The sequence below is a fragment of the Arthrobacter sp. AOP36-C1-22 genome, assembly GCF_052377515.1.
Classification (GTDB): domain Bacteria; phylum Actinomycetota; class Actinomycetes; order Actinomycetales; family Micrococcaceae; genus Arthrobacter_H.
Map to the genome: position 1 here is coordinate 225,049 of NZ_JBQSWW010000001.1, position 54,889 is coordinate 279,937.

57 protein-coding genes (2 of these 57 running past the window's edge) are annotated in these 54,889 nt (G+C 66.6%); 23 read left to right on the plus strand and 34 right to left on the minus strand.

The features are described 5' to 3' along the window. Positions 1-96 carry the beginning of a 1,2-phenylacetyl-CoA epoxidase subunit PaaA gene (paaA, locus tag ACT3S6_RS01170; RefSeq protein ID WP_443382472.1) on the minus strand. The gene continues 894 nt to the left of window position 1, outside the view, so only the first 96 of its 990 coding nucleotides appear in the window; its start codon is at positions 94-96; the stop codon falls past the left edge of the window. A 138-nt stretch (positions 97-234) separates the two neighbouring features. On the opposite strand from paaA, the gene ACT3S6_RS01175 reads away from it, so the two are divergent. From ACT3S6_RS01175 to ACT3S6_RS01185, 3 genes are read left to right on the plus strand one after another with little or no spacing between them, the layout of a single operon-like run. After that, positions 235-654: a PadR family transcriptional regulator gene (locus tag ACT3S6_RS01175; RefSeq protein ID WP_443382470.1), complete on the plus strand. Its 420-nt coding sequence runs from the start codon at positions 235-237 to the stop codon at positions 652-654. Next, a complete protein-coding gene (locus ACT3S6_RS01180) occupies positions 651-1,364 on the plus strand; it encodes a hypothetical protein (protein WP_443382468.1) in 714 nt (237 codons plus the stop codon). Before ACT3S6_RS01175 ends, ACT3S6_RS01180 begins: the two co-directional genes overlap by 4 nt. A gap of 56 nt (positions 1,365-1,420) precedes the next feature. Next, the gene (locus ACT3S6_RS01185; protein WP_444553345.1) at positions 1,421-2,131 is read left to right on the plus strand and encodes a hypothetical protein; all 711 of its coding nucleotides are present in this window, start codon (positions 1,421-1,423) and stop codon (positions 2,129-2,131) included. Positions 2,132-2,151: 20 nt separating this feature from the next. Here the strand turns inward: ACT3S6_RS01185 and ACT3S6_RS01190 are convergent, their stop codons facing one another. The 4 genes from ACT3S6_RS01190 to ACT3S6_RS01205 form a co-directional block, all read right to left on the minus strand. Next, positions 2,152-2,562 carry a hypothetical protein gene (locus ACT3S6_RS01190; RefSeq protein ID WP_443382464.1) on the minus strand — a complete coding sequence of 137 codons (411 nt, stop codon included), beginning with the start codon at positions 2,560-2,562 and terminating at the stop codon, positions 2,152-2,154. A 199-nt stretch (positions 2,563-2,761) separates the two neighbouring features. Continuing rightward, positions 2,762-3,520: an amino acid ABC transporter ATP-binding protein gene (locus tag ACT3S6_RS01195; RefSeq protein WP_443382462.1), complete on the minus strand. Its 759-nt coding sequence runs from the start codon at positions 3,518-3,520 to the stop codon at positions 2,762-2,764. Then, complete coding sequence (locus ACT3S6_RS01200) at positions 3,517-5,007, minus strand: amino acid ABC transporter substrate-binding protein/permease (protein WP_443382460.1); 1,491 nt, start codon at positions 5,005-5,007, stop codon at positions 3,517-3,519. Before ACT3S6_RS01200 ends, ACT3S6_RS01195 begins: the two co-directional genes overlap by 4 nt. 154 nt (positions 5,008-5,161) lie before the next feature. After that, positions 5,162-6,610, minus strand: a complete 1,449-nt coding sequence (locus ACT3S6_RS01205) for a serine hydrolase domain-containing protein (RefSeq protein WP_444553346.1) — start codon at positions 6,608-6,610, stop codon at positions 5,162-5,164. A gap of 119 nt (positions 6,611-6,729) precedes the next feature. Between ACT3S6_RS01205 and ACT3S6_RS01210 the strand changes: the two genes are divergently transcribed. The 6 genes from ACT3S6_RS01210 (at position 6,730) to ACT3S6_RS01235 (ending at position 13,011) form a co-directional block, all read left to right on the plus strand. Further along, positions 6,730-8,901: a S9 family peptidase gene (locus ACT3S6_RS01210; RefSeq protein ID WP_443427006.1), complete on the plus strand. Its 2,172-nt coding sequence runs from the start codon at positions 6,730-6,732 to the stop codon at positions 8,899-8,901. Positions 8,902-9,058: 157 nt separating this feature from the next. Continuing rightward, complete coding sequence (gene paaI / locus ACT3S6_RS01215; protein WP_086997961.1) at positions 9,059-9,511, plus strand: hydroxyphenylacetyl-CoA thioesterase PaaI; 453 nt, start codon at positions 9,059-9,061, stop codon at positions 9,509-9,511. Between the two features lie 73 nt (positions 9,512-9,584). After that, a complete protein-coding gene (locus ACT3S6_RS01220; RefSeq protein ID WP_444553347.1) occupies positions 9,585-10,904 on the plus strand; it encodes an AMP-binding protein in 1,320 nt (439 codons plus the stop codon). 10 nt (positions 10,905-10,914) lie between these two features. Further along, a complete protein-coding gene (locus ACT3S6_RS01225; RefSeq protein WP_443382450.1) occupies positions 10,915-11,523 on the plus strand; it encodes a TetR/AcrR family transcriptional regulator in 609 nt (202 codons plus the stop codon). Positions 11,524-11,659: 136 nt separating this feature from the next. Next, a complete protein-coding gene (locus ACT3S6_RS01230; protein ID WP_443382448.1) occupies positions 11,660-12,352 on the plus strand; it encodes a nicotinamide mononucleotide transporter in 693 nt (230 codons plus the stop codon). Positions 12,353-12,399: 47 nt separating this feature from the next. Next, positions 12,400-13,011, plus strand: a complete 612-nt coding sequence (locus ACT3S6_RS01235) for a GrpB family protein (protein ID WP_443382446.1) — start codon at positions 12,400-12,402, stop codon at positions 13,009-13,011. Positions 13,012-13,036: 25 nt separating this feature from the next. Here ACT3S6_RS01235 and ACT3S6_RS01240 read toward each other — a convergent pair whose 3' ends face one another. Continuing rightward, complete coding sequence (locus ACT3S6_RS01240; protein WP_443382444.1) at positions 13,037-13,672, minus strand: GNAT family N-acetyltransferase; 636 nt, start codon at positions 13,670-13,672, stop codon at positions 13,037-13,039. Between the two features lie 185 nt (positions 13,673-13,857). On the opposite strand from ACT3S6_RS01240, the gene ACT3S6_RS01245 reads away from it, so the two are divergent. The 4 genes from ACT3S6_RS01245 to ACT3S6_RS01260 are packed head-to-tail and all read left to right on the plus strand — an operon-like array spanning position 13,858 to position 18,029. Continuing rightward, entirely contained in the window at positions 13,858-15,411 is a 1,554-nt protein-coding gene (locus ACT3S6_RS01245; protein ID WP_444553348.1) for a thiamine pyrophosphate-binding protein, read from the plus strand. A 45-nt stretch (positions 15,412-15,456) separates the two neighbouring features. After that, positions 15,457-15,909: a hypothetical protein gene (locus ACT3S6_RS01250; RefSeq protein WP_443382440.1), complete on the plus strand. Its 453-nt coding sequence runs from the start codon at positions 15,457-15,459 to the stop codon at positions 15,907-15,909. Further along, on the plus strand, positions 15,896-17,389 hold the full coding sequence (locus ACT3S6_RS01255) for a sensor histidine kinase (RefSeq protein ID WP_443382438.1): 1,494 nt from the start codon (positions 15,896-15,898) through the stop codon (positions 17,387-17,389). The genes ACT3S6_RS01250 and ACT3S6_RS01255 overlap by 14 nt, the downstream gene beginning before the upstream one ends. Beyond that, entirely contained in the window at positions 17,361-18,029 is a 669-nt protein-coding gene (locus tag ACT3S6_RS01260) for a response regulator transcription factor (RefSeq protein WP_443382436.1), read from the plus strand. Before ACT3S6_RS01255 ends, ACT3S6_RS01260 begins: the two co-directional genes overlap by 29 nt. A 40-nt stretch (positions 18,030-18,069) precedes the next feature. Here ACT3S6_RS01260 and paaZ read toward each other — a convergent pair whose 3' ends face one another. Further along, complete coding sequence (gene paaZ / locus ACT3S6_RS01265) at positions 18,070-20,202, minus strand: phenylacetic acid degradation bifunctional protein PaaZ (RefSeq protein ID WP_443382434.1); 2,133 nt, start codon at positions 20,200-20,202, stop codon at positions 18,070-18,072. A 220-nt stretch (positions 20,203-20,422) separates the two neighbouring features. Here paaZ and ACT3S6_RS01270 point away from each other — a divergent pair, with 220 nt between their 5' ends. Further along, complete coding sequence (locus ACT3S6_RS01270; RefSeq protein ID WP_444553349.1) at positions 20,423-21,319, plus strand: serine protein kinase RIO; 897 nt, start codon at positions 20,423-20,425, stop codon at positions 21,317-21,319. 12 nt (positions 21,320-21,331) lie between these two features. Here the strand turns inward: ACT3S6_RS01270 and ACT3S6_RS01275 are convergent, their stop codons facing one another. From ACT3S6_RS01275 to ACT3S6_RS01295, 5 genes are all read right to left on the minus strand, one after another. Then, the gene (locus tag ACT3S6_RS01275; RefSeq protein ID WP_443382430.1) at positions 21,332-22,321 is read right to left on the minus strand and encodes an NAD-dependent epimerase/dehydratase family protein; all 990 of its coding nucleotides are present in this window, start codon (positions 22,319-22,321) and stop codon (positions 21,332-21,334) included. 103 nt (positions 22,322-22,424) lie between these two features. After that, positions 22,425-23,132 (minus strand): tyrosine-protein phosphatase, encoded by a 708-nt coding sequence (locus ACT3S6_RS01280; protein WP_443382428.1) that lies wholly within the window; start codon positions 23,130-23,132, stop codon positions 22,425-22,427. Positions 23,133-23,182: 50 nt separating this feature from the next. After that, on the minus strand, positions 23,183-24,085 hold the full coding sequence (locus tag ACT3S6_RS01285; protein WP_443382426.1) for a 3-hydroxyacyl-CoA dehydrogenase family protein: 903 nt from the start codon (positions 24,083-24,085) through the stop codon (positions 23,183-23,185). 2 nt (positions 24,086-24,087) lie between these two features. After that, entirely contained in the window at positions 24,088-24,897 is an 810-nt protein-coding gene (locus ACT3S6_RS01290; RefSeq protein WP_444553424.1) for an enoyl-CoA hydratase/isomerase family protein, read from the minus strand. Positions 24,898-24,914: 17 nt separating this feature from the next. Beyond that, complete coding sequence (locus ACT3S6_RS01295; protein WP_443382424.1) at positions 24,915-26,138, minus strand: acetyl-CoA C-acyltransferase; 1,224 nt, start codon at positions 26,136-26,138, stop codon at positions 24,915-24,917. 293 nt (positions 26,139-26,431) lie between these two features. Here ACT3S6_RS01295 and ACT3S6_RS01300 point away from each other — a divergent pair, with 293 nt between their 5' ends. Further along, positions 26,432-27,856 (plus strand): MFS transporter, encoded by a 1,425-nt coding sequence (locus ACT3S6_RS01300; protein WP_444553350.1) that lies wholly within the window; start codon positions 26,432-26,434, stop codon positions 27,854-27,856. A 59-nt stretch (positions 27,857-27,915) separates the two neighbouring features. Here ACT3S6_RS01300 and ACT3S6_RS01305 read toward each other — a convergent pair whose 3' ends face one another. After that, complete coding sequence (locus ACT3S6_RS01305) at positions 27,916-28,461, minus strand: SRPBCC family protein (RefSeq protein WP_444553351.1); 546 nt, start codon at positions 28,459-28,461, stop codon at positions 27,916-27,918. Between the two features lie 32 nt (positions 28,462-28,493). Beyond that, positions 28,494-29,642, minus strand: a complete 1,149-nt coding sequence (locus ACT3S6_RS01310) for a baeRF3 domain-containing protein (RefSeq protein ID WP_444553425.1) — start codon at positions 29,640-29,642, stop codon at positions 28,494-28,496. Between the two features lie 106 nt (positions 29,643-29,748). Between ACT3S6_RS01310 and ACT3S6_RS01315 the strand changes: the two genes are divergently transcribed. From ACT3S6_RS01315 to ACT3S6_RS01325, 3 genes are read left to right on the plus strand one after another with little or no spacing between them, the layout of a single operon-like run. Continuing rightward, positions 29,749-30,699, plus strand: a complete 951-nt coding sequence (locus ACT3S6_RS01315; protein WP_444553426.1) for a 1,4-dihydroxy-2-naphthoyl-CoA synthase — start codon at positions 29,749-29,751, stop codon at positions 30,697-30,699. A 9-nt stretch (positions 30,700-30,708) separates the two neighbouring features. Beyond that, complete coding sequence (locus ACT3S6_RS01320) at positions 30,709-31,827, plus strand: AMP-binding protein (protein ID WP_444553352.1); 1,119 nt, start codon at positions 30,709-30,711, stop codon at positions 31,825-31,827. A gap of 43 nt (positions 31,828-31,870) precedes the next feature. Then, positions 31,871-32,767, plus strand: coding sequence for a 1,4-dihydroxy-2-naphthoate polyprenyltransferase (locus ACT3S6_RS01325; protein WP_444553353.1), 897 nt, complete (start codon positions 31,871-31,873; stop codon positions 32,765-32,767). A gap of 11 nt (positions 32,768-32,778) precedes the next feature. Here the strand turns inward: ACT3S6_RS01325 and ACT3S6_RS01330 are convergent, their stop codons facing one another. Further along, a complete protein-coding gene (locus ACT3S6_RS01330) occupies positions 32,779-33,048 on the minus strand; it encodes a DUF4229 domain-containing protein (RefSeq protein WP_444553354.1) in 270 nt (89 codons plus the stop codon). Between the two features lie 54 nt (positions 33,049-33,102). Here ACT3S6_RS01330 and ACT3S6_RS01335 point away from each other — a divergent pair, with 54 nt between their 5' ends. Next, positions 33,103-33,528 (plus strand): PLDc N-terminal domain-containing protein, encoded by a 426-nt coding sequence (locus ACT3S6_RS01335; protein WP_444553355.1) that lies wholly within the window; start codon positions 33,103-33,105, stop codon positions 33,526-33,528. Positions 33,529-33,562: 34 nt separating this feature from the next. Here the strand turns inward: ACT3S6_RS01335 and ACT3S6_RS01340 are convergent, their stop codons facing one another. From ACT3S6_RS01340 to ACT3S6_RS01365, 6 genes are all read right to left on the minus strand, one after another. Continuing rightward, positions 33,563-33,790, minus strand: coding sequence for a hypothetical protein (locus ACT3S6_RS01340; protein ID WP_444553356.1), 228 nt, complete (start codon positions 33,788-33,790; stop codon positions 33,563-33,565). A gap of 170 nt (positions 33,791-33,960) precedes the next feature. Beyond that, positions 33,961-35,022 carry a c-type cytochrome biogenesis protein CcsB gene (gene ccsB / locus ACT3S6_RS01345; protein ID WP_444553357.1) on the minus strand — a complete coding sequence of 354 codons (1,062 nt, stop codon included), beginning with the start codon at positions 35,020-35,022 and terminating at the stop codon, positions 33,961-33,963. An 18-nt stretch (positions 35,023-35,040) separates the two neighbouring features. Continuing rightward, on the minus strand, positions 35,041-36,720 hold the full coding sequence (gene resB, locus ACT3S6_RS01350; RefSeq protein WP_444553358.1) for a cytochrome c biogenesis protein ResB: 1,680 nt from the start codon (positions 36,718-36,720) through the stop codon (positions 35,041-35,043). Beyond that, a complete protein-coding gene (locus ACT3S6_RS01355; RefSeq protein WP_444553359.1) occupies positions 36,720-37,514 on the minus strand; it encodes a cytochrome c biogenesis CcdA family protein in 795 nt (264 codons plus the stop codon). The genes resB and ACT3S6_RS01355 overlap by 1 nt, the downstream gene beginning before the upstream one ends. Then, positions 37,511-38,146: a TlpA family protein disulfide reductase gene (locus ACT3S6_RS01360; RefSeq protein WP_444553360.1), complete on the minus strand. Its 636-nt coding sequence runs from the start codon at positions 38,144-38,146 to the stop codon at positions 37,511-37,513. Before ACT3S6_RS01360 ends, ACT3S6_RS01355 begins: the two co-directional genes overlap by 4 nt. Positions 38,147-38,153: 7 nt before the next feature. Further along, positions 38,154-38,816, minus strand: a complete 663-nt coding sequence (locus ACT3S6_RS01365) for a histidine phosphatase family protein (RefSeq protein ID WP_444553361.1) — start codon at positions 38,814-38,816, stop codon at positions 38,154-38,156. 172 nt (positions 38,817-38,988) lie between these two features. Between ACT3S6_RS01365 and ACT3S6_RS01370 the strand changes: the two genes are divergently transcribed. After that, on the plus strand, positions 38,989-39,831 hold the full coding sequence (locus ACT3S6_RS01370) for a hypothetical protein (protein WP_444553362.1): 843 nt from the start codon (positions 38,989-38,991) through the stop codon (positions 39,829-39,831). 6 nt (positions 39,832-39,837) lie between these two features. Here ACT3S6_RS01370 and ACT3S6_RS01375 read toward each other — a convergent pair whose 3' ends face one another. Both ACT3S6_RS01375 and ACT3S6_RS01380 read right to left on the minus strand, forming a co-directional pair. Further along, positions 39,838-40,485, minus strand: coding sequence for a redox-sensing transcriptional repressor Rex (locus ACT3S6_RS01375; protein WP_444553427.1), 648 nt, complete (start codon positions 40,483-40,485; stop codon positions 39,838-39,840). A 5-nt stretch (positions 40,486-40,490) separates the two neighbouring features. Continuing rightward, on the minus strand, positions 40,491-40,745 hold the full coding sequence (locus tag ACT3S6_RS01380; protein WP_444553363.1) for a glutaredoxin family protein: 255 nt from the start codon (positions 40,743-40,745) through the stop codon (positions 40,491-40,493). Positions 40,746-40,847: 102 nt separating this feature from the next. Between ACT3S6_RS01380 and ACT3S6_RS01385 the strand changes: the two genes are divergently transcribed. Further along, entirely contained in the window at positions 40,848-41,666 is an 819-nt protein-coding gene (locus tag ACT3S6_RS01385) for an HAD family hydrolase (RefSeq protein WP_444553364.1), read from the plus strand. 118 nt (positions 41,667-41,784) lie between these two features. Here ACT3S6_RS01385 and ACT3S6_RS01390 read toward each other — a convergent pair whose 3' ends face one another. The 6 genes from ACT3S6_RS01390 to ACT3S6_RS01415 all read right to left on the minus strand — a co-directional run bounded on the left by ACT3S6_RS01390 (position 41,785) and on the right by ACT3S6_RS01415 (position 46,385). Further along, on the minus strand, positions 41,785-41,883 hold the full coding sequence (locus ACT3S6_RS01390) for a 30S ribosomal protein bS22 (protein WP_003792170.1): 99 nt from the start codon (positions 41,881-41,883) through the stop codon (positions 41,785-41,787). Positions 41,884-42,010: 127 nt separating this feature from the next. Beyond that, positions 42,011-42,223, minus strand: coding sequence for a helix-turn-helix domain-containing protein (locus ACT3S6_RS01395; RefSeq protein ID WP_444553365.1), 213 nt, complete (start codon positions 42,221-42,223; stop codon positions 42,011-42,013). Between the two features lie 205 nt (positions 42,224-42,428). After that, a complete protein-coding gene (locus ACT3S6_RS01400; RefSeq protein WP_444553366.1) occupies positions 42,429-42,980 on the minus strand; it encodes a flavin reductase family protein in 552 nt (183 codons plus the stop codon). Between the two features lie 89 nt (positions 42,981-43,069). Continuing rightward, positions 43,070-44,410: an NADP-specific glutamate dehydrogenase gene (gene gdhA, locus ACT3S6_RS01405; protein ID WP_444553367.1), complete on the minus strand. Its 1,341-nt coding sequence runs from the start codon at positions 44,408-44,410 to the stop codon at positions 43,070-43,072. 165 nt (positions 44,411-44,575) lie between these two features. Next, complete coding sequence (locus tag ACT3S6_RS01410) at positions 44,576-45,187, minus strand: ArsR/SmtB family transcription factor (RefSeq protein WP_444553368.1); 612 nt, start codon at positions 45,185-45,187, stop codon at positions 44,576-44,578. Positions 45,188-45,239: 52 nt separating this feature from the next. Then, positions 45,240-46,385 (minus strand): acetoin utilization protein AcuC, encoded by a 1,146-nt coding sequence (locus ACT3S6_RS01415; protein WP_444553428.1) that lies wholly within the window; start codon positions 46,383-46,385, stop codon positions 45,240-45,242. Between the two features lie 202 nt (positions 46,386-46,587). Here ACT3S6_RS01415 and ACT3S6_RS01420 point away from each other — a divergent pair, with 202 nt between their 5' ends. Next, positions 46,588-48,006, plus strand: coding sequence for a TrkH family potassium uptake protein (locus ACT3S6_RS01420; RefSeq protein WP_444553369.1), 1,419 nt, complete (start codon positions 46,588-46,590; stop codon positions 48,004-48,006). Between the two features lie 25 nt (positions 48,007-48,031). Further along, the gene (locus ACT3S6_RS01425) at positions 48,032-48,670 is read left to right on the plus strand and encodes a potassium channel family protein (RefSeq protein ID WP_444553429.1); all 639 of its coding nucleotides are present in this window, start codon (positions 48,032-48,034) and stop codon (positions 48,668-48,670) included. A gap of 14 nt (positions 48,671-48,684) precedes the next feature. On the opposite strand, the gene proC is transcribed toward ACT3S6_RS01425, so the two are convergent. From proC to ACT3S6_RS01450, 5 genes are all read right to left on the minus strand, one after another. After that, positions 48,685-49,554, minus strand: a complete 870-nt coding sequence (gene proC, locus ACT3S6_RS01430; RefSeq protein ID WP_444553370.1) for a pyrroline-5-carboxylate reductase — start codon at positions 49,552-49,554, stop codon at positions 48,685-48,687. A gap of 84 nt (positions 49,555-49,638) precedes the next feature. Beyond that, positions 49,639-50,496, minus strand: a complete 858-nt coding sequence (locus ACT3S6_RS01435) for a sugar phosphate isomerase/epimerase family protein (RefSeq protein ID WP_444553371.1) — start codon at positions 50,494-50,496, stop codon at positions 49,639-49,641. Between the two features lie 17 nt (positions 50,497-50,513). Then, positions 50,514-51,533, minus strand: a complete 1,020-nt coding sequence (locus ACT3S6_RS01440; RefSeq protein WP_444553372.1) for a Ppx/GppA phosphatase family protein — start codon at positions 51,531-51,533, stop codon at positions 50,514-50,516. A 17-nt stretch (positions 51,534-51,550) separates the two neighbouring features. Next, a complete protein-coding gene (gene topA, locus ACT3S6_RS01445; RefSeq protein ID WP_444553373.1) occupies positions 51,551-54,289 on the minus strand; it encodes a type I DNA topoisomerase in 2,739 nt (912 codons plus the stop codon). A 130-nt stretch (positions 54,290-54,419) separates the two neighbouring features. Continuing rightward, positions 54,420-54,889, minus strand: partial view of an ArsR/SmtB family transcription factor gene (locus tag ACT3S6_RS01450; RefSeq protein WP_444553374.1) — the 3' portion only. It continues 172 nt past the right edge of the window; only the last 470 of its 642 coding nucleotides appear in the window; its start codon lies beyond the right edge, outside the window — the gene reads right to left on this strand; its stop codon occupies positions 54,420-54,422.

Below are 54,889 nucleotides of genomic sequence, written 5' to 3' on the forward strand. Positions count from 1 at the left end.
TTCGGCGATGACCGCGTCGAAGTGCTCCTGCGCCGCCTCTTCCTCCGGCGTCGGAACCGTGGACAGGGGCCCGTTCGGGTCGTTCTGTGCAGCCAAGCGGCTCACCTCACTGTGACAAGTATTCGAATTACTGACCGTTCGTTCAGGATATGGGGCAGATCACCTATCCGTCAATTGATGCGCCCGACCTCCCAAAAGATTGACACACTTACTAGTTAGACAGACAATCTACTCATGTCCATCCACCACGCGGCTGCCGACGACGGGCCCCCGGGAACCCCGTGGCCCACCGATTGGATGCGTGCCCTCTTGGGGCTATGCACCCTGCGGGCCCTGGAATCCGGGCCGTCCTACGGCTACGCGATCATCGCAGAACTGGAAGAAGCGGGACTCGGCGTGGTCAAGGGCGGGACCCTGTACCCGCTGCTCACGCGGTACGAGGGGGCCGGCTGGGTGGAGACCGAATGGCGCGCCGGAACCTCCGGCCCGGGCCGCAAGTACTTCTCCCTCACGACCGAGGGGCGGGCCGAGCTCGAACGCCACCGCCGCGGGTGGCAGCAATTCGCGGCACTGACCTGCCGCTTCCTGGCCTCCGAGCCGGACCAGACGGCAGTATCGCCGTCCACTGATCACGAAAGGCAGCCCCGGCCATGAGCTCCACGCAACCCAACGAATCCTGGATCGAAGAGTTCATCCTCGCCCTGCGCCTGCGCGAGGTCCGCGGCGATGCCATCGGCGATGCGACAGCCGTGGTCCGCGGGCATATCGCGGATTCCGGGCAGGACGCCCACGAAGCCTTCGGGGATCCAAGCTTCTACGCGAAGCAACTCGACCTGCCGCGTCAACCGAATCTTCGACCAGGCAGCCCGGTCATCATGGGGCCGGCGATCTCGCTGACGGGGCTGCTGGTCTTCGCCCAGTCCATCCCTGCCGTGTTCGCGGGGAGCCCCATGGAGGTGTCACTGCCGCAACTACTGCTCTTCGCACTTCCCTGTGCGCTCGTACTGGCCTTGCCGTATTACTTCAACCTCGGGGTGCGCCACCTCTGGGTCTTCGCGGTGGCCTTCTTCGTGGTGATCGGCGCCGGTATCGGGGCGGGCCTCTTCGACCCCGACCGAGGCTTCCCGGCCTGGCTCAACCTCCAGCCCCTGTGGTTCGCCATCGGTTCCGGGGCCGCGATGCTTGCGGCTAGCGTCTGGTCGGTCGTCGACGATCTCCGCACCCCGCAGGATCCCTTGCCGGGCCCGACGGGCCCGGCCCCTGCCCCCACGGGTATCGTCGCCCGGCTCATCGGGACGATCCCGCATTTCTTGATGCCGCTGATCGCCCTGGCCTTCCTCGTCTCGGAACTCAGAATGCCATGACTGCGTCAAGCAGCGAACTATACGTCTCGGCGTCAACCGATCACGAAAGGCGGATCATGAGCCCCACGCAGACCGACAAGTCCTGGATCAACGATTTCATTCTCGCCCTGCGCCTACGGGGGGTGCGCGGCGAGGCCATCGGCGACGCGGTGGCCGTGGTGCGCGAGCACGTCGCCGATTCCGGCCAGGCCGCCGGTGACGCTTTCGGGGACCCCCGCACCTACGCCGAAGAACTGGAGTTGCCCACGGTCCGGCGAACCGGGGCGTCCAGCGTTTCCGTCATGGCTCCGGTGGTGTCCCTGCTGGCAATCGTGGTGCTCGGCCGCGCCGCTTCCGCGGTCTTCGGCGGTTCCGCACTCGGGCTCTCACTGCCGCAGCTGGGCCTGGTCCTGATCCCGATGGCCCTGATGCTTGGCTTGCCGTACTACTTCAACTTTGCCGTACGGCACCTGTGGGTCTTCGCGGTGGTCTTCGTTCTGGCCACGGGTGCCGCGGCCCTGTCAGGTTTCTTCGACCCCCACCATGGAACACCGGCCATCGTGGTCCTGAACGCGGGATGGGTGCTGGCCGTGGCCGCGGTGACCATCGCCCTCATGTCCGCCTGGCAACTCCGCCGGGCGCTGACAGATGCCGCGGATCCACTGGTGGACCCGCTGCAGCCATCGCCGGCAGCCGAACGCCACGCGAGGATCTCGGCCATGCTGCCGGCGGTGCTCATGCCGGTCATGGCGCTCGTCGTTCTGGCCATCGCCTGGGTGGCACGCTAACCGGCCGCTTCCGGCGGACCCTAGTTCGAGTCGAGGTCGTCGTCCGGGTCCGGATCCCCGTCGAGGTTCACGTCGTCCCCGGCGTCGGCTGCCAGGACCCGGTCCAGCCCTTCGTCTTCTTCCTCGTCGATCGAGGCGTTGGCCAGTCGGTCGGCCTCCGGGTCGGAGAGCTCGCCCTGGTCTTCCAGGTCTTCCACTTCTTCCTCGACGAACGGCAGCTCCTCGGCTTCGGCGTATCCGGCTTCATGCAGCGGGTCGCCCTCTTCCATCATGGCGGCATCGTCCGAGGACCCCTCGGCCGGTTGTCCTCCCCGACCATCGGTGGGCACCGGGTCCATTGGATCTCCGGTGGACTCTTCGGGGTCGGGCGCGAACTCGGATCCGGGGTCCGGTTCCATATTCGGGTCTCGTTCTGGCGTTTCGGAACTCATGAATCGCTCCTTCGCTGGTTGCCTGCAGGGCGACGAACGCCGCCTTGCCGTCCCCGGGGTGCGGTTCCGGGAACGTCCATCTTCACCGTAGGCACGGAGAGGGCCCGCGGACAAGGAGCCAGGGCCCCGGGAAACGACGACGGAGGCGAGCCGGCATCCATACCGGCCCCCGCCGTCGGACCGGGTGGCCCTGGCCGGGTCAGAGGACCTTCGAGAGGAACTCCTTGGTGCGTTCCTGCTGCGGGTCATTGAAGAGCTGCTCGGGGGTCCCCTCTTCGCAGACGACGCCGTCGGCCATGAAGATCACCCGGTCCCCCACCTCGCGGGCGAAGCCCATCTCGTGGGTGACCAGAACCAGGGTCATCCCCGAATTGGCCAGATCCCGGATGACTTGCAGGACCTCCCCGACCATCTCCGGGTCCAGGGCACTGGTGGCCTCGTCGAAGAGCATGATCCCGGGGTTCATGGCCAACGCCCGGGCGATGGCCACACGCTGCTTCTGCCCGCCCGAAAGTGCGGCCGGCCGGGCTTTGGCCTTCTCGGCCAACCCGACCCGGGTCAACAATTCCATCGCCTTCTCCCGCCCTTCGGCCTTGGACGCCTTCTTCAACTCGACGGGAGCCAGCATCACGTTCTCCGCCACGGTCATATGCGGGAAGAGGTTGAAGTGTTGGAAGACCATGCCGATATGGCGGCGGACGTCGTTGATATCCACTTTCGGGTCGGTGAGGTCGAAGCCGTCCACCACCACCGTGCCTCCGGAGATGTCCTCGAGCTTGTTCAGGCAACGCAGGAACGTGGACTTGCCCGAGCCCGAAGGGCCGATCACGCAGACGACCTCCCCCTCGGCCACCTCGGCGTCGATCCCCTGCAGGACCTCGTTGGAGCCGAACGATTTGCGCAGTCCACGCACCTCGATCATCAGCTTGCGGGCCGTTTCCGTTGTCGACGCACTCATTTGTTGAACCTCCTGTCAGCGAAGTTGGCCAGCTTCGTCAGCAGCATGACCGCGACGAAGTAGATGACGCCGACAATGAACAGCGTCTCGGTGACGCGGAAGTTCGCCGCGTAGATTTGTTGGCCCTGGTACAGCAGTTCGGCGAAGCCGATGGCCAGCAGCAGGGAGGAGTCCTTGAGCATGATGATCAGCTGGTTGATCAGCGATGGGGTCATCATCTTGAACGCCTGCGGAACAACGACCTTCTGCATGGACTTTCCGTAGCCCAGGCCCAGCGACCGGCTGGCCTCCATCTGCCCCGGATCCACCGATTGGATGCCGCCGCGGACGATTTCCGCGACATAGGCCCCCGAGTTCAGTGACAGGGTCAATACCGCGGCAACCCAGATATTGATGGGCAGGCCCGTCAGTTGGGGGATGCCGAAGTAGAACATGAAGGCCCAGAGCAGCAGCGGGGTGCCACGGAAGACGTTCACGAACGTCGTGGAGATCCCGCGGACGATGATGTTCCGTGCGATCTTCATGAATCCCGCGGCCAGGCCGATGATCATGGCGACCACGAAGGAAATCCCGGTAACGACCATGGTGTTCTTCAGACCCTTGAGCAGTGCCGGCAACGAGCTTTCCAGGAGTTCCCAGAAGCTCGTGGGCTGGGCGGCCGTGGGATCGCCGAGGTACTTATCGAGGATCTTGTCGTATTCCCCGTCGGCCTTGAGCTTGGCCAGCCCGTCGTTGAAGGCAGCCAACAGGTCGGCGTTCTTGCCCTTGTTCACGGCGAAGCCGTAGGACCCGCCGGGCACCTTGTCGGTGACGGTCTTCAGCCCGTTATTCTGCGCGATGCCGTAGGCCAGGACCGGGTAGTCATCGAACACGGCGACGGCGTTTCCGGATTTCACCAATTCGTACATGCTCGCCGACTGGTCCAGTGACTTGACCTTGAAGTCGTATTTCTTGGCAATGGACTTGGCGTAGGTCTCGCCTTCGGCACCGGTCTTCGCGGTGACGGTCTTGCCCTTGAGATCCTCGTAGCCCTTGATGTCGTCGTTGCCCTTGGCAACGGCCATCTGGACGCCGGATTCGAAGTAGGGCTCCGAGAAGTCGTAGACCTCCTTGCGCTCATCGGTGATGGACATGCCCGCAATGACGCCATCGACCTGGTTGGAGGTCAACGCCTGCAGTGCGGCGTTGAACCCGAGCGATCGGATCTCCACCTTGAAGCCCTGGTCCTCGGCCACTGCGCGGACGATGTCCATGTCGATGCCGGTCAGTTCACCGTCGGCATTGCGGAATTCGAACGGCGCGAAGGTCGTATCCGTGCCGATGACGAAGGTCTTGCCTTCGACGGCGGAATTACCGGAGCCTGATGCCGAGGTATCGGCGGCTGCTCCCGTCGCACCGAATAAAAGCGAGGCCACGGCCAGGAACGCCGCGACCACCAGCCCTGTTCGACGGCGCCCGGTCCGGGCCGCCCTGATGTGATGTCGCAAGTTCTCTACCCCGTTCGCTGGTGGTGCGGCCCGTCTTCACGGGTCTTGGACTCCCTTAGACAATAAGGCATCGTGACCCAGCTCACAGGGAGTGCTCAGCGGCGTGTGTTATTTTTTTCACCCCACACCCGACGCTCGCGACGACCAGGCCGGGTCAGCCTGCTGGGTCGGCCACCCTTGACGGCAACCGGAAATCGGATTGCCGGACCAGCTTCATGCCCCCGGGGCCCCGGATGGCTGCGGCTCCGGCGGCATCGAATTCAAAGACGAAGTCCTCCCCGTACCCGCCGAAACCGTTGGGATCGCGCGTACGCAGGGTCCGGGAATCCACATATTCCAGCGGTTCGGCCAGTGCCGGATCGGGGGCGGCGCCCAGGGACAGGCAATACAGCTTGCCCCCGAGTTCGACGATGTCCTGGACACCCCACAGACCCGCGAACCGCCCGGTGAACCGGTCGAGGTGTTCTGCGGGGACGTCGGCGTACGATGCCGGGGTGTCCGCCGCAGCGAGGGTCGCCAACCCGATGAGCTGCTCGCCCCAGGTCGTGGCCGGGCCGTCGATGGCATTGGTCAGGACGCTGAGGGCGACCCCGGTTTTCGGCAACGCCCAACTGCGGCTGATATGTCCCGGGTAGCCGCCGCTATGTCCGAAGGTCTCGTGTCCGTGGACCTCCTGCAGGATCATCCCCAACCCGTAATCCCGGCCGGGCACCCCCGAGGGTTCGAATTTGCGTTGCATGCGGCGTTTGGAGTGTTCGGAGACCGGGGATCCCGCGACCGGTCGTCCCGGGCGCTGCGGCAGATGGGCCGAGAGGAATCGCACGACGTCGCCTGCGGTGGAGTAGAAACCGGTTGCAGCACTCAGCGCGCCGGTATCCACGTGGTCGATCGTGCACCGGTGCTCGAGCGTATAGGGCTCCCCCATCACGGCCAACGCCCCGTACCCGGTCGCCAGCTCGGTGGCCCCCTCGTCCAGATCCGGCCCGGTGTCGTGGAGCCCCAACGGTTCGATCAGCTTCTCCCGGACGTATCCGCGGTAGTCCTGTCCGCTGGCGGCCTCGATGACCAGACCCAGCAGACCGTAGCCGATGTTCGTGTATTTGAAATGGACATGGCGCCCGATGCCCCCACCCCCGGCAGCGGTCTCGAGCAGGACCCCGCGGCCGGGGAAGGGCCGGGACAGGACCCAGAAGTCCGAATCCGTGCCGTCACGGGTCAACCCGGAAGAATGGGAGAGCAGCTCCGCTACGGTGACCTTCCCCGTCTCCGTCCCCGCCAATTCGGGCAGGTGGTCGGCGAGCGCGTCCTCAAGGGTCAGCGAGCCCTGTTCGGCCAGCTGGAGGATGGCGGTGGCGGTGAACATCTTCGAATGCGAGGCGATGCGGAACTGGTGGGCCGCCGTCAGCCCGGTACCGGAGCCGACATCGGCATAGCCGCCGGCGACCGTACCGATGACCACCCCATCAACGGCGACGGCAACCTGGTAGCCGGGCTGCCGGTCGAAGGAGCGCAGATGCTTCAGGAAGCGGGGGGCATAGGCGAGGACGGATTCCCAGACGGCGAGGGCGGGGTTGGTTTCAGCGGTCGGTTCTTCAAGGGCCATGGACCCATCCTGCCACCAGGGATTCCGGCTGCCGTCGATCACGAGGCCCCGGAACAGTAGCCGCGCCCCCAACACGCCGCTGGCGAACAGCGCGCGGGACCCCTTCGTCATGGCGTTGAATGGGACGCATGAGCGAATCCCCCATCGAAGCGCAGCCTCCCGTCGCTGCCAAGATCCCCGTCCAGCGCACTCACCACGGCGATACGTTCGTTGATGACTATGAGTGGTTGCGCGAGAAGGAGAATCCGAAGGTCATCGCCCACCTCGAGGCCGAGAACACCTATGCGGAGGCGGTGACCGCCGGGCAGCAGGAGCTGCGTGAGAAGATCTTCGCCGAGATCAAGGAGCGCACCGAGGAGACTGACCTCTCGGTTCCTGCCCGCAAAAATGGTTGGTGGTATTTCAGCCGGACCGCGGAGGGCCAGCAGTATGCGGTGCACTGCCGCGCCGCCGCCACCGACACCGGTGATCCTGTCGCCGACTGGACGCCGCCGGTCATCGAAGCCGGAAAACCGTTCGAGGGTGAGCAGATCCTGATCGACGGTAATGCCGAAGCCGAAGGCCAGCCTTTCTTTGCGCTGGGCGGTTTGGCCGTCGCCGAGGACGGGAACCTGCTCGCCTACGCCCAGGATAATGCCGGTGACGAACGCTTCACCCTGCGCATCAAAGACCTCTCCACCGGGGAACTACTTCCCGATGTCATCGAGAACGTTTTTTACGGGTTGGCTTTCTCCCCGGACGGCACCCGGGTCTACTACACGGTGGTCGATGATTCTTGGCGTCCGAACCAGGTCAAGGTTCACACCCTGGGCCAGGACCCCTCCCGCGACACCGTCGTGCTCCAGGAAGACGATCCGGGCATGTGGATGGGCTTCGACCTCTCCCCCGACCGCCAGGAACTGCTGATCTCCATCGGCAACTCCGAATATGCGGAGACCCATTCGCTGGATCTGGTCGATCCACTCGCCGCTCCCCGCCTGCTGCTGGGCCGCGAGGCACAGATCCTTCATGGCATGGACCCGGTGACCGTGGACGGCCAGCGTGCCTATCTCCTCACGCATAACCTCGACGCCGAGAACAACATGGTCTCCCTGGTCGCCGCCGACGAGTTCTCCAAACCGTTGGCCGATCAGCAGTGGGCCACGGTCTTCGCCCACCGCGACGATGTGAAGATCGAGGGCACCGCGGTCACCGCCTCTCATGCCATGGTCTCCGTCCGCCAGGACACCATTGAACGAATCCAGGTCCTTCCGCTGGCCGGGCTGGGCACCGAATCCCAGGCCTCCGTGACCGAACCGGACTTCGACGAGGAGCTGTACACCTGCTCTTTGGCCGGCGCCGAATACGATGCCCCGGTCATCCGTCTGGTCTACACCAGCTTCCTGGTCCCGCCGCGCATCTACGACTACACGCTGAACTCCGGGGAGCTGTCGCTGCGCAAGGAGACCCCGGTCAAGGGAGGGTACGATGCCGATGACTACGTGGCCGAACGAGAATGGGCCACCGCCGCCGATGGGACCCGGATCCCACTGTCGGTGATCCGCCGCCGGGAGGTTTCCAGGGATGGTTCCAACCCGGCACTGGTCTATGGCTACGGCAGCTATGAGATGAGCATGGACCCCGGTTTTTCGATTCCCCGGCTTTCACTGCTCGATCGTGGCGTCGTCTTTGTCATCGCCCATGTGCGCGGCGGTGGCGAGTTGGGTCGCCACTGGTACGACGACGGTAAGAAGCTGGCGAAAAAGAACTCCTTCACCGATTTCGTCACCGCCACCGAGCACGTGGTCGCCACCGGGTGGGCCCACCCGCGCCGCGTCGTGGCGATGGGCGGTTCGGCCGGAGGCCTGCTCATGGGCGCCATCGCCAACTTGGCACCGCAGCTATACACGGCCATCGTGGCGCAGGTGCCGTTCGTTGATGCCCTGACCAGCATCCTGGACCCCGAGCTGCCCCTGTCGGCCCTGGAGTGGGAGGAATGGGGCAACCCGATCACCGACGCGGACGTCTACGCCTATATGAAGTCCTACACACCGTACGAGAACATCGCCGCGGTGCAGTACCCGAAGATCGCCGCCGTCACGAGCCTGAACGACACCCGGGTCCTCTATGTCGAACCGGCGAAATGGGTGCAGCGCCTGCGTGACATCAGCACCGGCAGCGAACCGATCGTGTTGAAGATCGAAATGGATGGCGGGCACGGAGGTGCCTCGGGACGCTACGAAGCGTGGAAGGACCGCGCCTGGGACTACGCCTTCGCCCTCGACGCGCTCGACGCCACCGAACGCCTCTGAGCAGAACTCACCTGAGGTTTCGGGCAGGGCGGGATCCCCACGGATCCTGTCCTGCCCCGTGCGTTAACAAACCCTCTCCCACGGTTCATGGCTTGACTTGAATCACATTTCAAGATTACCTAATGAACGTTCAGTAAATCGTGGATGGAGTCCCAGCATGACCGATACCGACGTCGATGCGGTGCCAGCGGAAACCGCCCCGCAGCACGCCGTACTCACCAACGACTACGCCTCGGAATGGCTCGGAATCAAGGTGGTCCACGTCGGTGAGGGCGAGGCCACGATCACCATGACCCTGCGTCGCGAAATGCTCAACGGCTTCGGCATCGGACACGGCGGAATGATCTTCGCCCTGGCCGACACCGCCTTCGCGATGGCGTGCAATCCCGCCGAAGGCTCCGAGGACACCGTCACCGTCGCCTCGGGTGTGGACATCAACTTCATGAAACCGGGCCTTCCGGGCCGCCTGCTCACCGCCGAGGCGACCCGCCGCCATCAGTCAGGGCGCAGCGGTTTGTACGACATCCAGATCCGTCAGACCACCCCGGAGGGCGGCGAGGAAATTGTCGCCGAGTTCCGCGGTCGTTCACGGACCGTCCCCAAGCGCTAGATGCCCGACGCCGGAACCAAACCACCGACGTCATGCATCTTCCACCCACCCAGCTATCACCAAAGGGCCAGCAATGACGCATACAGTCCCAGAAACCGAACTCCCCAACCCGCTCGATCCCGAAGAGACGATGAGCCGCGATCAGATCGAGTCGATCCAGCTCACCCGGTTGCAGGAGACCGTCGCCTACGCCTATGACCGCGTCCCGCTCTATCAGGAGAAGTACGACGCCGCAGGGGTCCACCCCACGGATCTGAAGGAACTCTCCGACCTGGCCAAGTTCCCCTTCACCGACAAGGAGGACCTGCGCAAGACCTACCCGTTCGGGATGTTCGCCGTCCCGCAGCACGAGGTCGCGCGGATCCACGCCTCCTCGGGTACCACCGGCCGGGCCACCGTCGTCGGCTACACCCAGACCGACCTGGACGACTGGGCCAAGCTCGGTGCCCGCTGCCTGCGCCTGTCGGGGGTCAAACCGGGATGGAAGGTCCATAACGCCTATGGATACGGGCTGTTCACCGGTGGACTGGGTGCCCACGCGGCCGCCGAACGACTCGGCACCACCGTGATCCCGATGTCTGGCGGGCAGACCGAGAAGCAGATCACGCTGATCAACGACTTCGCCCCCGAGGCCATCCTGTGCACTCCCACCTACCTGCTGACCATCGGGGACGCCATGCAGCGCAAGGGCATTGACCCGCGCTCCACGTCGTTGAAGGTCGCCGTCCTCGGCGCCGAGCCATGGACCGAGGAGATGCGCCATGAGCTCGAGGTCATGTTCGATATCGATGCCTGCGACATCTACGGCCTCTCCGAGGTCATGGGCCCGGGGATGGCCGGCGAATCAGGTGAGACCAAGGACGGCAGCCACATCTGGGAGGACCATTTCCGTCCGGAGATCATCGATGCCTTCGACCCGTCCCAGGTCCTGCGCGACGGCGAACACGGCGAGCTGGTCTTCACGTCCCTGACGAAGCAGGCGCTGCCGATCATCCGCTACCGCACCCATGACCTGACCCGCCTGTTGCCGGGCACCGCGCGTCCCGGGCACCGTCGCATGGGCCGGATCACCGGGCGCAGTGATGACATGATCATCCTGCGCGGGGTGAACCTCTTCCCCAGCCAGATCGAGGAGATCGCGTTGAAGGTCGGTGGACTCTCACCCCACTTCCAGCTCGAAATCACCCGTCCGGGCCGGATGGACGAGCTCGCCGTGAAGATCGAACGCCGGGTGGACTGCACCTCGGACCGGGCCATCGAGGCCAGCCGCGAACTGCAGAAGCTCATCAAGATCCATGTCGGCTCCAGTTGCCGCGTCGACGTGGTGGACCCCGAGTCCCTGCCACGTTCGGTCGGCAAGCTGCGGCGCATCTACGACCTGCGCAACAAGTAGGATCGTCGGCATGCCCACCACCGCCAGCAGACCCTCCGGGGCCAAACGCGGCCGCCCCGGCCACGACCAGGACTCCGTCTTGTCCATCGCCGTCCAGGTCTTCAACAGATACGGCTACGATGCGACGTCCATGGGGACGCTGGCGGACCATCTGGGCATCAGCAAATCGGCGATCTACCACCATGTCCCCTCCAAGGGAGACTTGTTGGACCGGGCCCTGGACGAGGCCCTGGTGCCGCTGGAGGCCCTGGATCAGGATCCCCGCGCCTCCAACGGCACCGCCGGGCAGCGTCTCGAGTTCATCCTGCGTTCGACCATCAGGGTGCTGATCGAACGCCAGTCCTATGTGACCCTGCTGCTGCGACTGCGCGGGAACACCGAGATCGAACGTCTGGCGCTGGAACGCCGGCGTGCCGTGGACCGGCGTCTGGCCCGGTTGGTGATCGATGCCCAGCAGGAGGGCACGCTACGTCAGGACATCGACCCGCGCACCACCACGCGCCTGTTGTTCGGGACGATCAACTCGCTCGTGGAGTGGTACCGCACCGATGGCCCTTCGACTCCCGAGCAGGTCGAGGACAACGCAATCGCGATGATGCTCGACGGCCTTCGCCCCTGATTCCTGCCCTCGCCCGGCCCCGGATCGCTCCCGGCGTGGATTCGAATGCGGCCACGTTCCGGCGGTACCATCGTGGGGTTCCCTCCGTGTGGCTCCCCGCCCACGCCTGCTCCCATCCGTTCGATAGGCATTCTTCGTGGACCAGCTCTTCCAGACCCTCTTCAACCAGACCGCTGGCACCGCCGAGGCAACGATCCTCGCGCTCGACGCGCTGGGTGTGCTGCTGACCGGGATCGCCTTGCTGTTGCTGGCCCGCCGCAACGACCTCGGCTGGTGGTTCCAGATCATCGCCGTGTTCGCCGGTCCGATGGTCATCGCCCTGCAATTCGGTTACGACGGCTTCTTCAAGGCCGTCCCCTATCTGCTGGTCCCGATCTACGGTCTATGGCGTTTCAGCAAGTACCGCCTGCAGGGGAAGTTCGGCCGAGCCGTCGAGGTCAGGTCGTTCACGGCCTCCTCCCTGGTCTGGGGTTTCGTCATCACCCTGCTCATCGCCTTCGCCTCGGCCCTTCCCACGATCTTCAGCGGGCAGATCCTGGGCAGCATCCAAATCAGTTTCTGGTTGACCCTGGTCTTTTCTGCCTTGGTTCCCGCCGGCCTGGTGGGGGTGGCCAACGGCTTCCGGTGGGCCTGGCTCGTGGTGGCGGCATCGGCCGTCGCCCAGGTGGCCGTCTACTTCGGCAACCAGCCGGCCTTCGCCACGCTCGGGGTGCTTGTCCTGCAGTTCGGTGCCTCGCTCTTCGGCTGGTGGGCCTGGCGTCAACTCCCGGCCGAGGCCGTCCAGGACGACACCGTGGAATACCCGCCGAGCCCCTACCAGGAGGCCTGACAGCAGTCGGTTCCCGTCGCCACCGCGGCGTAGTAGCCTGTCGATCCATGGCCACCGACGAAGAAATCATGAACCATCATGATGAGGAACCGGATCCCGGCGTGTGGGTCACCGGCCCTCCCGTTCCACGTCCCATCGTCATCGCGGAGCCTGATCCCCTGTGGCCCGCCACCTTTGAACTCATAGCCGCACGTCTCCGCGCGGCGCTTGGCCCCACGGCCCTGGCGGTGGAGCATGTCGGGTCCACCGCGGTTTCCGGGCTGCCGGCCAAACCGGTCATCGACATCGATGTCACCGTCGCCGATCCTGCCGACGAATCCTCCTACCGCGAGGCGTTGGAGGGTGCGGGGTTCACCCTGGTCGTCCGCGAGCCGGACTGGCATGGGCACCGGTGCTTTCGGCTCGAGACCCCGGAGGCCAACGTGCACGTCTTCGGCCCCGACTGCCCCGAAACGATCCGCCACAGGCTCTTTCGCGACTGGTTGCGCGTCCACCCCGGGGACCGGGATCTGTATGTCGAGGCCAAACGCTCCGCGGCGGCGGCAACCATGGCCGCCGGCGGCGTCGTCATGGACTACAACCGCCGCAAGGAAGACACCATCCGGGCCATCTCCGACCGGATCTTCGCCACCTCGGGACTGCAGGCCACGGACGGTTGAACCCCTTTCCCCTGGCCGGCGGGCCTCACCCCGGCAGGATGTCCAGGGGGACGGTCTCAGGGGACGGGTCCGTGGCCAGCCGGGCCCAGAGCGCGGTATCAAAACGCTCCCAGGCCCCGCCGTCGTCCTGGTAGCGCAGCTTCTGGCGTTCGACGCCCTCCCGGATGAATCCCGCAGCCGCGGCGACGGCGCCGGAGGCCGGGTTGTTCAGCCGGTGCCCCAACTCCAGCCGATACAGGCCCCACGTCCTGAAACACGTGCCGGCGAGTGCCGCCACCGCGGCGGAGGCCAGCCTCTGGCCACGGGCCGAGGGCTCGACCCAATAGGACACCCAACCGGTCTGGTGCCGCCATTCCATCCCGGACACCATGACGTGTCCGACGGCCACGCCGTCCACGTCGATGGCCAGTGCCTGCAACGTGACCGGATCCGGCCCCTGGTCCTGGGCCTCCTCGGCGGTCGGTTCCCGGACCTCGGCGCGCGGGACCATGACGTCCAGCCAGGTCCGGGCCCCAGCGGCATCGGTGATGGGCCGCGCCGACTGTCCGGCCATGTCGGGTGCGGCGTGGGCCCGGATCACCGAGGCGATGTCACGGTCGCTGAAAGTCCAGGGGCGCAGGACGGCCACCCGGCCCGTGACGGTGTGGGAACTCTGGGTCATGCTCCCCATCCTACGGACGGACAGCCGCCGCCGGGACCCCTGTTTCATGACGATGCCATGTCGGTGTTTCTGGGACCAGAAGCTACTGTCCGGTAACTTAGCTGTCGGCACGCACGGACGCTTCGGCTCCTTCCCGGAGCCCGTGTCCCCAGTGACGGTTCATTCAACGGCGAAAAAGGTCACCCATGACAACCACCCCGCACGCATCCACCGCAGCCGATCCCACCCCGGCCCGGGGGTCGGCTGCAACCGGCACCACGACCGCCGGCCATCTGATCGTTGAGACCCTGGTCGCCCACGGAGTGGAGCGGGCCTACCTCGTCCCCGGCGAAAGCTACCTCGATGTCCTGGACGGGTTGCACGACTCCCCCATCGACACGGTGGTCTGCCGCCACGAAGGCGGGGCCGCCTACATGGCCGAGGCCGACGGCAAGATGAACCCGCGGCCGGGCATCGCGATGGTCACCCGTGGCCCCGGGGCGGCCAATGCCCACGTGGGCCTGCATACCGCCTGGCAGGATTCCACCCCGATGGTCCTCTTCGTCGGGCTCATCCCCTTCGAGCACCGGGAAAAGGAGGCCTTCCAGGAATTCGATCCCAAGGCCTGGTTCGGTACCGGCGCCAAACGCGTTATGATCCTCGACCACGCGGAACGCGCCTCGGAGGTCGTCGCCGAGGCGATGTTCGCCGCCATGTCCGGGCGCCCGGGGCCGGTGGTCGTCGGCCTGCCCGAGGACATCATCACCCGTCCCGTCCCCGCGGAACTGCACCCGCGGATCCCGGTCGCCTCCGGAGGCATGACCGTCACCGATTGGAAGGCACTGAACGGGGCCCTGAACGAGTCCGAGAAACCATTATTCGTTTTCGGAGGCAACGACTGGACGGCCGAGGGCGCCCGGGAATTCACCACCTGGCTCGAAGAGCACGACCTTCCGGCTGCCGCGGAATGGCGCTGCGAAGGTACCGTCCCCTTCACGTCGCCCTCGTATGTGGGGCCCATCGGTTACGGACGCCCCAAACCCACCTACGACCTGCTCGAGGAGACCGACCTGCTCATCTTCGTGGGCACCGTCCCCGGCGACGTCATCACCGATGGCTTCGCGGTCCGGCAGAACTGGGAGAAGAAGAACTTCCTGGTGACCATCGATCCGTCCCTGCGCGGGCGTTCGGGCCCGGTATCGCATCAGATCGTGGCCAAACCCGATGTCTTCATTCGTGACCTGGTCCGCATGGAACTGCCCGTGAAGGATTCCTGGCGTGAATGGACCACCCGGATGCGCGCCGAACAAGAGAAGTTCGCCGCCTTACCCGAGAACGGCCCCGGGGACGGACCGGCCCGGATGTCCACCCTGATGGCCCAACTGGTTCCCACGCTGCCCCGTGACGCCATGGTCACCTTCGGCGCCGGGGAACACACCAACTGGGCACACCGCTACTTCCCCACCAACGGCTATGCCTCCATGATCAGCGCCCGCAACGGGTCGATGGGCTATTCCATCCCTTCGGCCGTCGCCGCCTCCCTCGCCCACCCCGGCCGTCGCGTGGTGAGCATCGCCGGGGACGGGGAGTTCCTCATGAACGGCCAGGAACTGGCCACCGCCTTCGGCGGATTCGGCATCCGCGTCCAGGACGACGACGAGATCCCCGCGGCGCTTCAGGCGGCACTGGCCGCGATCGACGACGAGGGACGCTTCGCCCTGATCCATCTCATCGTCGAGCAACGCGTCAAGGCATACTAGGAAGCCTCTCATCTGCGGCTCATCCGAAGGAGGAACACTAGGGGCATGAGACGGTTCGTGAATCTGACCGCCGCCATCGTGATTCTGCTGGCGATGGTGGTCGGCGCCTTTGCTGCTGCCCGGGCGCTGACCACCCCGCACGATCAGGATGTGGGCCCCGGCCTCGTCGTCGACAACGGAACGCTGCCGGCACTGCCGGGGAACCTGAACGCCCCCGGCTCCGGCGACAAGGCCTCCTATAGTCCGCCGATCAACGCGACCGAATGGCCCGTATCGTCGCCGGCTTCCTCCCCGCCCGCCGACTCCTCCTCCGCGGAGGCGAGTCCCTCCAGCGCACCGGCAGCCCCGGCGAAGACGCGCGTCCCGCCCCAGACCAAGGCCCCCGTCGCGCCGCTTCCCCCGTCCCCCGCGGACGACGATGACGACGATGATGACGATGATGACGATGATGACGATGATGACGATGACGACGAGGATGATGACGATGAGGAGGATTAGCCCGGCCCGTGGGGGCTGGTCGGTCAGATCCCGCGTCCTCATCGGGATGATCGCCATCGTGACCATCACCCTGGTGGTCGCCGGGGCAACGATCTATCTGCTGCAACGGTCGGCCCTGAACGACCGGATCGATGATTCCCTGCGCCGGACCGTCGGTGAGTTCCAGGTCCTCGCGGCCCAGGGCCTGGATACCGAAACCGGCAAGGCCTTCACCGAGGCGAACGACCTGCTCTACATCGCCATGCAACGGACGTTGCCGGCCCGCACCGAGGGCATGGTCAGCTTCAGCCAGGGGAACCTGCAATGGACGGCCCCCGAAACGGTCGACCTCCGGTTGGAGAACGACGAGGAATTCGTGGACTGGGCGGCGACCACCGGCCCACCGCACCGGATCGCCCTCAGCTCAGTCACGACCTCCACCACCACCTACCGGGCCGTGATCGTCCCGGTCCAGCTGGCCGCCGACCAGGAACCGGCCCGACTCGTGCTGGCCTACGACTACGGCGCCGAGGTCAGGGCCCTGGATCGCGGCTTCGAATTCTTCATCGCCGTCGGTGCCGGCGTCACGGTCCTGGCGGGCATCGCCAGCTGGCTGATGGTCGGACGGATGCTCCTACCGGTCAGGCTCCTGCGTGAGACCGCCGTGCAGATCTCGGAAAACGATCTCTCCCAACGCATCGATACCGTGGGGAACGACGAGTTCGCCGATCTGACCCTCACCATCAACGCCATGCTCGATCGGCTCGAAACCGCACTGACCTCCCAACGGCAACTACTCAACGACGTCGGGCACGAGTTGCGCACCCCGGTGACGATCATCCGGGGCCATCTGGAACTGATGGACGACCACGACCCCCAGGACGTCATGCAGTCCCGGGACATCGCGGTGGATGAACTCGACCGCATGTCACTGCTCATCGACGACCTGGTCACGCTGGCGAAATCGGATGGCCCCGATTTCGTGGTTCCCCGGCCCGTGGAACTGGGTCCCTGGCTCGATGAGCTCCTGGACAAGGCCCGCGGCCTCGGTGACCGGAACTGGCAGGTGGACCAGCGCGCCGACGTGTCCGTCGCCGTGGACCCCCGGCGCTTGACCCAGGCCGTGCTGCAGCTGGCAGCCAACGCCGTGAAGTTCAGTGGCACCGGGACGGCGATCGGCCTCGGCTCGGCCATCATCCGCGACGGCGGTCCCGTCGGCGGACCCGGGACCGACCGGCTGCGGCTGTGGGTTCGCGACCAGGGAACGGGGATCGAGCCCACCGACCAGCAGCGGATCTTCGAGAGGTTCGGCCGGGGCCGCAACAGCACCCGGAGCTTCGGCTCGGGGCTCGGCCTGAACATCGTTTCGGCCATTGCCGCCGCCCACGGGGGTATTGTCGAAGTGGACTCCGCCCCGGGGCGCGGTTCGATCTTCACCCTCACACTTCCCGTCCAAGAGGAGAACACCGGACATGAGCCGGATCCTGATCATCGAAGATGAGCAGCGCATTTCATCCTTCGTCGCCAAGGGCCTGAAGGCGGCGGGCTTGCAACCCAGCGTCGCCGATACCGGCGAAGCAGGTCTGCGGTTGGCCACCGACGGGGAATTCGAGGCCATCATCCTGGATCTTGGTCTGCCCGATCTCGACGGATACGAGGTCCTCAAACGCCTGCGGGCCTTCGGGTTGCAGACCCCGGTGATCATCCTCACCGCCCGCAGCAGCATCGACGACACGGTGACCGGCCTGCAAAGCGGAGCGGACGACTACATGGCCAAGCCCTTCCATTTCGAGGAATTGCTGGCCCGGCTGCGGTTGCGTTTGAAACCCGAAAACAGCACCTCGGATCCCGCCCTGCTGAGCAATGGCGACCTGGAGATGGATTGCCGGGGCCGCCGGGCCCTGCTCCAGGGCCGGGAAGTCGACCTGTCGGCCCGCGAGTTCGCCTTGGCCGAGACGTTCCTGCGCAACCCGGGCCAGGTCCTCAGCCGGGAACAGCTGCTCTCCCGGGTCTGGGGCTACGACTTCGATCCGGGATCGAACATCGTGGACGTCTACGTGAGGTATCTGCGCAATAAGCTCGGCGCCGAACGCTTCGAGACCGTCAGGGGGATGGGATACCGGATGGTGGATCTGGGATGAGCTGCCAGCGGCTCTCGCCGCCGGCAGGTTCCCGGAGGCCTCAGTCGCGCGTCGACCAGTCCCGGTAGATGGTGTCTTCCTTCTCCACCAGGGTCAGCACGTCATAGGTCGCCACGATCTCATCGTCCTGGTTGTGGATGATGGCGTCCCAGGCGACCTCTCCATACTCGTCGGTGACCCGAGGGGTGATCCGCTTGGCGGTGAGCGTGACCCGGACCCGGTCCCCGGCCGGAACGGGGGTGATGAACCGCAGGTTCTCCAACCCGTAGTTGGCCAGCACCGGCCCCGGGGCCGGCTGGACGAAGAGCCCCGCCGCCCAGGACACCAGCAGATACCCGTGGGCGACGACCCCGGGGAAGAACGGGTTGGCCGCCGCCGCCTCCTGATCGGTATGGGCGTAGAAGGTATCGCCGGTCGTGTTCGCGAAGGCGGTGATCTCGTCCAGGGTGACTTCACGCAACGGGGAGGCGAAGGCGTCGCCGATCCGCAACTCGGCCAATGATTTGCGGAACGGGTGGATGGCTCCTTCCACGGCCCCGAATTCGGGGGCCCCGGCGATGACCCGGTCTGCTCCGGCATGCCAGACGCCGGTGACGGCGGTCAGCAGGTTCGGGGAGCCCTGGATGGCGGAGCGCTGCATGTGGTGCTTGATGGACCGGACGCCGCCGAGTTCCTCGCCGCCGCCGGCGCGGCCCGGCCCGCCATGGACCAGATGCGGGACCGGGGACCCGTGGCCGGTGGAGGTGCGGGCGGTCTCGCGGTTGAGGATATGGATCCGGCCGTGGTGGCCGGCGATCCCGATGGTCAGGTCACGGGCAACGTCCCCGTCGTTGGTGCACACCGTGGCCACCAGCGAGCCGCTGCCGCGGGCGGCGAGCTCCACTGCCTCGTCCAGGTCCGTGTAGCCCAGCACGCTGGCCACCGGGCCGAAGGCCTCCAGCGAGTGGACTGCTTCCGCCTTCGCATCGGCCCAGGTCAACAGCAGAGGGGACATGAACGCGCCCTCGGCGACCTCGTGTTCCTCCCCCGAAGCGGTTCTGACCACGGGGGCATCCAACGTGCCGTAGGCGATCTCGCCGCCGGCAGCCAGCATGTCCTGGACCGCGCCGCGGACATCGCGCAGTTGGTCCAGCGACGCCAGGGCCCCCATGGTGACCCCCTCGGCCCGCGGATCCCCCACGACCACCCGCTGGGTCAGTCGGGCGCCGATGGCGGCCACGACGTCGTCTTCGAGTCCCGCCGGGACGATGGCGCGGCGGATGGCGGTGCACTTCTGGCCGGCCTTGACAGTCATCTCGGTGGTGACGGATTTGATGAAGGCCTCGAACTCGGGGGTGCCGGCCACTGCGTCGGGGCCGAGGATCGCGGCGTTGAGGGAGTCCGTTTCGGCGGTGAAGCGGATGCCGCCGGAGACGACGTTCGGATGGGATTTCAGGGCGTCCGCGGTCGAGGCCGAACCGGTGAAGGAGACCATGTCCCGGTAGTCGAGCACGTCCAGCAGGGTGCGGGCGGAGCCGGAGACCAGTTGCAGGGAGCCGGCGGGCAGGAGTCCGGATTCGACCAGCATCCGCACGACGGCCTCGGAGAGGTATCCGGTCGGGGTGGCGGGCTTGACGAGGGTGGGGACACCGGCGATGAAGGCGGGGGCAAACTTCTCCAACATGCCCCAGACCGGGAAGTTGAAGGCATTGATCTGTGCGGCGACCCCGGGGATGCGGGTGAAGATATGGCCCCCGAGGAACGAACCGTCACGGGATAGCGGCTCGGCGGGGCCGTCCTGGACGACGTTGGAGTTGGGCATCTCACGACGGCCCTTGGAGGACAGGATGAACAGGGCCCCGATTCCGCCGTCGATATCGACCATGTTGTCGACCTTGGTGGCGCCGGTCCGGTAGGAGACGTCGTAGAGTTCCTCGCGGCGTTCGTTGAGGTACTGGGCCATCTCCTTGACCCGCAGGGCCCGCTCGTGCAACGTCAGCTTCCCGAGCTCACGGTGCCCCACGGAGCGGCCGTGGTCCACGGCCTCGGCCAGATCGAGACCAGCAGCGCTCACCAGGGCCAGCTGTTGGCCGGTGTTCGCGTCCAGGACCGTCGTGGCCCCGTCAGTGCCCTCGGGAGTCCACCAGGAGTCCTGGATATAGCTGGGTACCAGCTCGGGGGTCTGCGTTGTCATCGTCGACAAGTCCTTCCTGAACGATCGGTCGGTATTTGAGGCCCAGCCTACATGACGGCCAGTGGGGCGCGGTCGATCCGAAAGTGATTGACTTTCCTCGATCACTGTTGTTGACTCAGGGTCCCGCCCATCACCGACTCCCGGGAGGCCGCCATGACGACCCTTGTTGCCCCACACGCCCCGACCTCCATCGACCACCTCCCCGGGAGCCACCACCTACATGACTTCGAATTCCGCTACTGATCCGGAAACCACCTTCCAAAAACTGACGCCCGCGACGTCCGGACACGGCACCGGCGAGGAACGCCCCGCGGGATGGAACATGCTCGACGATTCCCTGGCCGCCAATCAACGCTGGTCCACCTGGAACAACGTGGAACGACTGATGCGCGGCCCCACGCCCCGCCCGGGGTTCATCATCGAGGACGCCGGGGCCATCGACACCGAACTCGGGATCCTGAAAACCGGCAAGGAAGCAGACGTCTTCCTGCTCGAACGCGCCACCGACACCCGCCGGTCCCTACTGGCCGCCAAGAGGTACCGGCCCCCCGAACAGCGCGCCTTCCGCCGCTCCACCATCTATACCGAGGGGCGCACGGTACGGCGCAGCCGGGATGCGCGGGCACTGAAGAACGGTTCCTCCTATGGCCGCCAGGTCGAGGCGGCCCAGTGGGCCGCCGCCGAATGGAACTTCCTGGTCCGGGCCCACGAAGCCGGGATCCCGGTCCCCTACCCCGTGCAGGTGGATGGCACCGAGATCCTCATGGAATTCATCACCGACCCCGACCATCCCGACGCCGCAGCCCCCAGACTGCAGCAATTGCGGCCGACGCGGCCTGTGCTCCAGTCCTGTTTCGACCAGCTCGTCGAGGCCATGGGCGGGTTCGCCTCGCTGGGATACGCCCATGGGGACCTCTCCCCGTACAACATCCTGGTCTCCGGAAACCGGTTGGTGATCATCGACCTGCCACAACTGGTCGATCTGGCCGCGAACCCGCTGGGCGCCGATCTGCTGGCCAGGGATTGCCGGAACGTCTGCTCCTGGTTCACCAGCCGGGGACTCGACCAGGATCCCGAGGAGTTGCTCGCCGACCTTTTGGCCGCCGCCTGGACCTGACGATGATTCAACTCAGCCCAGTCGGTTGATCAGCTCCGCCTCGTGATCCGCGCTCAGTCCCGAGCGCAGCTCCTCGGTGGGGTCGTGCGCGGCGATGATATCGGAGAACGTCTCGGCCAACGGACGGCGCACCAGCCCCCACTTCAGGGCCCTGCGATCCGACCGGCGGGCGAAGCCGGCGAATTCGGTCCCGGCGGGCAGGATCAGCGGGAGCGAGCGGGGGCCCGACCAGGGGGCGACGGCGTCGTCCGGCATCCGGTGCAACGGGTAGGGCACGACGGCGGCACTGTATCCCGCGGCACTCTGGGCGCTGGCGATCACGTCACCCAGCGGCATCTCGGCACCGACGACGTTGACCGGTCCGTTGCGGGCCTCGAGCCCGGCGCGCAGGATGAAGGCCGCCAGATCGCGGACGTCGACGATCTGGACATAGCGGGCCTCGCCGTCGTCGTCGGGGACGAGGACCGGCTCCTGCCCGCGGGCGAACCGCAGGGGCCAGTAGGTGGACCGGCCGGTGGGGTCCCCGGGGCCACCGATCAGTCCCGGACGGACCAGCAGTGCCGCATTGCCACGGGAGGCAACGGTGAGCCATTCGCAACCGGCCTTGGCTTCGCCGAACTTCTCGTCGCTGTAACCCAGGCTGGAGTCCTGGGCCACCAGGAGCTTCGAGGCCTCGGCGGCCCCCGCCCGGGAGTGGACGGCGTAGGCGGAGCAAGAGGAGACGAAGACCCAGTGTCCGGCTTGCGGGGACAAGGCTTCCACCGCCGCCTTGGCGTGGGCGGGCCGGCAGGTCAGTTCCACCACGAGGTCCCAGGGTTCGGCCGCGGCCCCCGCGTAGGCGTCCTCGACCTCACGATCGACCCGGAATTCGCGGACCCCCTCGGGGAAGCCGTCCGAACTGCCACGGGCCAAGCACCCGACATCGTGCCCGTCCTCGACGGCCTGCAGCGCAAGGGTTCGGCCCAGCCACTGGGTACCACCGAGGACGAGGATTTTTGCCATGCCAACCAGCCAACTCCCCCGGCCCGGGTTCTGGCAAGTCGAATTCGAAAAATCGTTGGATCGGACGATATGTGTCCTCCCGCCGATCCCCGACCGGCAGCGGTCAGGCCCGGGAGCCCGCGAGCAGTTCCCGCACCGCATCGATCTCGGCGACCGTCAGCCCCTGCCCGAGCAGAAAGGCCTCGACGTCGATCCCGTCGACGAATTCGGCCAGTGACTGCTGGCGTCCGGCAATGACCGGGGCCAGCTCTTCCTCGCTCAAATGCCGTTCATAGGGGTGTTTGACCGGGCTGATCCGGTGCCATTCGTTGATTCCGCGCGCTCCGGCATCGTATTGGCCGGGAATCAGATCCTGCCTGCCGACCAGGGCCAGCGCCATGGAGATGATCATTCCCGTCCGGTCCCGGCCGGCGGAACAATGCACGACGACGGAGCCCCGGGCCGCCGCCAGGGCACGGAAGACGCCGGCCACCAGCCGGGGGAAGTGCTCCAGGTTCGCCGGGTAGTAGCGCGGATCGCTGAGGTACGGGGTGTCTGCCGAGGCGGCCGCGGCCATGAATTCCTCATGGGCCTGGTCCTCGGTGGGGCAATGCAGCACGGTGATCCCCGCCAGCGCCCCGGGGTCGACCGCGGGGTCGGTGGGCCGACGTCGACGCTCGTCGGCATTGCGCAGGTCGATGACCGTGCGGATGCCTGCGTCATGGGCCTGGGCCCACCCGCGTTCGGTGAGCCATTCGCTGCGGCCCATCCGGTAGAGCCGTCCTGCCACGCGCCGCGCGTTGACGGCGCCTTCCCAGTTCACCTCGTTCATGGGCCCATCCTGCCATGCGCCCCCATCGCCGGCAGGAGGGGCCCCACGGATCAGCTCCAGTCGTAGAAGCCCTGCCCGGTTTTGCGGCCCAGGTCCCCGCGTTCGACCTTCCGGCGCAGGATCGCCGGCGGGGCGAAGCGTTCACCGAGCTGCTCGGCCAGGTATTCGGCGATCCCCAGCCGCACGTCCAGCCCCACGAGGTCCGTGGTCTTCAACGGGCCGGTGGGGTGTTTATAGCCGAGCACCATGGCGTTGTCGATGTCCTCGGCGGAGGCAACGCCCTCCTCGAGCATGCGCATCGCCTCCACGGCGAGCATGACCCCCAGCCGGGAGGAGGCGAAGCCGGGGGCGTCGTTGACGACGACGGCGGTCTTGCCCAGACCGGCCACCCAGCCGCGGGCCTTCTCCACCAGGGCCGGCGCGGTCTGCTCGGCGATGACGACTTCGATCAGGGTCGAGGCCGGGACCGGGTTGAAGAAGTGCAGCCCCAGGAAGCTCCCGGGACGGGCCAGATGACCGGCCAGGCCGCTCATGGACAGCGAGGAGGTGTTCGAGGCCAAGACGGCCTCGGAGCCCAGCTCGGCTTCTACCGCCTGCAGCGAGGAGACCTTCAGGTCCCAGATCTCCGGGACGGCTTCGACGACCAGTTCGCGGTCCCCGAAGTCGGCGTAGTCGGTGCTCACCGTCAGGTGGGCCAGATGGTCCTCGACGGCTCCTGCCAGGCCGCGGTCGATGGATTTGCCCACGGCCGTGGCGACCCGTTCCCGGGCGGCTTCGGCACTGGGTGCGTCGCGTTCGACGATGAGCACGTCGGCTCCCTTGATGAGGAAGCCATGGGCGATGCCGGCGCCCATGCGGCCCCCGCCCAGGACCCCGACCCGGGTGGGCAGGGACGTCGAGGCGTCGGCCTCGCTCGGGACGGCGGTGTTCTTTTCCGGGGTGCTGGGGGTCATCGTTACTTCTTCTTCCTGTCGAGGAATGCCTGCATGCGGTCGAATTTGGCTTCTGACTCAAAGAGCATCGACTGGGCCAGGGTGTCGATCACCGGGTGGGCTTCCCGCGGGGTGTGGAACACGGCCTTGGTGACCCTGACCGCCAATGGGTCCTGGGCGCCGATCCGGTCCGCCAGCGCCTCGGCGGCACCGCCCAGTTCGGCCGAGCCGACCAGTTCGCCGATCAAACCCACCTTCAGGCAGTCCTCTCCGGTGAGCACCTTCCCGGCGAGCAGGATCTGTTTGGCCATCGGCTCCCCGACGAGCTCCTTCAACCGCCAGGTGGCCCCGGCGGCTGCCATGATGCCCAGATTCGTTTCGGGGTTGCCCATCCGCAGGGCCTCGGTGCCGATCCTGAAGTCGGCGGCGTAGGCCAGCTCGGCACCCCCACCGAGCGCGTAACCGTCCAGGGCGGCAATGACGGGCATCGGCAACCGGGCGATCCGCTCGAAGAGCGAGGAGTTGATCCCGGCCAGGGCGTCTTCGCGGCGGCGTTGGCGCAATTGGGCGATATCGGCGCCGGAGGCGAAGATGCCCTTGGCCCCGGTCTCCGGATCCGAGGGGGTCCCCGAAAGGATGAGGATCTTCGGGGAGGCCTCCAGATGGCTGCAGACCGCATGGAGTTCATCGACCATCGTCTGGTCGATGGCGTTGCGGACCTCCGGGCGGTGCAGCCGGACGGTGATCCGGTCGGCTGCCTCGGTGACGATCAGCGTGGCGAAGCCCGCGGCGTCGAGCCCGGCTGCGCCGTCGTGCTGCTCCTGGGGACCCAGGTCTTGTGCACCCACCACTAGACCCCCTCGACGAGCAGGGCGGCTCCCTGGCCGACGCCCACGCACATGGTCGCCAGTCCCAATTTGTTCCCTGCGGAGGCTTCACGGTCCAGCCGGCCCAGCAAGGTCAGGGCGATGCGGGAGCCGGAGGAGCCCAAGGGGTGGCCCAGCGAGATGGCGCCGCCGTCGTTGTTGACGATGTCGGGGTCCAGGCCGAGTTCGCGCATGGAGGCCAGGGACTGGGAGGAGAAGGCCTCGTTGAGTTCCACGGCGGCGAGCTCGTCCACGGTATGCCCGGTGCGTTCGAGGACCTTCCTGGAGGAGGGGACCGGGCCCATCCCCATGATTTCCGGGGCCACCCCGGCCGAGGCCCCGTCGAGGATGCGGGCGCGCGGGGTCAACCCGTATTTCTCGATGGCCGCCTCGGAGGCGACGATGATCGCCGAGGCGCCGTCGTTGAGCGTCGAGGCGTTGCCTGCGGTGACGACCGAACCGCCCTTGACCACCGGGCGCAGTCCGGACAGGACCTCCATGGTGGTCCCGGCGCGCGGCCCCTCATCGGTATCGACGATGGTCCGGGCGCCCTTGCGCCCGGTCACGGTGACCGGAACGATCTCCTCGGCGAAGCGGCCGGCGGCGATGGCTGCCAGGGCGCGTTCGTGGGAGCGTACGGCGAAGGCGTCGCAATCCTCCCGTGAGGTGCCGAAGACGCGGGCGACCTCTTCGGCGGTCTCGGGCATGGAGAAGGTGGTCTTCCCGTCGCGGGAGAGCTCCCCGGAGAGGAAGGCCGGGTTGGGGAACCGCCAGCCGATCGAGGTGTCGTAGGTGGCGCCGGGCTTCGCGAAGGCCTTGGAGGGCTTCTCCATCACCCACGGGGCGCGGGACATCGATTCGACCCCACCGGCGACGACGATGTCGGCGGCCCCCGCCTTGATCATGTGGCTGGCCATCGTGATGGCGGACATCCCCGAGGCGCACAGCCGGTTCACGGTGATCCCCGGGACCGAATCGGGGTACCCGGCCAGCAGCCAGGCCATGCGGGCGATGTTCCGGTTCTCCTCCCCGGCCCCGTTGGCGTTGCCGAAGATGACCTCGTCCACCAGCTCCGGATCGACTCCGGCCCGTTCGACGGCGGCCCGGACGGTCAACGCCGCCAGGTCATCGGGACGCACGGAGGCCAGGGCCCCGCCATAACGACCGACCGGAGTGCGGGCTCCGCCCACCAGGAATGCTTCGGACATGAAAACCCCTCTTCGGTTGGCCTCTGTTCAGGCATCTTTGCCGGCCGTGGAATGCGTCTCGGGACACAATTACCGACCAATCGTTCACTAAGAGATTCCCACCCCGCATCCCACCGGTCAACTCACCCCGGCCCTGATGACGAAATTGACCGCTTTTATACCTGCCGGTAATATGGATGCCTTTGACAGACTCCGATGCTCGACACCGGATCGTGGACCGTCGCCGGCCCTCCGCCCTGGGCGCTCAGAACCGGCCCCTGTCGACGAAAGCTGAAGAATTTTGGGAGGCACCCATGCCACCGAACGACAGCACAGACTCCCCCTCGACGGAGGGCACCCCCGACGCCACCGCGCAGGCCCCCATCGACTACTCCGAGGACATCGGCCCGGATCTTGACACCGCCGAGGGACGCTCGATGATCCACAAGGCCACCGCGGCTTCAGCCATGGGCAACCTGACCGAATGGTTCGACTACGGCGTATATGCGGTGGCGGTGACCTACATCACCGCTCATTTCTTTCCCGGGGAGTACGGAACGATCCTGGCGTTGGCCACCTTCGCCGTCTCGTTCGTAGTGCGCCCCCTGGGTGGAATCATCTGGGGCCCGCTGGGCGACAAGCTCGGACGCAAAACCGTCCTGACCCTGACCATCCTCATGATGTCCGGGGCCACGTTCCTCATCGGCGTGCTCCCGACGTTCGACATGGTCGGGATCCTGGCTCCGATCCTGCTGATCCTGCTGCGCCTGGTGCAGGGTTTCTCCACCGGCGGCGAGTACGGCGGCGCGGCGACCTTCATGGCCGAATACGCCCCGGACAAGAAGCGCGGTTTCTTCGGCTCCTTCCTGGAGTTCGGCACACTGGGCGGCTTCGCCCTCGGTGCTGCCGTCATGTTGCTTTTCCAACTGGTGCTTCCCGAGGCGGCCATGGATTCCTGGGGCTGGCGGATCCCGTTCATGCTGGCCCTCCCGATGGGCCTGGTCGGTTTGTACCTGCGTAATAAGCTCGAAGACACCCCGGTGTTCCAAGAGCTCGAGGAGACCGGCGGGGTGGAGGAGGGCGGCAGCCTCAAGGCCGTGATCACCCAATACTGGCGCCCGATGTTGGTCATGTTCGGCATGGTCTCCTGCCTGAACATGGTGAACTACACCTTGATCACCTACATGCCCACCTATTTGGAAAGCCAGCTGGGAATGGATTCGAATCAGGCGCTGATCGTCATCATCCTCGGTGAGGTGGCCATGATGTGCGTCATCCCGTTCGTTGGCGGCCTCTCCGACAAGGTGGGTCGCAAGCCCATGTGGTATGCCTCCACCCTCGGTCTGATCATCTTCCCGGTACCGATGTTCTGGCTCATCGGCCAGAACTTCGGGCTGGCCATCATCGGCTTCGCGGTACTGGGTCTGTTGTACCTCCCGCAGCTGGCCACGATCACGGCCACCTTCCCGGCGATGTTCCCCTCCCAGGTCCGCTTTGCCGGCTTCGCCATCACCTACAACGTGGCCACTGCGTTGCTCGGTGGCACCGCGGCCATTGTCAACGAGGCGGTCATCGACAGCACCGGATTCGTGCTCTTCCCGGCCGTCTACATGATGATTGCGGCGGTCGTGGGTCTGATCGCCGTGCGTTACATGGTCGAAACCGCCGGCGCATCGCTGCGCGGCACGGAGACCCCGAATGCCAACGACACCGGGATCCTCGCCGAGGATCCCCGCTAGGCCCTGGAGGCAACTACGGCGGGCCCGGAACCATCCTGATGGTTCCGGGCCCGCCGTCGTCAGGCAGTCCCCCGGTCCGGCCCCGGCACCCCGGGGCCGGGATCCGGCTCGACGTCCGCCCCCGAGATACCCATGCCGGTGCCCTCCCCGGGATCCCCGTCGGGGCTTTGCCGGACCTCCTCATGGGCTCCCCGGGTCTCGGCGGCCTGGGCCAGGTTCCTGGCCAGTTCGTCGAGCCGGGCCTTGGGGTCCTCCTCGTCGTCCCCCAGCAGGCCGTGCAGGAGCCCCGAGTCCCGGCGGTCGAGCACCACCGTGCACCCGAATTCGGTCTCGGCCAGTTCGAAGGTGATCTCCGAAGCGTCCAATCCCCACCCGGGGCCCGTCCGCCAGGTCATGCTCCGGCGGTTCGTGGCCGTGGTGACCTGCATCCGGGTGCTGTCCTGGCCCTCCGGGCCGAGCAGCGTGATGGACTGGCCGTCCTGGATGCCTCCATCGACGTGCTCGACCCCGGGGACCCAGCGGCAGTACTGGGCACCGTCCTGCAGCACACTCCACACCACATCCGCGGTGGCGTTGACATCCTGTTGGGTTCGCAACGATTCCATCCTCGGAGCCTACCGCCCTACCCCCGCGGTGTTCAGTACCTGAAGATCGCGGAGATCGGGCTGTCCGGGTCGGCCGGTTCCGAACTGGCATGGACCAGTCCCCCGCTGCCCATCGTGGCGACCGCTGCCGCCTCGATTTGCTCGCAGCCGGCATACCGGTCGTCCCGTCCCAGCGCCACGATGGTGTGGGGTCCGGAAGCAGCCTGCTCCCAGCACCACGGATCGGCCTGGATGAACAGGGTCTCGATCCGCCCGTGCAGGGCGGCTTCATGGATCTCGGCACGATCGCTGGAGACCCTTCCGGTCCCATGGAGGGAACGGAACTGCTCGATCAGCTTCGACCTCTCGGCACGCAACCGGTCTTCGATGACGGGCCAGGCCAGCCGATGCAATTCACCGGAGGACAGAGGGTCCGGGTTGCGGATCACGGCGTCGTCCAGGATGTGGGGATAGTCCCCGGCGCCCCGATATTCGCTCACGAGCAGATCGGGGCCCACAAGCACCAGGGGCAGTCCGCGTTCGAACAGCAGCGGACGCAACCCGCTGGCGGCTTCACGCACGAACCGTGTCACTTCGTTCTTCTTGAAGTGTTCATCGGCGGCACCGTGGCCGTAGAACACGGCCGAACCGCCCTTGGTTCCGGCGTCGGCAGCCGGCCGGGCCATCGTGTCCGACCGGGGTTCCTGGGCCTCGACGACGTCGCGCAGGGCCGTGGGCACCCCGTTCAGCTCGAGTTCGGCCATCTGCTGGCGGTCGCCCTCCAGCAGGCGCAGGTTGCGTTGGCTGACGGCCAACAGCAGGAATTGTTCATCGCCCGAGAGCAGCCGGAACAGCGGCCCCAGCACCAGCCGGTCACCGACCGTGGAGAATTCGGGGACGGAATACGGCACCCGGTAGCTGGCGTGCCACCCCGGCCGCATGAATAATGCGACCCCGTCGCTCATGTGCTGCCAAGCCCAGGCATCGTCACGCAGCTGCCTGGCAGGGGCGAGCAGGTCGTCGATTTCGGCCGGGCGTAGACGCCCTTCCAGGGATTCCTCGAGCGCGCTGAGCAGGTTCTTCCAACGCAGCTGGTCCGCCCGGGACTGGTCGCCGAAGCGGTGGGTGGGCATGAACATCGAGATATGCAGTGCCGCCGTATCGGCTTCAGCCAAGAACGGTAGATCGGCACGGGTGATCATTTCCAACGTGTCCTCCTGATTCCAGTGGACACTTCATTCTACAGGGTGTCGAAAAACCCGCCCGGGCGAGGTCCACGACCCTGCTGGCGCTAGACTCGTGGGCGTGATTGAAAACGTACTTCCACCCCAGGTATCCGATCTCTTCGACCCCATCCGCTGGCGGGTCGTGGAGGGTTTCGATTTCGAGGACATCACCTACCATCGGCAGGTGGAACGCGATGCCCAGGGCAGGATCCTCCGTGATCTGCCCGCCGTACGCATCGCCTTCGACCGGCCCGAGGTGCGCAACGCCTTCCGCCCCGGAACCGTCGATGAACTCTTCAGGGCCCTCGATCATGCCCGCATGACCTCCGATGTGGCCACCGTGCTGCTGACCGGCAACGGCCCCTCCGCCAAGGACGGGGGCCACTCCTTCTGCTCCGGTGGGGACCAGCGCATCCGTGGCCGGGACGGCTACCGCTACGCCGGCGGCGAGACCGCCGAGTCGATCGACCCGGCCCGGGCCGGGCGCCTGCACATCCTCGAGGTCCAACGGCTGATGCGCACCATGCCCAAGGTCGTCATCGCCGTCGTCAACGGGTGGGCGGCCGGCGGCGGCCACTCGTTGCACGTGGTCTCCGACCTGACCATCGCCTCCCGTGAGCACGGCAAGTTCAAGCAGACCGACGCCACGGTCGGCTCCTTCGACGCCGGCTACGGTTCGACCTTGTTGGCCCGGCAGGTCGGCCAGAAGAATGCCCGCGGCATCTTCTTCCTGGCCCGCGAATATTCCGCCGAGGACATGGTCTCGATGGGAGCCGTCAACGAGGCGGTGGACCATGAGCGCCTCGAGGAGGTCGCCCTGGAATATGCGGCCGATATCGCCCGCCAGTCACCGCAGGCGATCCGGATGCTCAAATTCGCCTTCAACCTGGCCGACGACGGGCTGGCCGGCCAACAGGTCTTCGCCGGGGAGGCCACCCGCCTGGCCTACATGACCGATGAGGCCGTGGAAGGCCGGGATGCCTTCCTGGCCAAACGCGAACCCGACTGGTCCTCGCACCCCTACTACTTCTAGGAGCCCGGGATGGACATCGCAGAGATCCTGAAAGCCCTCGCCGCGACCCTGAACGACGAGGGGCCGGCGGTCGAGATCCTGCCCGGCGAGGCAGCGGGCAGCCACCGGATCGACACCCCGCAGGACGTCCCGGAGGGCACCGCCGCCGTCGTCCGGACCTCTGGTTCCACGGGGACACCGAAACGCACCGTGCTGCCCACGGATTCCCTGGCGGCCTCGTCCATGGCCGCCGCCGAACATCTGGGTACCGAAGGACAGTGGTTGCTGGCCCTGCCCGTGCACTACGTCGCCGGCTTGGCGGTGCTCACGCGCAGCCTCTACGCAGGAACCCGTCCCTGGGCCATGGACCTGGCCGGCTCGTTCACTGCCCAGGCCTTCACCGCTGCCGCGGGCGAGCTGACCGACAAGGTGCGCCTGACCTCCTTGGTGCCCACCCAGCTGGCCCGCCTGCTGGAGGATCCAGCACCGGAAACCATCGCGGTGCTGCGTCGGTTCAACACGATCCTGCTCGGCGGCGGGGCCGCCTCGGAATCGTTGCGTTCCAGCGCCCGCTCCCACGGCCTGAACATCGTGCGGACCTATGGGATGACCGAGACCTGCGGTGGCTGCGTATACGACGGCAAACCGCTGCCCGGGGTGCACCTCGACGTCGCCGCCGGCAGGATCCGCCTGGGCGGGGACGTCCTGGCCGCGGGCTACCTGGACGACCCCGCCCACACGGCCGAGCGCTTCCTCCTCGACGCCGCCGGGCGGCGCTGGTTCACCACCGATGACCTGGGCAGCTACGAGGACGGGGTGCTCAACGTGCTCGGGCGCATCGACGATGTCATCAACACCGGTGGCGTGAAGATCTCCGCCGCCGCGGTGGCTGCCGCCATCGAAGCGGTCCCCGGGGTCCGCTCCGCCCTGGTGGTGGGGGTCCCCGACCCCGAATGGGGCTCCGCCATCGGTTCACTGGTCACCGGGGAGGCCACCGGAGAATCCATCCGAGATGCCGTCAGGTCCTCGCTGGGGCCCGCGGCCGTCCCCCGCCGGTTGCTGCAGGTCCCCGAGCTTCCTGCCCTCCCGGGCGGCAAACCCGACCGTCGGGCGGCAATTTCCCAGTTGGCGGCGGCAGGGAGAGAATAGGACGCTGGACCAACAGCCAGCACCCACCCGAGAGGACCCTGCCGTGGCCACACCCGCCCAATGGATCGAAGGCGCCCGGCTGCGCACCCTCCCGATGGCCATCGCCCCGGTCATCATCGGCACGGCGGCGGCATTCGGGGTGGCGGGCGAAGTCCATTGGATCCGCGCCGGGCTGGCCGCCCTGGTGTCCTTGCTGCTGCAGATCGGCGTGAACTACGCCAACGACTACTCCGACGGGATCCGCGGCACCGACGACGTCCGCGTCGGCCCGTTGCGGCTGACCGGCTCCGGCGCGGCGAAGCCTGGCCGGGTCAAGGCCGCTGCCTTCGGCTGTTTCGCTGCCGCCGCGGTGGCCGGGCTGGCCCTGGTGGTCCTGTCCGAGGCCTGGCCGCTGCTGCTGGTCGGGGTCGCCGCGATCTTCGCGGCCTGGGGCTATACCGGCGGGGACCGGCCCTACGGCTACCAGGGCCTGGGCGAGGTGTTCGTCTTCTTGTTCTTCGGCCTCGTCGCCACCCTGGGCACCACGTTCACCCAGGTCCTCGAACTGCCTGCGACCGCCTGGGTCGGTGCCTGTGCCACCGGATTGATCGCCACGGCCCTGCTGATGGCCAACAACGTGCGCGACATCCCCACCGACCGCGAGGTCGGCAAAAGGACCCTGGCGGTGCGTCTGGGCGATGACGGGGCCCGCATCTCCTATGTGCTGATGCTGGGGCTGGCCCTGCTGCTGCCGCTGCTGGTCGTGGCCGACTTCCCCTGGCTGATGCTCGTCGTCCTGATCGCCCCGCTGTGTCTGATGCCGTCCTGGGTCATGTTGCGCACCCGTCGGCGCGCGGCCCTGATCCCGGTGCTACGGCAGACCGGGTTCATCAACCTCGGCTACAGCGTGCTTTTCGCCATCGGCATGGTCGTGACGGTCGTGCTCCGTCAGCAGGGCTGATCCGCGCTGGACTACTGGAAGTCGTCCTCGGCGTCCTCGTCCTCACGTTCGACCGTCCCCTTGTGGGTCCCCGGGCTCCGGCGTAGCTCCTCCACCCGTCCCTGGACCTGCCGGACGCTTTCAGTCCGCATCCGGTTCAGGAACAGATAGGCCACGCAGAAGGCGATCACGGCCGCGATGATGGCGGCCAACCAGGGGGAAAAGCCCAACAACCAGTACAGGGCGGCGAAGACCGCGAAGAAGAGGACCAGACGGATGAGGGAGTACTTGAGGAACTGCACTCTTCGATTCTACCGGCTGGAGCAGCGGCACGTTTTCTTCACTACAATGGATCCATGGTCAGAAACTTGATGCTCGGTGCACTGGTGGCCCTCGCCGTCACCATCTACGCAGTGATCCAGTGCGTGCAGACACCGGCGGACCGGGTGCGCAGCATCGCCAAGCCCTGGTGGATCCTGGCCATCATCCTGCTTCCGCTCATCGGGGCCCTCTTATGGTTCTGGCTCGGCCGTCCGGACGACTCGGGCTCGGGCCCCTCCCAGGGCCAGCGGCCCACCCGTGGCCCGGCGGCCCCCGACGACGACCCGGACTTCCTGCGCAGCCTCGAAACCCAACGGCGCCAACGCGCCAAGGAGGAGGACCTGCGTCGCCGTGAGGCCGAGCTGAGGGCCCGTGAGGAGCAAGCCCGGAAGAACCAGAACCCACCGCATGACGATGGGACGCATTCCTCCGACCAGGACTCGAACCCGCCGAGCAGCTAGGCACCCTTCCTGGGCCGAAGGGGCCCTGCACAGTTCAGTCGCGAGGCTGCTTTGCTGCTTCCTTCCGGACGCGGGCGAAGAGGATCCCCAGGCTCACACCGCAGCCCACCACGAAGAGCATGGCCAGCCCCAGCAGCACCAGCTTGGCCACCAGTGCCGCCAGGAACGTCGAAACCAGCGCCAGCGCGATGGCGACCATGGCCAGCAGCAGCGGCAACATGGCAGTGCGGTGGAAGGGCAGGGGGTCCTGGGCTGAGGGCATCAAACCACTCTAGGTCATCGCCCGGGCGCCGGAGGGCACACTGCCGGGGCTTGCGTCGTTCCCTGCGGTCCCGCCTCCCGCCTGCCGTCCCGAGGCCACCCTCTGGACGAAGAGGGCCCGGGAGGAAACCTTGCGGTCTCCTCCCGGGCCCCTCGGGGATCCGGCGGTGGCTAGACTCCCGCGTAGGAGTGCAGGCCGTTGAAGTACAGGTTCACCACGGTGAAGTTGAAGACGATGCACAGGTAGCCGATGATGCTCAACCAGGCCGACCGGGTGCCGGTCCAGCCACGGGTGGCCCGGGCGTGCAGGTAGCCGGCGAAGACCACCCAGATCACGAAGGTCCAGACTTCCTTGGTGTCCCAGCCCCAATAACGGCCCCAGGCGGCTTCGGCCCAGACGGCACCGGCGATGAGGGTGAACGTCCACATCACGAACGCGACGGCGTTGATCCGGTAGGCGAAGTTCTCCAACGCGGCCGCGCTGGGAACCAGACGCAGGAACGCCAATTTATCGGATTTGCCGGCGGCCAGCTTCGATTGGCGGTCTGCCTGCATCAGCTGCAGGACGCTCAACGCGAAGGTGATCGTGAACAGCGAAGAGGCCAGGACGGCAATGGAGACGTGGATGACCAGCCAGGGGCTCTGCAACGCCGGGACCAGATGCGCGACCGGGGTGGGGAAGCCCATCGTCGCGGCACACAGCATCAACGTCACCAGGCCGATGACGAAGGTCCCCATGAAGCGCAGGTCCTTGCGCAGCAGCACGACCAGGAACACCGCAGCCACCAGGAAGGCGCCGGTGGTGAGGAATTCGTACATGTTCCCCCACGGCACCCGGCCGGCAGCGATGGCGCGGGAGACGACGGCGAACCCGTGGATCAGTACGCCGATCCAGGCCACCGAGACTCCGATGCGGGCTGCCGTGCGCTTGCCGGCATCCCGGGTGTAGTTCATCGATTCGTTGACCAGCAGGCCATCGTCTTCGGCGGGGGCATGCGGACCAGCAGGAGCGCTGGTCGCGGCGGCGCCACGTGCGGATCCCGTTCCGGCGGCACCGGCCATGGCCAGCTGCTTGGCCTCCTCGGCCAGCAGGCCCGATTCGAGTTCACGGATGGTGCGGCTCGATTTGGCCAGATCCCAGGCGAAGGCGATGAAGGCAATGGCGTAGGCCATGGCCGCCAGCAGCATGAAGAGGTCGCTGTAGGCGCCGAGGTTTTCGTTGATCGTGGGCATGCGTTTTTCCTCTGTCTCCTAAACTTCGGTCCGGTCGGTGCCGGTGAATTCACGCTCAAGAAGTGTGCGAATCTCCCGGGCTTCCTGCCGTACACGCGGGTCCTCGCCACGGGCGAGCACTCCGTATTCGATGATACGCCCACTCTTTTCCCCGGAGCCACCCGATTCGCCCGCGGCGGGGTGCACCTTGATCCAGGCACGCCGGCGGGGGGTGAACAGGGAAACGGCCAGACCCATCAGGGCCAAGGCGGCGAAGATGCCCACCGGCAGCTTGCCCGGATCGTGGTGGACGTCCAGGGCGGCGTAGCGTTTGATGCCCTTGAAGGTGATCGTGCCCTTGTCCTGGGGCAGTTCCACCGTCTGGCCGGCATTGACGACCAGGCCGCCGGCGTCCAGCTTCCTGCTGTTCAGTTCGTTCAGGTCGTCGGTGTCCAGGACGAAGACGTTCTGTGGATCCCCGGAGTCCAGACCGAGGTCACCGTAGTAGGAGTTCAGCTGCAGTTGCGGTTCCGTCGGGCTCGGATCTAGGGAGACCCCCACCCCCTCGGCGGTGATCCCCGCCGTGGGGAGGAACAGGCCGACGAAACCGAGCTGGTCGGGGGCCGCGTCGGGGACCTTCAGGACCAGCAGGGAGGTGAAGACCTCGTCCTGCGGCACCGCCACCACCGGGCCGGAGTAGGCCACCTTGCCGTTGCCGTCGTGCACGACGATGTCCGGGGCGTACCCGTTGGCCACCAGATAGACGGCGGTGCCACCGATCCGCAGCGGATGGTTCACGCGCAGATCCTGCTTCCGTGGCTTCTGGCCGGGTTCGGACGTGGTGACCTGGGCATGGAAGTCGATGGGCTGGCCGAAGTGTGTGGTCGATTCGCGGTCGTAGGTGACATCGAAGTCGTCCAGAGCGACGGAGAAGGGGCTCAGCGAGCCTTCCTTGAAACCGGTTCCGGGATTGAAGGAGTCGTAGGAGACCAGCGTGTTCACGAAGGACTCACCCTCCACGACGATCCGCTGGCCGGTGTACCCGTAGACCCCACCGATCGCGACGGAGGCCAAGACGCCGATGAGCGAGAAGTGGAAGACCAGGTTCCCGATTTCACGGACGTAGCCGCGTTCGGCGGCCACCGACGGCGTCGTGCCCCCGGGACGTTTCTCGACCCGGTAACCGCGTTTGCGCAGCAGGGCGGCGGAGCGGTCGAGGACCTCCCCGTCGCTGCGGGCGGCCGGATCGTCGGCCAGTTCGAAGCTCCCGTTCTCGGGGAGCCGCGACAGCCGGGCCGGGGTACGCGGTGGCGGGGTGCGCAAGGTCTTGTAGTGCTTCTTCGCCCGGGGAAAGACACAGCCGATCAACGAGATGAACAGCAGCAGGTAGATCGCGGAGAACCAGACGGAGGAGAACACGTCGAAGAGCTGGAAGGTATCGAGCCATTCCCCCAGCACCGGCTTGTTCTCCAGGTAGGCGGTGACCTCCGTCGGGTTCACCGGGCGCTGCGGGAACAGCGATCCCGGCACGGTGGCCACGGCCAGCAACAGGAGCAGGAACAAGGCGGTACGCATGCTGGTCAGCTGGGTCCAGGCCCACCTCACCATGCCCCAGGGCCCCAGGGACGGTACCGCCACCTCGGGCTTGCGGCCTCCCCGGGGGTTCTTCCCGCCCGCGGAACCCGACGATGCGTGATTGGACTTGCTGTTCAGGGCCATCAAATCGGCAACCTTATCTCGTTGGCGAACCATGTTTGCAGTTGCACGACCCATTCACCCCACAGCCCCGTGACCATCACGAGGCCCAACAGGATGAGCAGGAGGCCGCCGGCGCGCATGACGGCCACCTGGTGGCGCTTGAAGAAGGCCAACGTCCCCGCGGCCCTCCTGAATCCCAGGGCGATGAGCAGGAACGGCACCCCCAGGCCCAGGCAGTAGGTGAAGGTCAGCAGGGCACCGCGGGCCACATTCGCGTCGGGGCCGGTACTCATGATCAGCACTGCGGACAGGGTGGGCCCGATGCATGGGGCCCATCCCAGACCGAACGTCATGCCCAGCACGGGGGCACCCCAGAGACCTGCCGGGGGCCGGTGGTGGATCTTGCGATCACGCTGGAACCAGGAGAATCCGCCCATGAACACGATGCCCATGACGATGACCACCAGGCCCAGGGCCTGGGTGACCCAGTCCCCGTCCCGGGCCAGCCAGACGGTCGCCTTGGTGAAGACGATCCCGATGAGCATGAACACCACGCTGAAGCCGAGGACGAACAACCCGATGCCGGTGACCATCCGGCCCCGTTTCTGTTCGGCCAGATCCGCCCCGGTCAGCCCGGTCACATAGCCCAGGAACCCGGGAACCAACGGCAGGACGCAGGGCGATAGGAAGGAGACGAGCCCGGCGAGGACGGCCACCGGGATCGAGAGCAGCAGCGAGCCGTCCTGGACGGCCTCGGCGAAGGGGTTGCCCTGGACGCCCAGCGCCGGAAGGGCAGTGACGAGCCCGGCGATCACGCGGACTCGGAGACCAGGTCGGAGATCAGTGCCTTCAGCGTGGACTCATCGGCTTCACCCAGCAGGCGGGCCGCCACCCGGCCCTGGCGATCAAGCACCAGCGTGGTGGGCACGGCCTGCGGGGGGACGTATTCGGTCATCGAGAGCAGGATCGATCCGTCGGCGTCGGGCATCGAGGGGTAGTCGATCTTGAAGGTGCGTTCGAACGCGTGCGCCGTGTCCTGGCCATCACGGACGTTCACCCCGTAGAACTGCACGCCCTTGGATTTGAAGGCCTTGCTCAGTTTGGCCAGATGCGGCGCCTCGAGCCGGCACGGGGCGCAGGCGGCATACCAGAAGTTCAGGACGGTGATCTGGTCCTTGAGCTGCGCCGAGTCAATGGTTTTGCCCTCGTACGTCGTGCCGTCCAGTTCCACAGGTTTCCCGCGGCTTGCCTGGTCGTATTCCTGGACGGAACCGTCCCCGGCAATGTAGTTCTTCCCGTTGCCGGCCTTGGCCTGTTCCGCCAGCGGGTCCTCGGTCGCGGCGCAGGCGGCCAGCGGCAGGACGGCGGCGAAGAGCGCGGCGGAGCGCAGGACGTGTCGTCGGGCGGGAAACGGTGAATCGGACAGGCGGGACGGATGGGACGGCATGTGTTCTTCAGGCTCCGGGGATGTTAGCCGCGTTGGCCAGCAGGTCAGCGCAGGGTTCGGTATAACGAACGGCAACGAGCCGTTCCCCCTCAAAATCCAGGCTGGTGACCGACGTGAGCGTGCATTGCCGCTTCCGGGGGTCATGCCACAGGTGCTTGTTTTCGGCGGCCAGGCGCGTCACCCAAATGGGTAGCTGGTGGCTGACCAGCACGGCTTGGGCTCCGGGGCCGCCGAGTGAAACGGCCCGGTCGCGGTGATCCTTCACCGCGGCCATCATGCGCTCGACCTGGACCCGGTAGGGCTCCCCCCAGGACGGACGCAACGGGTTGATGAGGTAGGGCCAGTGCCGCGGGTTGCGCAGCTGCCCCTTGACTCCGGAGAGTCCCTCGAAATGGTTTCCGCCTTCGATCAGTCGATCATCGGTGGCGATCTGCAGGCCCAGGGCCTTGGACGTCGGCTCGGCCGTTTCCTGGGCCCTGACCAGTGGCGAGGCCGCCAGATGCACGATTGACGCGCCGGCGTCGCGCTGGGCCACGAAGTACTCCGCGGCACGATCCGCCATGGTGCGGCCGAGATCGGAGAGGCGGAATCCGGGCAACCGGCCATAGAGCACCTTGTCCGGGTTGTGGACCTCCCCATGGCGGAGCAGGTGGACGGTGGCGACAGGCATGCATCTAGTGTCTCAAACCTTTGCGGCGTCGCCTAAAAGGAGGACGGTGATCCACTTCATGCATCCCTCGCGGGCGCATAGTGTCAGCCTTCGTGATGATGCCCCGACAGGGGTCGGGCGCATTAGTCTGGGAGCTGGGCCCACCGTACGCAACACCAATGGAGGACAGACGATGAGCACCCCCACCCCCGAGGACCCGCAGCAGGACCCGGATGCCACCAACGACGGCACCACTCCCCCGGTTCCCGGTCCCCCGCAGTTCGGACAACGCCTGCCCGAGACCGGGGCCGACGCCACCGGGTCCCCCCAATACGGCCAGAACCCTCCGGGCCAGCCGGGCCAGTACGGCCAGGGCACCCAGGGCCCCGGTTCCTCCGGGCAGCCGGGGGCGGGCCTGCCTCCGGGCTACGGCCAGCCCGGTCAGCCGAACCTGCCCCCGGTGGGACAGGGCCATGCGAATCCCGCCCCCTCCCCCTATGGCTACGGTTACGGCCAGCAGCCGGACGGTGGGGCAGCGGGCTTCGGGGGAACTCCCGGCACGCGGCCGGCACCCCCGAAACAGCTCAAGGCGGCATTCTGGTTGATCATTGGCGCCGGGATCATCACCCTGGTGCAGGCGCTGATCCTGATCTTCCTGCCGAACGCCATGGTCGTTGAGGCCATCCGCGAAGCCATCGCGCAGCAGGGTCCCGAGACCCAGCAGCAGCTCGACGACGCCGGGATCGACCTCGAATCGATGATCAGCGCCCTGAAGGTCGTCGTCCTGATCATGATGGTGGTCGTGGCCGGGGTCTACGCGCTGATCGCCAGCTTCATCCGCAAGGGCAGCAACGGGGCCCGCATCACCGGCACCGTCCTAGCGGCGATCTCCCTGTTCGGGTTGTTCACCCCGTCGGATCCGATCTCGCTCCTGGTGATCCTGCTCGGCGTGGCCGGCATCGTCCTGGCCTGGCTGACGCCCTCCTCGAACTACGTCAAGGCGATGGCCCAGCGTAAGCGGGGCGGCTTCCGCTAGCAGCCCTCAGTCCTGGTCTGCCGGGCGGCCCGCCCCGAAGCCTGCGTGGTAGGCCAGGATCTGCAGTTCCCGGGCCATGTCCACCCGGCGCATGTGGATGCCCTCGGGAACCTGGAGGATCACCGGGGCGAAACTGAGGATGTTGGTGATCCCGGCACCGACGACCCGGTCGCAGAGTTCCTGGGCCGCCGGTCCGGGGACGGCCAGCACGGCCATGTTCAACCCCAGTTCGGCCGTGGCCGCAGCCAGTTCACCCACCGGACGGACCGCCAGCCCGCCCACGGCATCGCCAATGACGGTTTCGGCGATGTCGAAGACCGCTTGGATGCTGAACCCGCCTTCACGGAAACCGGCATAGCCGGCCAAGGCGCGGCCCAGGTTGCCGGCACCGAGGATGCCGACCCGCCAATCCCGTTCCAACCCCAGGGTCTCGGAAATGGTCTCGGCCAACACCTCGATCCGATACCCGACGCCCCGGGTCCCGAAGGTCCCCAACAGCGAGAGGTCCTTGCGCAGGATCGCGGAATTCACTCCGGCGGCGGCGGCCAGGACCTCCGAGGAGATCGTCGGGCGACCGACCTCACGCATGGCCTCCAGGGCGCGCAGATAGCCGGTCATGCGACTCAGCGTCGCCTCGGGAAGTGCCTTTTCCATCGGATTCACGCACTGATCAACTTCTCGAGCCGATCCGCATCAATGACCCAGAAATCGCGTTGCACCCCATCCACCAACAGCACCGGCACCTCTTCGCCGAATTGCTGCATCAGGGCCGGATCGTCATCGATGAGGACCTCGTCCCACGCGACTCCATGCCGTGCCGTCACCGTCTGGACGGTGGCGCGGGCGGCCCCGCAGAGGTGGCATCCGGTCCGGCTCAAGAGCCTGACCCGGGGTGGTTGAAGCGAAGAATCCATACTCCAAACCTACCGTTACTCCCCCGCGGCCGGGCAGAAACGATCCTCCCCGTGACGCACGGCACCGCTCGCGTGGCCCGTCTCGGTGGATAGACTATCCAGATGCCAGAGCAGCCCCGAGCCGCCCATGTACCGGCAGCCCCACCATCCCCCGGGCATGCCGCCGCCTTCTTCGACGTCGACAACACCATGATGCGCGGGGCCAGTCTGTTCGCCGTGGCCCGGAAGATGTATAGCCGGGGGGCGTTCAGCCTGCGCCACGCCCTGTGGATGGGCGTGCAGCAGATCAGCTTCATGGTGCGCGGCGAGGACCTCGCGCAGGTCCACCGGATCAAGGACCAGGCGCTGGCCCTGGCCGCCGGCATCCTGGTCGATGACATGAGCGCCCTGGGCGACGAGATCTACGACGAATTCATTGCCAGCCGGATCTGGCCCGGGACCCGGGCGCTGGCCCAGGCGCATCTGGACGGAGGCCGGCCGGTGTGGCTGGTCACCGCCACCCCCTTGGAAGTGGCCGAGGTGATCGCCGACAAGCTCGGCCTTTCCGGTGCGCTGGGCACCGTGGTGGACCAACACGAGGGGGTCTATACGGGCCGGCTGGTCGGCGAGATCCTGCATGGCCCGGCCAAGGCCACCGCCGTGACCGAGCTGGCGGCCCGCGAAGGCCTGGATCTTTCGACCAGCTGGGCCTACAGCGATTCCTATAACGACGTGCCGCTGCTGACCGTCGTCGGACATCCGGTGGCCATCAACCCGGATGTACGCCTGCGCCGCCACGCCCTGGCCCACAACTGGCCCGTATATGACTTCCGCCGTGGACGGCATGCGGCAACGATCGGCATCCGGGCGGCCACCGTCTCGGGCGCCGTCTACGGGCTCTGGCGCGGCCTGCGGATGATGCGCCGACGCTTCCGCCCCTAGGAGCCGGGTGGGGCGGGCCCTGCCTCCGGCAAGGCCCGGACATGACGACGGCGGGGCCCCACCCGAAGGTGGAACCCCGCCGTCAAGCATCAGGGGCGGGATCCTGTCCCGCCGCGTGCTACTTCTTGTTGCGACGCTGGTGGCGCGTCTTACGAAGCAGTTTACGGTGCTTCTTCTTGGCCATCCGCTTGCGGCGCTTCTTGATAACTGAGCCCATTTGGTTCCTCACAGACTAATGATTGATTTCTGCTGACGACCACGCGGGGAGCAGGCAGCAACCATCGCGGACGTTAAATGTTCCCTACTAGTTTACCTTGCCCAAGGCGACCGTGCGGACCACGCCCTCAGGCGGTCTCCGACGTCCCGTCCACACGCGCGGTTTTCAGGTAGTCCTCGACGGCGGTCTCCGGCACGCGGTAGGAACGACCGAAGCGAACTGCCGGAAGGTCTCCCGCATGCACCAGGCGATACACAGTCATTTTCGACACACGCATCATCTCGGCGACTTCCGCCACCGTCATGAAGCGCGCATTCGAAAAGTTCTTAGCGTCGGCCATCGGCAATATTCTCCTGGTTCGGATGATAAAGGAACACCCCAGCAAGGCATCGCGTGGAAAAACCCGTACGCAGTACCATCTAGCAGACCACACTAGTGGCTGGTGATGCGATTGTGAAACCCGTCGCAGCAACCCGGCCCTCCGGTGTTCCCCCCGACCAGGCCCCGGACAGCGCGAAGCAGGCGCCTCGGAGCCCTGGTGCCGGTCAGCGCCGCAAATGGCGGTATTCACGGGAGAAGTGGATCAGTGGATCGTTCGCGCCGGCGTCGTCGTCGGTGGTGCCCATCGCGACGACCTCCCCGGCGACCACCAGATGTGTCGCCACCTCGTGCACCGCCGTCGTCCTCAGCTCGAACCAGGAGATGGCCCCCTCGATCACTGCGGCCCCACTGACCGGGGCGCGCCGGAAGGGGACCTGGCTCAACAGGCCATGGACGGGATTGGCGGGGCTGGCCAACCAGTTCGCGATCCCCTGGTGCTCCCCGTTCAACAGCGACAGCGTCCAGCCTTCGGACTCGGAGACCGCCTCCCCGATGCGTCCGTCCGCGTAGAGGCTGACCAGCATGGTGGGCGGATCGTAGGAGACGTCCAGGAATCCGGTGACCGTCGCGGCGATGTCCCGGCCATAACGGCGGGTGGCCACCACTGCGGCCCCCGAGGCGATGTCCCCGGCGAGCAGGCGGTAGGTGTCGATGTCGTCCTGCTCGAGCGCCTCGGGGTCGATGCGGTGGGCGGCGAGTGCTTCGGTGTTCTCCATCCCCCCATGTAAACACCCCGGACGCAACGATGTCCCGGACACCGCGGTGCCCGGGACATCGCCGGCCCGTCCAGTCCGGTCCAAGGCCCCTAGATGACTCCCAGGGCGAGCATCGCGTCGGCGACCTTCATGAACCCGGCGATATTGGCCCCGGCCACGTAGTTCCCCGGCTTACCGTAGGCATCGGCCGTCGTGGCACAGGTGGTGTGGATGCCGACCATGATCTCTTCGAGCCGGCGTTCGGTATGCCCGAAACTCCAGGAGTCACGGCTGGCATTCTGCTGCATCTCCAGGGCCGAGGTCGCCACTCCGCCGGCGTTGGCTGCCTTGCCCGGGCCGAAGAGCACCCCGGCTTCCTGGAAGATGGCGATCGCATCGGCGGTGCAGGGCATGTTCGCACCCTCGGCGACGGCCAGGACGCCGGTTTCCACCAGTCGCTTGGCATCCTTGGCCTCGAGTTCGTTCTGCGTGGCGGCGGGCAGCACGACGGTGGCGTCCACATCCCAGACGCAGCCGCCCTCGACGTATTTCACGTTCCCGCCGCGTCGATCCGCGTAGTCACTGATCCTGCCGCGCTCGACTTCCTTGATCTCGCGCAACAGCTCCACGTCGATGCCGGCTTCGTCGACGATGTATCCGCTGGAATCCGAGGCCGCCACGGCGGTGGCCCCCAGGGATTGCGCCTTGGCGATGGCGTTGATGGCCACGTTGCCGGAGCCGGAGACGACCATCCGCTGCCCGTCCAGGCTGGAGCCACGAGTCTTGAGCATCTCCTGGGCGAACAGCACGGCCCCGTAGCCGGTGGCTTCGGGACGCAGCAGCGAACCGCCCCAGCCCATGCCCTTGCCGGTCAGGACGCCCGATTCATAGCGGTTGGTGATGCGCTTGTACTGGCCGAAGAGGAAGCCGATCTCCCGGCCACCCACGCCGATGTCTCCGGCCGGGACGTCGGTGTATTCGCCGATGTGGCGGTACAGCTCGGTCATGAAGGACTGGCAAAAGCGCATGACCTCACCGTCGGACTTGCCGCGCGGGTCGAAATCGGAGCCGCCCTTGCCGCCGCCGATCGGCATGCCGGTCAGTGCGTTCTTGAATACCTGCTCGAAGCCCAGGAACTTAACGGTGCCCAGGTAGACCGAAGGATGGAACCGCAGTCCACCCTTATACGGGCCCAGCGCCGAGTTGAATTCGACACGGAAGCCGCGGTTGATCTGCACCTTGCTCTCATCGTCCACCCAGGGGACCCGGAAGATGATCTGGCGCTCGGGCTCGCACATGCGTTGCAGGATGGCGGCGTCGGCGTATTCGGGGTGCCGGCCGATGACGGTGTTGAGGCTTTCGAACACCTCGGTCACGGCCTGGTGGAATTCGGATTCACCCTGGTTGCGGTGGAAAACGTCTTCCCGGATATCGAGCAGATTCTGATCCAAGGGGTACTCCTTCAAGAACTGAGAGGTGGGCGCGACGGCACCCATGGGGGGGTGGTGAGCGTCGGCGCTCCGAGAAGAACAATGACACGTCGGAGGGCATCGAACCCAACCGATCGTAAAAAATCCGTGAATCGCCCGTAACGTGGAACGGCCCGTCCACCGCCCCTAGCGGCGTCGCCCGAACTTCGGTTTCTGCAGCCTTTCCAGCAGATCCTGGGCCCGGCCGGTGACCTGTTCGACGGTCCGCCCCACGGTCCGGCCCAGCTGCTGCGGAGCATTCCCGGAGCCCGGGATGGCGGGGTTTTCGTGCTCGAGGTCCGTCGCGTCAACCGTCGGAAGCCCATCCTGTTCGCGCTGTTGGGCGGCGCGGTAGGAAGCTGCCACCTCCAGGGCCCGAACCGTCGCTTCCTCGTCGGTGCCGTCACCGCTACCCGCCGCGTCGCGGGCATTGCCGAATGCCATGTCCTTCTTGTACTCTGCGCCCGTGAGCCCGGTCACCGCCGCTTCGGTGCCGGGGTGGCCGGGGAAGGCGGCCAACCAGGTGGCGGCCCGGTGCAATGCCCCGGGTTCGACGGAATAGATCCGCCGCTGGCCGTCGGCCCGCATGCGCAGCACCCCGGCTTCGCGCAGGACCTTCAGATGCTTGGATACGGTCGGCTGGGATACTTCAAGAAGCTGCACGAGGTCACCGACGGAGTTCTCCTCTTCGCGCAGGGCTTCGAGGATCCTGCGCCGGGTCGGATCTGCCAGGACGGAAAAGACATCGTCGAAGGTCATTCCATCACCTTATCCGCAGAAGTTCTTCCGGGCATCCCGCCCCGGGCGGCGCTCAATCAAACCAGGGGTCCAACCCGAAGACGGGAAAGACCTCCTTGCGCGTGGCCATGATGGTCCGGTCGATGAAATCCGCCGGATCGTAGCCGACTTCCCAGGAGCGCCACCAGAGGTCGACGCCGTCGTTCATCAACGCGGGACCGGTGGCACCATATTTTTCCTTCACGTAGGCCAACCAGCTCCCCGGCACCTCGGTACGCAACGGGACGGGCCGGCCGCCGGCGATGGCCACCAGGTGGCTCCAAGCCCGGGGGACGACCTGGATGAGGTTGTATCCCCCACCGCCGGTGGCGATCCACCGGCCGCCACAGTGGCGTTGGGCCAGATCGGATATATCCAGTGCATTCTGCCGCTGCCCGTCGATGCTCAGCCGCAGGTTGCTCAGATCATCCTCGCCGTGCCCGTCACAGCCGTGCTGACTGACGATGACCTCGGGTTCGAAGGCGGCCACCAGTTGCGGCACGACCGCATGGAAGGCCCGCAGCCAGCCGGCATCTGTGGTCCCGGCGGGCAGGGCGACGTTCACGGCACTGCCCATGGCCTCGGATCCTCCTGTTTCGTTGGCGAACCCGGTTCCGGGGAACAGGGACATGCCTGATTCGTGCAAGGAGATGGTCAGTACCCGGGGATCGTCCCAGAAGATCGATTGGGTTCCGTCCCCGTGGTGGGCATCGACATCGATATAGGCGACCCGCTGCGTTCCACCGTCCAGAAGCCGTTGGACGGCCAGCGCGGCATCGTTGTAGACGCAGAATCCGCTGGCCTTGCCGCGGGAGGCATGGTGCATGCCGCCGGCAAAGTTGACCACGTGCAGGGCCCGTTCGGCCAATACGGCGTCGGCTGCCTGCAGCGACCCGCCCGCCAAGCGGGCACTGGCCGCGTGGATATCGGCGAAGGCCGGGGTGTCCTCGGTGCCCAGCCCGCGTTCCTCGTTGATCTCGTCCGGATGTTCCCCGGCGTACCGGACGGCGGAGATGTACTCCGGGTCGTGCACCAGGGCCAGTTCCTCGTCGGTGGCGACCTCCGGTGCAAGCAGCGAGATGTTCCTGCGCTCCAGGATCCCCAGCCCCTCGACCAGGCGCATCGTCAGATCCAGACGCGAGGGATGCATCGGATGACTTTCGCTGAAGCGGTAGGACATCAGCTCCTCGCTCCAGAGGACCTCGGTCGGCGGTGACGGCGGTGTACTCAAGCTCACGGGCTCAGGCTACGCGATATCCGCCTTTCGCGGGTGGATGTCTCCGCCGCGGCGGGTGTCCACCACCGTGCCGCGCACGGGTACTCTACTGTGGACAGTGCCGGGAAACGCCCGGAGCCATCGTTTCCCGGAGCAGCCCGCGACCATGTCCTCCACACCATCATCCACCCCGCTCAGCTGGGGGAACGCCGTACCGCGTATCCTCCACGGGGTGCGAGACTTCGTCGACACCGTCGCAGCGACGTCGCCGGCCCGGCTGGCTATCGGTGTGTTCCTTCTGGTCATCGCCCTGTTCACGACCCTGCTGTCCTTGCCGGTGGCCTCCTCCACCGGGGAATTCACCCCGCTCCACGATGCCCTCTTCACGGCCACCTCGGCCGTCTGCGTGACCGGGCTGACCGTGGTATCCACCGCGGTGCACTGGTCCTTCTTCGGCCAAGTGGTCATCATCGTGGGCATCTTCATCGGCGGGCTGGGCATCCTGACCCTGGCCTCACTGCTGTCCCTGGCGGTGAGCAAGCGGCTGGGGGTACGCGGCAAGCTGCGCGCCCAGGAGGCCATGAACATCCAAAACGTCGGGCGCCTCGGTGAGGTCGGCACCTTGCTCCGGGTGGTCATCACCACCTCGGTGACCATCGAGGCGCTGCTGGCATTGGCCCTGGCCCCGCGTTTCCTGGTGTTGGGCGAGTCCATCGGCCAAGCCATCTGGCATGGGATCTTCTACGCCATCTCGGCCTTCAACAGCGCCGGATTCACCCCGCACTCCGATGGCCTGGTCCCCTACGAAACCGATTTGTGGGTCCTGGTCCCCATCACCGTCGGGGCCATCATCGGGTCCTTGGGTTTCCCGGCCCTCATGGTGCTGATCGTCTTCCGCAGCAAATTCCGCAAATGGAACCTCCACACCAAACTCACCGTCGTGGTGTCGGGCATCCTGCTGCTGGTGGGCAGCCTCAGCTGGGGTCTCATGGAGTGGAACAACCCGCAGACCATCGGCGGGATGAGCCTGTCCGATAAGCTCATCCACTCGTTCTTCGCCTCGGCGATGACCCGTTCCACGGGTTTTTCCCTGGTGGACCAGAACCAGCTCGAATCCTCCACCCTGCTGCTCACCGACGCGTTGATGTTCGCCGGCGGGGGTTCGGCGTCCACGGCAGGGGGCATCAAGGTCACCACGATCGCGGTGATGTTCCTGGCCATCGTGGCCGAGGCCCGGGGCGATAAGGACATCAAGGCCTTCGGACGCCGCATCCCCGAGAGCACCATGCGTGTGGCGATCTCCGTCACCGTCCTGGGGGCCACCCTGGTCAGCGTGGGCACCGGGGTGATCCTGTCCATCAGTGATGAACCGTTGGATCGGGTCCTCTTCGATTCGATTTCCGCGTTCGGCACGGTGGGGCTGAGCACCAATCTTGCGGCCGAGCTCCCTCCCGAGGGCAAGTATGTCCTCTCCGCGCTGATGTTTGCCGGACGCGTGGGCACCATTACACTGGCGACGGCACTGAGCCTGCGCCAACGCAACCAGCTGTACCACTACCCCGAAGAGAGGCCGATCATTGGCTGAGAACTCGTCGAAACATAATGCCCCGGTGCTGGTCATCGGTCTGGGCCGCTTCGGCGCGGCGGTGGCCAATCAGCTGGTGCGCCAGGGCCGGGAGGTCCTGGCGATCGAGCGGAACCAGGATCTGGTGCAGAAGTGGGCCGGCACGCTCACCCATGTGGTGGAGGCCGATGCCACCAACGTCGATGCCTTGCGCCAACTCGGCGCCCAGGATTTCAACTCGGCGGTGGTCGGGGTGGGCACCTCGATCGAGTCCTCCGTGCTGATCACCGTGAACCTGGTCGATCTGGGCGTCGAGCACCTCTGGGTCAAGGCGATCACCCCATCGCACGGCAAGATCCTCTCGCGGATCGGCGCCAACCACGTCGTCTACCCGGAAGCCGACGCCGGGGTCCGCGCGGCCCACCTGGTGGGCGGGCGCATGCTGGACTTCATCGAGTTCGACGACGGGTTCGCGATCGTGAAGATGTATCCCCCGACGGAGACCCAGGGCTTCACGTTGGGCGAATCCCAGGTCAGGTCCAAATACGGCGTGACCATCGTCGGGGTGAAATCCCCCGGCGAGGATTTCACCTACGCCCAACCCGATACCAAGGTCACGCGGCGGGACATCCTCATCGTGTCGGGACACGTGGACCTGCTCGAGCGGTTCGCCTCCCGACCGTAGGGCCGGCCGGCGGGCTATCCGGCCAGTTCGCGGGTGATCTCCGCGGCCCGTTCGGTGGCCGCCTTGACCCCGGAGCCGATACCGGCCCGCACGCCGGCGGCGTCGAAGCCCTCCAAGGCCGCCTGGGTGGTTCCCCCGGGGCTGGTGACGGCGGTGCGCAGCGCGGAGGGATCGGCGTCGGGCTCGTCGAGCATGACCCCGGCGCCGGCCACCGTGGCCCGCGCCAGATCCCGGGCCAACCCGGCTTCCAGCCCCAGCTCCTCACCCGCGGCGGCCATCGCCTCGGCCAGGTAGAACGCGTAGGCGGGTCCGGAACCGCTCACTGCCGAGACGGCGTCGATCTGGTCTTCGGAGACGATCCGCACCATGCCGGTCTCGGAGAGCAGCGCGGACACCGCTTCAAGGTCCTTCTCGCCGGTCGAGGTGCCCCCGGCCAGGGCCACGACGCCCTTGCCGACGGTCATCGGGGTGTTCGGCATGGCGCGCACGACCGGCTGTCCCTGCGGCAGGGCCTCTTCGATCATGGAGATGGTGACCGCTGCGGCCACGCTGACGACGACGGCCTGCGCCGGGAGGGAGGCGGCGATATCGCGGCAGGCGTCCTGGATCCCGACCGGTTTGACCCCGACGAAGACGATGTCCGCCGCGGCGACCGCCTGCTGGTTGGCGGTCTCGTCCACGGTGGTGGCGAGGGAGCGCACCCCGGTGTCGGCGGCCAAACGCTCCGCTTTTTCGCTGCCACGCACCGTGGCGGTGATGGATCGGGGGTCGAAGCCACCGGCGAGGATGCCGCGGAGGATCGCCCCGTTCATGTTGCCGGTGCCGATGAAGGCCAGACGCCGGCCGGTCGACGTGGTGTCAGGAGTGTGTTTCGAAGATGCCATGGAACCATTCTTCCACGGGGCTCCGGCGGGCGTAGTCCCTGACGGTTCGTCGGCGATCGGCCGGGCAGCGGCCCGGTGGTCCGCTCAGGAACGCAGCGTGGAGGAATCCGAGGTGTTCCCGGCATCGCCTGCCTCGTTGGTGCCGGCGGGGGGGTCGACCGCTTCCAAGTGCTTCCGGGCAAAGCGCAGGGTCTCGGCGAGCCATTCCTCGCGCCCTCCGGCTCCCTTGGCCTTGCGGGTCGATACCTCCACGACGACGTGGCCGTCCCATTCGCTGTCGCGCAGGAACTGCAACGATTCCGCGACCGGCTGGGTGCCCCGTCCGGGGACCAGGTGTTCGTCCTTGCCGTTGTCGACCCCGTCGCAGAGGTGGACGTGGCTCAGCCGGCTCCCCAGCGCCTTGATGGACTCCAACGAGTCCACGTTCGCGATGGCGGCATGGGAGAAGTCCCAGGTGACGTATTCGTAGGGTTGCGGCACGGGGTTCCAGTGCGGAAGGTACATCTTGGCTTCACGACCGCGGGCCCGCCAGGGATACATGTTCTCCACGGCGATGCGGACCCCGTAATCGTCCATGATCTTCTTGACCCCGTCGGCAAAACCGGTGGCATAGCCCCCCTGCCAGCGGAACGGGGGGTGGACGACGACGATGTCGCAGCCCACATCACGGGCCATCGCGGCCGACATCTCGATCTTCGACCAGGCGTCACCCCAGACCTGCTGGGTCAACAGCAGCGTGGGGGCGTGGATCGCCAGGATCGGTTGATCGTAACGGGTACTGAGTTCGTGCAGCTTGCGGGGGTCCTGCGAGAGATGGTTTCCGGTGACCAGCACCTCGACGCCGTCGTAGCCCAGATCATGCGAGACCGCGAAGGCATCGTGGACGTTCAGCGGGAACACCGACGCGCTGGACAACCCCACCTGGATCGGATCCTTCGACATTGCCTGGCTCCCTCTTTTCAATCGACCGCGCCCACGGTGGGCAATCCCGGCAGTTGGCCGAGTTCGACGTGGCCAACTCCCACGCTACTCCCCAGTGGTAAAGGTCCGTCAAAGATCAAATGGTCGAAGCGGCGCAGGATCAGCCCCTCACGCAGCGCCCAGGGGCAGATGCGCAGGGATTTCACCCCCAGCGTGTTCATCGCCACGGAGGCCACGATGGCCCCGGCGAGCATCTGCGGTGCGCGCACTTCGGATACCCCGGGCAGCTCGGTGCGTTCGAGGGTCGTCATGGCTTCAAGCCGGCGGGTCCAGAGTTTCAGGTCATCCAGGCGCAGGACCCGTTTGACATGGATCCCTTCGGCGCTCGGGGCGGCCCCGGTGATCCGGGCCAGGGACCTGAAGGTCTTGGACGTCCCGGTGACCAGGGTCGGCTTCGGATGCTCGGCGATCAGCGCCAGCGGTTCGGCCAAGGTCTCCTTGACGTGGGCCCGCAGCGCCTTCACATCGGAGGTGCGGGGCGGGTCCCCGGGCAACCAGTCACGGGTCAACCTGCCGGCACCCAGAGGGACCGAAAGGGCCAGTTCGGGAAACTCGTCGGTCCCGTAGGCCATTTCAAACGACCCACCGCCGATGTCCAGGTCCAGGATCCTTTCCGAGCTCCACCCGAACCAGCGACGGACCGCATGGTAGGTCATCCCCGATTCCTGCTCGCCGGAGAGCTCCGCCAGCTGGATCCCGGTTTCCTGCACCACCCGGTCCAAGACGGCGGGACCGTTGCTGGCACTGCGGATCGCCGAGGTGCAGAACGCCAGCAGGTCCTCGGCCCGGTGACGGGTGGCGAACAAGGAGGCCTCGTGGACGAAGTCAAGCAGCTCGCGTTGGCCGTCCTCGGTGATCGCCCCGTCCTCATCGAGGTAGGCCACCAGGGACAGCGGCCGCTTATGCGAGGCGAAGGCCGTGGGCCGGGCCCCCGGGTAGGCATCGATCAACAACAGATGAACCGTGTTCGAACCGATATCGAGGACACCCAGTCGCATCTCTGACCCCGCCTGCGCTACTTCTTCTTCTTGGCTGCCGGGCGCTTGGCCGGGGCCTTGCCAGCCCGCTTGACCGGACCCTTGGCGCGCTTGTCCGCCAGCAGCTCCACTGCCTGCTCGCGGGTCAGGTCCTCGATCGCGGTCCCGCGCGGAACCGTGATATTGGTGGCCCCATCGGTGATGTAGGCCCCGAAGCGGCCCTCCTTGACGATGATCGGCTTCTCGGACACCGGGTCGTCCCCGAATTCCGCCAAGGGCGGGGTCGCGGCGCGGCCACCACGCTGCTTGGGCTGGGAGTAGATCTCCAGTGCCTGTTCCAGCGTGATGCTGAAGATCTCTTCCTCGGTCCCGATGGAACGCGAGTCGGAGCCCTTCTTCAAATACGGCCCGAAGCGACCGTTCTGCACGGTGATCTCCGCGCCTTCGGCATCGGTCCCGAGCACCCGAGGCAGGGAAAGCAGCTTCAAGGCCTCCTCGAGGGTGATGGTCTCCAGGGACATCGACTTGAACAGCGAACCGGTGCGCGGCTTGATCTTCTCCGGCTTCTTCGGGGGCTTGGGCTTGCCGTTCTTGTAGTATTCGACCGGCCTGGCGGCCAGCTCCTCCTCGGTCGGCGGGACGATCACCTCGGAAACGAAGGGTCCGTATCTCCCGTCCTTGGCCACGATTTCGCGTCCGGTCTCCGGATCGATGCCCAGCGGGCGCTCCGAGGGCCCGGCATTGTCCATCAGGTAGGTCGCCTTCTCGGCGGTGAGCTCATCGGGGGCCAGATCCTCGGGGACGTTCGCCCGTTCGGGGTCGGTGCCTTCCGGGGAGCCGGCCGGGGCGGGACGTTCCAGATAGGGGCCGTATTTGCCCACCCGCAACACGATGCCCGGGGCGATGTCGATCGAGTTGATGGCCCGGGCGTCGATGTCGCCGAGGTTCTCGACCAGGCCCTGCAGACCCTTTTCCTCCCCGTCACCGAAGTAGAAGTCCTTCAGCCACGCCGAGCGAGCCAGATGTCCTGCGGCGATCTCATCGAGGTCGTCCTCCAACCGTGCGGTGAATCCGTAGTCGACGTACTGGGCGAAGTGTTCCTCCAGCAGGCGGATCACCGAGAAGGCGATCCAGCTCGGCACCAGGGCGCCACCGCGTTTGCTGACGTATCCGCGATCCATGATGGTCGAAATCGTGGGGGCGAAGGTCGAGGGCCTGCCGATCTCCCGCTCTTCGAGTTCGGCGATGATCGATGCCTCGGTGTAGCGCGGCGGAGGGGTGGTTTCGTGGCCGGAGGCCGTGACATCCGTGCCCACCAGGGCGTCGCCCTGGGCCAGCTGCGGCAGCCGGCGCTCGGCATCCTTCTCGGCTTCCTCGGCGGCCGAGACGTCCTTGCCTTCTTCATAGGCGGCCATGAAACCGCGGAAGGTGATGACCGTGCCGGAGGCGGAGAATTCAGCGCGGCGGCCGTCGGTGGCTTCCCCGGCCAGCCGGACCGAAGCGGTCGAGCCCTTGGCGTCGGCCATCTGCGAGGCGACCGTGCGCTTCCAGATCAGTTCGTAGAGCCGGAATTCGTCGGCCCCCAACTGGGATTTCACGTCCCGGGGGCGGCGGAAGGCGTCACCGGAGGGCCGGATGGCCTCGTGGGCCTCCTGGGCGCTATCGGATTTGGCCTTGTACATCCGCGGCTTCGAGGGCACCGATTCCTGCCCATAGAGTTCGGCGGCCTGTTTCCGGGCCGCCGAGACGGCCTCGTTGGAGAGGAACACCGAGTCGGTACGCATATAGGTGATGTAGCCGTTTTCGTACAGGCGCTGGGCGACCTGCATGGTCGACTTCGAGGACCACCGCAGTTTGCGCGAGGCCTCCTGCTGCAGCGTCGAGGTGGTGAACGGGGCCGCCGGGCGGCGGGTATAGGGCTTGGTGTCGACACTGGTGACGGCGAAATCGCTATCCTGCAGGCCAGCGGCCAGCGAGGTCGCCGCTGCTTCGTCCAGGTGGACGACTGCGGTGCCGGATTTCGGGGTCTTCAGTCCACCCCGGTCATCGAAGTCACGGCCGGCGGCCACGCGGCCCCCGTCGACGGCCACGAGCTTGGCGCGGAAGGACTCTCCCGCTGTGGTCGCGAATTCCCCGGCCAGATCCCAGTAGGAGGCGGAGCGGAAGGCCATGCGTTCGCGTTCACGTTCGACGACCAGCCGGGTGGCCACCGATTGCACACGCCCCGCGGAGAGACCGCGGGCCACCTTGCGCCACAGGACGGGTGAGATCTCGTATCCGTAGATCCGGTCCAGGACCCGACGGGTCTCCTGGGCGTCCACCAGATCGGTATCGAGTTCACGGACGTTCTCCATGGCCCGGGCGATACCTTCGCGGGTGATTTCGGTGAAGGCCAGACGGTAGACGGGGACCTTGGGTTTGAGGACCTGCAACAGGTGCCACGCGATGGCTTCGCCTTCGCGGTCCGCATCGGTGGCCAGATAGAGTTCGTCGGCATCCTTGAGTTCGGCCTTGAGTTCCGAGACCTTCTTCTTCTTGTCCGGATAGACCACGTAATAGGGCTCGAAGTCGTTCTCCAGATCGACGGCGAACTTGCCGACCGAGGACTTCTTCAGTTCCGCCGGCAGCTCCGAGGGTTGGGGAAGATCCCGGATATGACCGACCGAGGCATCGACGATGAAGCCATCGCCCAGATACTTGGCGATCGACTTGCTCTTGGCCGGTGACTCGACGATCACGAGCTTCTTGCCGGTTTTTTCCTTGGCCTTGGGGGGCACAACACTCCTATTTGCCGCTGACGGCACGCCGTTGGGGGCGCACCTGCTCATTCTGCACTAGGTTAGCCGCTTCGGGCACACCAACCGCAAGCCAGGACCTCCCGGTGTGGTCAACGCCGCGTTGCGCGGGTCAGGAATCGGTGGCAGGTGCCTCGGGGAGGAAGGAGAGCATGTAGTAGATGCGTTCGCCTTCCACCCCGCGCTCATCCGGTTGCGCCAGGGCCTCGTATTCGTCCACCAGCCCGTAGACCCTCTGGGCGAACTCCTCCTGCAATTCCTTGCGCAGGAACACCATGCCGGTCGTCAGGACCGGTGGTCGGTTCGGGGAAGGTTCGATTCCTGCCTTGCGTTCCTCATCGCGACGGTTGATCTCCACGCTGAGCCGCTCGCGGAAGGCGTTGAGCTGGACGTTGAGGAAGGAATTCTTGGCTGCCGTCGAGTCGTTGAAGGATCCGACCACCAACTGGTCCCCCGCCGCCTTCCAACGGCGTTCCCGGCCATCGCCCTCGCTGGCTGCACGTTCGACGTAGCCGTACTTCTCCAGGGCCCGCAGATGGTAGCTCATGGCGCTGGGCGTCAGGTTGCAGCGCGAGGCAAGTT

What these genes read in the sequence shown, in the direction of transcription:
- ACT3S6_RS01175 (WP_443382470.1), top strand. Translation starts at nt 235, where the DNA reads ATGTCCATCCACCACGCGGCTGCCGACGACGGGCCCCCGGGAACCCCG.
- ACT3S6_RS01180 (WP_443382468.1), top strand. Translation starts at nt 651, where the DNA reads ATGAGCTCCACGCAACCCAACGAATCCTGGATCGAAGAGTTCATCCTC.
- ACT3S6_RS01185 (WP_444553345.1), top strand. Translation starts at nt 1,421, where the DNA reads ATGAGCCCCACGCAGACCGACAAGTCCTGGATCAACGATTTCATTCTC.
- ACT3S6_RS01190 (WP_443382464.1), bottom strand. Translation starts at nt 2,562, where the DNA reads ATGAGTTCCGAAACGCCAGAACGAGACCCGAATATGGAACCGGACCCC.
- ACT3S6_RS01195 (WP_443382462.1), bottom strand. Translation starts at nt 3,520, where the DNA reads ATGAGTGCGTCGACAACGGAAACGGCCCGCAAGCTGATGATCGAGGTG.
- ACT3S6_RS01205 (WP_444553346.1), bottom strand. Translation starts at nt 6,610, where the DNA reads ATGGCCCTTGAAGAACCGACCGCTGAAACCAACCCCGCCCTCGCCGTC.
- ACT3S6_RS01210 (WP_443427006.1), top strand. Translation starts at nt 6,730, where the DNA reads ATGGGACGCATGAGCGAATCCCCCATCGAAGCGCAGCCTCCCGTCGCT.
- paaI (WP_086997961.1), top strand. Translation starts at nt 9,059, where the DNA reads ATGACCGATACCGACGTCGATGCGGTGCCAGCGGAAACCGCCCCGCAG.
- ACT3S6_RS01220 (WP_444553347.1), top strand. Translation starts at nt 9,585, where the DNA reads ATGACGCATACAGTCCCAGAAACCGAACTCCCCAACCCGCTCGATCCC.
- ACT3S6_RS01225 (WP_443382450.1), top strand. Translation starts at nt 10,915, where the DNA reads ATGCCCACCACCGCCAGCAGACCCTCCGGGGCCAAACGCGGCCGCCCC.
- ACT3S6_RS01235 (WP_443382446.1), top strand. Translation starts at nt 12,400, where the DNA reads ATGGCCACCGACGAAGAAATCATGAACCATCATGATGAGGAACCGGAT.
- ACT3S6_RS01240 (WP_443382444.1), bottom strand. Translation starts at nt 13,672, where the DNA reads ATGACCCAGAGTTCCCACACCGTCACGGGCCGGGTGGCCGTCCTGCGC.
- ACT3S6_RS01245 (WP_444553348.1), top strand. Translation starts at nt 13,858, where the DNA reads ATGACAACCACCCCGCACGCATCCACCGCAGCCGATCCCACCCCGGCC.
- ACT3S6_RS01250 (WP_443382440.1), top strand. Translation starts at nt 15,457, where the DNA reads ATGAGACGGTTCGTGAATCTGACCGCCGCCATCGTGATTCTGCTGGCG.
- ACT3S6_RS01255 (WP_443382438.1), top strand. Translation starts at nt 15,896, where the DNA reads ATGAGGAGGATTAGCCCGGCCCGTGGGGGCTGGTCGGTCAGATCCCGC.
- ACT3S6_RS01260 (WP_443382436.1), top strand. Translation starts at nt 17,361, where the DNA reads ATGAGCCGGATCCTGATCATCGAAGATGAGCAGCGCATTTCATCCTTC.
- paaZ (WP_443382434.1), bottom strand. Translation starts at nt 20,202, where the DNA reads ATGACAACGCAGACCCCCGAGCTGGTACCCAGCTATATCCAGGACTCC.
- ACT3S6_RS01270 (WP_444553349.1), top strand. Translation starts at nt 20,423, where the DNA reads ATGACTTCGAATTCCGCTACTGATCCGGAAACCACCTTCCAAAAACTG.
- ACT3S6_RS01275 (WP_443382430.1), bottom strand. Translation starts at nt 22,321, where the DNA reads ATGGCAAAAATCCTCGTCCTCGGTGGTACCCAGTGGCTGGGCCGAACC.
- ACT3S6_RS01280 (WP_443382428.1), bottom strand. Translation starts at nt 23,132, where the DNA reads ATGAACGAGGTGAACTGGGAAGGCGCCGTCAACGCGCGGCGCGTGGCA.
- ACT3S6_RS01285 (WP_443382426.1), bottom strand. Translation starts at nt 24,085, where the DNA reads ATGACCCCCAGCACCCCGGAAAAGAACACCGCCGTCCCGAGCGAGGCC.
- ACT3S6_RS01295 (WP_443382424.1), bottom strand. Translation starts at nt 26,138, where the DNA reads ATGTCCGAAGCATTCCTGGTGGGCGGAGCCCGCACTCCGGTCGGTCGT.
- ACT3S6_RS01300 (WP_444553350.1), top strand. Translation starts at nt 26,432, where the DNA reads ATGCCACCGAACGACAGCACAGACTCCCCCTCGACGGAGGGCACCCCC.
- ACT3S6_RS01305 (WP_444553351.1), bottom strand. Translation starts at nt 28,461, where the DNA reads ATGGAATCGTTGCGAACCCAACAGGATGTCAACGCCACCGCGGATGTG.
- ACT3S6_RS01310 (WP_444553425.1), bottom strand. Translation starts at nt 29,642, where the DNA reads ATGATCACCCGTGCCGATCTACCGTTCTTGGCTGAAGCCGATACGGCG.
- ACT3S6_RS01320 (WP_444553352.1), top strand. Translation starts at nt 30,709, where the DNA reads ATGGACATCGCAGAGATCCTGAAAGCCCTCGCCGCGACCCTGAACGAC.
- ACT3S6_RS01335 (WP_444553355.1), top strand. Translation starts at nt 33,103, where the DNA reads ATGGTCAGAAACTTGATGCTCGGTGCACTGGTGGCCCTCGCCGTCACC.
- ACT3S6_RS01340 (WP_444553356.1), bottom strand. Translation starts at nt 33,790, where the DNA reads ATGCCCTCAGCCCAGGACCCCCTGCCCTTCCACCGCACTGCCATGTTG.
- ccsB (WP_444553357.1), bottom strand. Translation starts at nt 35,022, where the DNA reads ATGCCCACGATCAACGAAAACCTCGGCGCCTACAGCGACCTCTTCATG.
- resB (WP_444553358.1), bottom strand. Translation starts at nt 36,720, where the DNA reads ATGGCCCTGAACAGCAAGTCCAATCACGCATCGTCGGGTTCCGCGGGC.
- ACT3S6_RS01360 (WP_444553360.1), bottom strand. Translation starts at nt 38,146, where the DNA reads ATGCCGTCCCATCCGTCCCGCCTGTCCGATTCACCGTTTCCCGCCCGA.
- ACT3S6_RS01365 (WP_444553361.1), bottom strand. Translation starts at nt 38,816, where the DNA reads ATGCCTGTCGCCACCGTCCACCTGCTCCGCCATGGGGAGGTCCACAAC.
- ACT3S6_RS01370 (WP_444553362.1), top strand. Translation starts at nt 38,989, where the DNA reads ATGAGCACCCCCACCCCCGAGGACCCGCAGCAGGACCCGGATGCCACC.
- ACT3S6_RS01375 (WP_444553427.1), bottom strand. Translation starts at nt 40,485, where the DNA reads ATGGAAAAGGCACTTCCCGAGGCGACGCTGAGTCGCATGACCGGCTAT.
- ACT3S6_RS01380 (WP_444553363.1), bottom strand. Translation starts at nt 40,745, where the DNA reads ATGGATTCTTCGCTTCAACCACCCCGGGTCAGGCTCTTGAGCCGGACC.
- ACT3S6_RS01385 (WP_444553364.1), top strand. Translation starts at nt 40,848, where the DNA reads ATGCCAGAGCAGCCCCGAGCCGCCCATGTACCGGCAGCCCCACCATCC.
- ACT3S6_RS01390 (WP_003792170.1), bottom strand. Translation starts at nt 41,883, where the DNA reads ATGGGCTCAGTTATCAAGAAGCGCCGCAAGCGGATGGCCAAGAAGAAG.
- ACT3S6_RS01395 (WP_444553365.1), bottom strand. Translation starts at nt 42,223, where the DNA reads ATGGCCGACGCTAAGAACTTTTCGAATGCGCGCTTCATGACGGTGGCG.
- ACT3S6_RS01400 (WP_444553366.1), bottom strand. Translation starts at nt 42,980, where the DNA reads ATGGAGAACACCGAAGCACTCGCCGCCCACCGCATCGACCCCGAGGCG.
- ACT3S6_RS01410 (WP_444553368.1), bottom strand. Translation starts at nt 45,187, where the DNA reads ATGACCTTCGACGATGTCTTTTCCGTCCTGGCAGATCCGACCCGGCGC.
- ACT3S6_RS01415 (WP_444553428.1), bottom strand. Translation starts at nt 46,385, where the DNA reads ATGTCCTACCGCTTCAGCGAAAGTCATCCGATGCATCCCTCGCGTCTG.
- ACT3S6_RS01420 (WP_444553369.1), top strand. Translation starts at nt 46,588, where the DNA reads ATGTCCTCCACACCATCATCCACCCCGCTCAGCTGGGGGAACGCCGTA.
- proC (WP_444553370.1), bottom strand. Translation starts at nt 49,554, where the DNA reads ATGGCATCTTCGAAACACACTCCTGACACCACGTCGACCGGCCGGCGT.
- ACT3S6_RS01435 (WP_444553371.1), bottom strand. Translation starts at nt 50,496, where the DNA reads ATGTCGAAGGATCCGATCCAGGTGGGGTTGTCCAGCGCGTCGGTGTTC.
- ACT3S6_RS01440 (WP_444553372.1), bottom strand. Translation starts at nt 51,533, where the DNA reads ATGCGACTGGGTGTCCTCGATATCGGTTCGAACACGGTTCATCTGTTG.